Genomic DNA, 56,325 nt, shown 5'->3' on the forward strand with positions numbered 1-56,325 from the left:
ACCGCGACCGACTCACCGGCGCGGCGCCGCATCCACGCGAGCGCGCGCGAGATGCCGTTCGGGCTGGTCGGGAACGACCGCTCCTCCAGCAGCTTCCCGGTGGTGGCGTCGACGAGCGCGAACGCGTGGGAACGGGCGTGCGTGTCGACGCCGATGACATGCGTGAACGTTTCTGCGACGATGGGCATCGCGATTTCCTTCCTCAAGGCGGATCGTGTCGGTCCGGCCCGAGAAGTCCCTTCCGCGGCAACTCTCTAAGGAGCCACGACCCCTGTCCGGGTCGGGCGTGCTTCTATCAAGCCAACGAGGGGCACGGGCCGGCACCGGCGACCACCAGACGGGCATGTCGACTCCAAGACACCCGAAGGGCCAGAGACCAGAAGAGCCACGCCCGGCAATCACCGCCGCCAGCCTGCACCAGTCACAGACCGGCATCCACCATTAGAGAGACCACACCGGCCGGCGTGCCCCCGCTGGTCGAGCCGGCCGCGCAGCGGCCGAGTCGAGACCACATCGGCCGGCGCGCGAGGCGCAGCCACAGCCGCTGCCGGTAGCGTGCCGGTGTGCATGCGCGACTGCGGACCCGCCCCCGCCGCCAGGGCTCGCCCCGGCTCGGCGCGGCGATGGTCGCCGCCGCCGCGCTGACGCTCGCCGCGTGCGTGGCCCTGCCGCCCGAGACGCCGGACGATCCCGCGATCCCGACCACGGCATCCCCCGCCTTCACCGACCTCGCTCCCCCGCCGACGACCAACGGGCCCACCGAGCCGCCCGTGCCCACGACGGCACCGGGCGCCTTCGCCTACGGCGAGACGGTCGTCATCCACACCGAGCGCGGCTCCACGTGGGAGGTGACGGCGCTGCGGTCGATCGACCCGGCCGACTCGCTCGCGCTGCAGACGGGCTCGACCCCGCGCGCGAACGAGCGCTTCGTGGTGCTCGAGCTCGAGATCGAGAACGTCGGCGTCATCACGACGCACCCGATGCACGACATGACGATCGGCTACCAGCCGGACGGCGCACCGCTGTCGGATCAGAACTCCGCCTCGACAGCAGCCGCCCCGAACGACCTCGGCTACGTGTGGGACTTCGCGCCCGGCGACCGCGAGTCGGTGCAGGTGATCGTCGCCGTGCGCGACGACGCCGCGACGACGGGCAGCTGGGTGTTCACGACGAACGACCGCGGCACGCTCGAGCCGGGCACCGTCTACCGCTTCGGCTGAGCCCTCACAGCTGGCAGCCGGGGCACCAGTAGAGCTTGCGCCCCTGCATCGTCTCCAGCGCGATGCTCGTGCCGCAGCGGCGGCACGGCAGCCCCTCGCGCTTGTAGGCCCAGTGGCGGTCGGCGCGGTTCGCGAGCGCCGCGGCCCGCCGCGCGCCGCGCAGGCCGTCGATCGTGAGCATCTGGCCCGTCTCGACGCCGATGCGCAGCAGCTTCACCCAGTCGCGCCAGAGCGCGCGCAGCTCGTCGTCGGTGACGGCGCTGCCCGGCCGGTGCGGGTCGATGCGCGCGCGGAAGAGCAGCTCGGCCCGGTAGACGTTGCCGATCCCGGCGACGACCGACTGGTCCATGAGCAGCTGCCCGATGGGCTGGTTGGATCGCGACGCGCGCGCGACGAAGCGGTCCTCGGCCTTGCGGCGCGACTCGGTCGGCGCCTCGGGGTCGGGCCCGAGCCGCTCGGCGAGCGCTGCGACCTCGGCCGGCTCGAGCACCTCGCAGACGGTCGGCCCCCGCAGGTCGGCGACGGCGGTGTCGGTGAGGATGCGCACGCGCACCTGCCCGACGGGCTCCGGCGGGAAGTCCCCGGCCTCCGTCGCCGTCTCCTGCTCCCCCGCCCGCAGCCGCGCGAGGCGCGGCGCGCCGATCGACGCGATCGAGTCCTCGTGCTCGCCGTCGACGCCGGCGCGCACGGGGATGCCGCGCATGCCGGTCTGGCCCATCCGCCCGACCGCGGCGAGGATCGTCGGGTCGACGCTGATGGCGCCGGCGAAGTCCCACGCGCCGTAGATGCCGAGGTGCACGTGCAGCACGTGCGCGGGCTGGGCAGCGGTGCCGCCGAAGCCGAGCAGCAGGTGCTTGCCGATCGCCTCGGAGGAGGTGATCTCGAGCCCGTCGAGCTCGGCGGCGCCCACCTCGAACCGCCCTTGCGGGCTCGTCACCCGGGCGGTGCGCCCGACGAAGTTCGCGCCGAACTGCCGGGCGATGCGATGGACGGAGTGCCCCTCCGGCATCAGCGGATCTCGTGGCCCGCGATGCCGCCCGTGGTCTCGTACTCCCCGAGCTGCGCGATGCGGCGCGCGTGCCGCTCGGCGCCCGAGAAGGGCGTGGCGAGGAAGGCGTCGATGATCTCGAGCATCTCCTCCTCGGTGTGCTGGCGCGCGCCGACCGCCACGACGTTCGCGTCGTTGTGCTCGCGCGCGAGCCGCGCGGTCGCGAGGCTCCAGGCGAGCGCCGCGCGCACGCCCTCGACCTTGTTCGCCGCCATCTGCTCGCCGTTGCCCGAGCCGCCGAAGACGACGCCGAGCGCCTCGACGCCGTCGCGCTGGTCGCGCACGACCGCGCGCGCCGCGTCGATGCAGAACGACGGGTAGTCGTCCTCGGCGTCGTACTCGGCCGGCCCGTGGTCGACCGCCTCGTGGCCGGCGGCCTCGAGGTGGGCGACGAGCCGCTTCGAGATCTCGAAGCCGGCGTGGTCGGTGGCGACGTGGACGCGCATCACGCCTCCTCTGCGCCGAAGACCGGCCCGCGGGTGCGCGAGCGCTTGAGCTCGAAGAAGCCGTCGACGGATGCGGCGGCGACGATGCCGTCGAACATGCGGAGCGCCTCCTCGCCGGTGGGCGCGGGGCTGACGACGGGGCCGAAGAACGCGACGTCGTCGACGGCGATCACGGGCGTGCCGACGTCGTCGCCGACGAGCTCGATGGCGCGGCCGTGGCTGTCGCGCAGCGCCTCGTCGTGCGCATCCGTCTCGCTCGCGAGCGCGGCGTCGAGCCCCACCTCGGCGAGCGCCTCGGCGATGATCGCGTCGTCGTCCTTGCGGCCGTCGGGGTGGATGCGCGTGCCGAGCGCGTCGTACAGGGGCTTCACGACGGCGTCGCCGCCCGCGGCGCGCGCGGCGGTGACGAGGCGCGTGAGGCGCATCGAGCGCGGCATGCGCGCGGCGTACGACTCGGGCAGGTCGCGGCCCTCGTTGAGCACCGCGAGGCTCATCACCTGCCAGTCCACGTCGAGGCCGCGCACGTCGGCGACCTCGCCCAGCCAGCGGCTGGTCATCCACGCCCACGGGCAGGTCGGGTCGAACCACATGCGCACGCGCTGCGGCTGGTCTGCGGGGGCCTCGATCGTCATGGCTCGATGCTACCGAGGGCACGGCGGGCGCCCGTCGCCGCGCCACTACGCTGGAGCGCACCAGCACACACTGCCGAAGGAGTCCCGCGTGCCCGGAGAGAACCTCACCCGCACCGAAGCCCAGGAGCGCGCAGCGCTCGTCGAGGTCGACGGCTACGACGTCGCGCTCGACCTGACGACCGGGGACGAGGTGTTCCGCTCGACGACGACGGTGCGCTTCCGCGCCCAGGACGGCGCATCCACGTTCATCGACCACATCTCCAAGCAGGTGCACTCGGTCACGCTGAACGGCGCCGAGCTCGACGTCGCCGCTGTCGACGACGGCGTGCGCATCCAGCTCGAGGGCCTCCAGGCCGAGAACGAGCTGACCGTCGTCTCCGACGCGATGTACGTCAACACCGGCGAGGGCCTGCACCGCTTCGTCGACCCGGTCGACGGCGAGGCCTACCTCTACTCCCAGTTCGAGGTGCCCGACTCGCGCCGCGTCTTCGCGGTGTTCGAGCAGCCCGACCTCAAGGCCGAGTTCCGCTTCACCGTCACGGCGCCCGCCGCGTGGCAGGTCGTGTCGAACCAGCCCACGCCCGAGCCGGTCGTCGAGGGCGACACCGGCACCTGGGCGTTCGAGCCGACGCCGCGCATCTCGAGCTACATCACCGCGCTCGTCGCGGGCCCCTACACGGTCACCCGCTCCGAGCTCACCTCGAGCGACGGCCGCACCATCCCGCTCGGCATCTTCTGCCGCGCGTCGCTCGCCGAGCACATGGACGCCGACTACCTGTTCGACATCACCCGCAAGGGCTTCGCCTTCTTCGAGGACCAGTTCGGCGTCGCCTACCCGTTCGAGAAGTACGACCAGCTCTTCGTGCCCGAGTTCAACGCGGGCGCGATGGAGAACGCCGGATGCGTGACGTTCACGGAGTCGTACGTGTTCCGCGCGCAGGTGACCGACGCCATCCGCGAGCGCCGCGTCGTGACGGTGCTGCACGAGCTGGCCCACATGTGGTTCGGCGACCTCGTGACGATGCGCTGGTGGAACGACCTGTGGCTCAACGAGTCGTTCGCCGAGTGGGCGTCGACCCTCGCCACCGCCGAGGCGACCGAGTGGACGGGCGCGTGGACGACGTTCCAGGCGATGGAGAAGACCTGGGCGTACCGTCAGGACCAGCTGCCCTCGACGCACCCGATCGTCGCCGAGATCCGCGACCTCGAGGACGTGCAGGTCAACTTCGACGGCATCACGTACGCCAAGGGCGGCTCGGTGCTCAAGCAGCTCGTCGCCTGGGTGGGCCTCGAGTCGTTCATGCAGGGCGTCGGCGCCTACTTCCGCAAGCACGCGTGGGGCAACACCGAGCTCACCGACCTGCTCTCGGAGCTCGAGGCCGCCAGCGGCCGCGACCTCGGCGACTGGAGCCGCAAGTGGCTCGAGACGGCCGGCGTCAACACGCTGCGCCCCAAGATGGAGCTCACCGCCGACGGCATCATCTCGTCGTTCGCGATCGAGCAGACGGCGCCGGCCGAGTGGCCGACCCTGCGCCCGCACCGCGTCGCGGTCGGCTTCTACGAGCTCGAGGACGAGGTGCTGCGCCGCACCCACCGCGTCGAGCTCGACATCGACGGCGAGTCGACCGACGTGCCGCAGCTGGCCGGGCACCTGCGGCCCGCGCTCATCCTGCTGAACGACGACGACCTCGCCTACGCGAAGATCCGCCTCGACGACGAGTCGATGGCCACCGCGATCGAGCACCTGCGCGACATCGAGGAGCCCCTCGCCCGTGCGCTCGTGTGGGGCGCGGCCTGGGACGCGACCCGCGACGCCGAGACCCCGGCGAGCGACTACGTCGACCTCGTGCTCGCGAACATCGGCGCCGAGACCGAGTCGACGACCATCCGCCTCGCCCTCGCGCAGCTGGCGCAGGCCGCCCGCACCTACGTGCACCCCGAGCGCCGCGCGGCGACGATCGAGCGTGTCGGCGATGCGCTGTGGCAGCTCGCCGAGCAGGCTCAGCCCGGCTCGGACGCGCAGTTCCAGTTCGTCGGCGCCTTCGCCGGGCTCGCCTCGACCGACGCGCACGTCGCGGCGCTGCGGGGCCTCCTCGACGGCAGCCGCACGCTCGAGGGCCTCGCGATCGACGCCGACCTGCGGTGGCAGCTGCTCGACGGCCTCGTGCTGAACGGCGCCGCCGGCGAGGAGGAGATCGCCGCGGAGCTCGCGAGCGACGACACCGCGACCGGCCGGCAGTTCGCCGCCCGGGCGCGCGCGACCGTCCCCACGGCCGAGGGCAAGGAGGCCGCGTTCGCGTCGGTCGCGGACGAGGCGGGCGCGTCGAACATGATCGTGCGCTACACCGGCCTCGGCCTGCAGCACGTGAACGACGCATCCTCGCTCGAGCCGCTCGTCGCCCGCTACCACGACGCCATCCAGCAGATCTGGGACTCCCGCACCTACCAGGTGGCGGAGGGGCTGCTCGTCGGCCTCTACCCGGCGGTGCTCGCCGACGAGCGGCTCGCGGAGGCGACGCGCGCGTGGCTCGCCGACAACGAGTCGGCCGTGCCGGCCCTGCGCCGCATCGTGGTCGAGCACCTCGCCGGCGTCGAGCGGGCGCTCAAGGCGCAGCAGCGGGACGCGTGATCGGAGCAGCACGTGGGTGACGTCGACTGGGAGGCCTTCGACCTCTGGTGGGATCGCTGGGGCATGCCGCTGGGCGTCACCCTCGTGCTCGTCGGCGCGTTCATCGCCTACTGGGCGGTCAAGGCGGTCATCCGACGCGTCGTCGACGGCATCGTCACCGGCGTCAAGCGCAGGGCCGATGCGGCCGACACGGAGGCGCTGTCGCACTCGCCGCTCGCCCAGGTGCGCGTCGTGCAGCGCACCCGGGCGATCGGCAGCGTGCTCAACACGCTCGCCGCCTGGATGATCGGCGCCCTCGCGCTCATCCTGATGCTCAGCATCCTGGGCGTGAACGCGGCCTCGCTCGTCGCCATGGCGGGGTTCCTCGGGGCGGCGGCGGGCGTGGGCGCGCAGGGCATCATCAAGGACTTCCTCAACGGGCTGTTCATGGTGTTCGAGGATCAGCTCGGCATCGGCGACATCGTCGACCTCGGCGAGGCCTCCGGGGTCGTCGAGTCGGTCGGCATCCGGGTCACGCAGGTGCGCGACGTGCACGGCACCCTCTGGTACGTGCGCAACGGCGAGATCGTGCGCGTCGGCAACGAGTCCCAGGGCTGGGCGCGCGTGATCGTCGACCAGGCCGTGCCCTACGACGCCGACATCGACATCGTGCAGGAGCGGCTGCTCGACGTCGCGACCCAGATGAGCGAGGACCCCGACTGGCTGCACCGCATCATCGACAAGCCCGAGATCTGGGGCGTCGAGTCGGTCTCCGCGGAGGCCGTCGTCGTCCGGCTGGTGATGAAGACCCGCGCCAGCGCGAAGTACGACGCGGGCCGCGAGCTGCGACGCCGCGTGAAGGCCGGTCTCGACGACCTCGGCGTGCACCTGCCCTCGTTGCAGAGCATCGTGGTGCGCGGCATGGACGAGCTGCGATGACGCACCAGACCCTCCACGACGCCGTCGGCGGCAGCCCGTTCTTCGCGCGCCTCGTCCACGAGTTCTACGAGCGCGTCTGGCAGGACGACGTGCTCCGCCCGATGTACCCGCAGGACGACCGCGCCGGCGCCGAGGACCGCTTCCGCATGTTCCTCGAGCAGTACTGGGGCGGCTCGACCGCCTACAGCGAGCAGCGCGGGCACCCGCGGCTGCGCATGCGCCACGCGCCGTTCCCGGTCGACCCCGACGCGCGCGAGCGGTGGCTCGCGTGCATGCGCGGCGCGCTCGACGCGGTCGACCCCGCGCCGCTGCACCGGGCCGAGCTCGACGACTACTTCGAGCGCGCCGCGACGGCGATGCTCAACCGCAACCCGCTCATCCGCTGACGAGGAGACCGCCGTGGCCGCAGCAGAGGACGTCGTTGTCATCGGAGCGGGCCTGGCCGGCCTCGTCACCGCGTGCGAGGCGCTCGACCGCGGCCGCACGGTGCGCATCGTCGAGCAGGAGGGCCCGCGCTCGATCGGCGGGCAGGCGTTCTGGTCGTTCGGCGGCCTGCTGCTCGTCGACTCCCCCGAGCAGCGCCGCCTCGGCATCCACGACTCGCTCGAGCTCGCGCGCGCCGACTGGGCGCGCAGCGCCGGCTTCGACCGGGACGAGGATGCGTGGGGCCGGCGGTGGGCGGAGGCCTACCTGGAGTTCGCCCACCGCGACCTCTCCCCCTGGCTGCGCTCGCTCGGCGTGCGCCTCTTCCCGGTCGTCGGGCACGCCGAGCGCGGCGCGCGCACGCCCGGCGGCCACGGCAACACCGTGCCGCGGTTCCACATCGTCTGGGGCACCGGCCCCGGCCTCGTCGCGCCCTTCACGCGCCGGCTGCGCGACGCGGTCGCCGACGGGCGCGCGCGGCTCTCGTTCCGCCACCGCGCGAGGCGCCTGCTCGTCGAGGACGGCCGGGTCGTCGGCGTCGCCGGTGACCGGCTGGCCGACGACCTGACGGTGCGCGGAGAGCCGTCGAGCCGGGAGTCCATCGGTGCGTTCGAGGTGCGCGCCGAGTCGGTGGTGGTCGCGACGGGCGGCATCGGCGGCGAGCTCGAGCAGGTGCGGGCGCTCTGGCCCGCCCGCCTCGGCGCGGCGCCGCGCGAGGCCGTGCGCGGCGTGCCGCTGCACGTCGACGGCTCCGGGCTCCGGCTCGCCGTCGACGCGGGCGCGCGACTCGTGAACGAGGACCGCATGTGGCACTACACCGAGGGCATCGCCAACTGGGATCCGATCTGGCCCGACCACGGCATCCGCATCCTCCCCGGGCCCTCGAGCCTCTGGCTCGACCACCGGGGCCACCGGCTGCCCTCCCCCAACTACCCGGGCTTCGACACGCTCACGACGCTCGAGCACCTGCGCTCCGTCGGCGCCGAGCACTCGTGGTTCGTGCTCACGCAGTCGATCGTCGAGAAGGAGTTCACGCTCTCGGGCTCCGAGCAGAACCCCGACCTGACCGGCAGGAGCATCCCGCGGCTGCTGCAGCGGGTGCTGCCGGGCGCGCCCGCGCCCGTGCAGGCGTTCCTCGACCACGGCGAGGACTTCGTCGTCGCCGGCAGCCTCACCGAGCTGCTCGACGGCATGGAGCGGCTCGGCGGTGTCGGCGCGCTCGACCGGGCCGCCGTCGTCGCCGCGATCGAGGAGCGCGACGCGGCCGTCGCCGACCCCGCCTCCCACGACCCGCAGGCGGTCGAGATCCGCCGGGCCCGCGAGTACCTCGGCGACCGGCTCGTGCGCACCGCGGCGCCGCACCGCATCCTCGACGAGCGCCACTGGCCGCTCATCGCCGTGCGCCTGCGCACCCTCACCCGCAAGACCCTCGGCGGCGTCCAGACCGATCTCGACTCGCGCGCCCTCGGCGCCGACGGCGCACCGGTGCCCGGCCTCTTCGCCGTGGGCGAGGCGGCCGGCTTCGGCGGAGGCGGCGTGCACGGCTACCGGGCGCTCGAGGGCACCTTCCTCGGCGGCTGCCTGCACACCGGCCTCCGCGCCGGCCGCGCGGTCTGAGGCGCAGACGGCAGAGCGCCCCGTCCGCTCGGGACGGGGCGCTCCTGTCGGGTCGTCAGCGGCTGAAGTTGCCGCGGTAGTACTCGTACACCCAGCCGACCATGACGATGGCCAGCAGGCCCGCGCCGATGGGGATGAGGAACGTGGGGCCCGCGAGCGACAGGAACATCACCGCGAGGGCGCCGGCGAGCGCGATCGGCCACCAGCTCCACGGCGAGAAGTGCCCCTGGTCGGGGTCGTCCTCGTCGAGCTCGGCGTCGAGGCGGTCCATCGCGAGCTCGCCGTGCTGGCCGCGGCGCACGAGCACGAGGTAGAACGCGATGAGCGTGCACATCACGCCCACGAGCGCCATGCCCAGCGTGCCCGCCCACTCGATGCGGCCGTCGTACGACCCCATGTGCCACACCGTGTAGACGGCGGCGCAGAGGTAGAAGAAGACGGCGATGACCGTCAGGATGACGATGTTCGAGCGCATGTCAGCGGACCTCGTCCTTCTGCAGGTCGACCACGGGTCGGTTCGGGGCGTCCTTCAGCGGTCCGACGCCGTACTGCGGGCCCGCGTTCGGGTGGTGCAGGTCGAACGCCGGCGACTCCGAGCGGATGCGCGGGATCGCGTGGAAGTTGTGCCGCGGCGGCGGGCAGCTCGTCGCCCACTCGAGCGAGCGCCCGGTGCCCCAGGGGTCGTCGACGGTCACGCGCGGCGCCGTGCGGGCCGTGATCCACACGTTCCAGAGGAACGGCACCATCGACAGGCCGAGGATCATCGCGCCCACGGTCGACAGCTGGTTCATCCACGTGAAGCCGTCCTCCGCCAGGTACGTGTAGTACCGGCGCGGCATGCCGATGACGCCCAGCCAGTGCTGGATGAGGAACGTCATGTGGAAGCCGATGAAGAGCATCCAGAAGTGCACGTGGCCGAGGCGGTCGTTCAGCATCTTGCCGGTCCACTTGGGCCACCAGAAGTAGAACCCCGAGAACATCGCGAACACGACCGTGCCGAAGACGACGTAGTGGAAGTGCGCGACCACGAAGTACGTGTCAGAGATCGCGAAGTCGAGCGGCGGGGAGGCGAGGATGACGCCCGTCAGGCCGCCGAACGTGAACGTCACGAGGAAGCCGAACGCCCACAGCATGGGCGACTCCCACGTGATCGAGCCGCGCCACATCGTGCCGATCCAGTTGAAGATCTTCACGCCGGTCGGCACCGCGATGAGCATCGTCATGAGCGAGAACCACGGCAGCAGCACCGTGCCCGTGACGTACATGTGGTGCGCCCACACCGTCACCGACAGCGCCGCGATCGCGATCGTCGCGCCCACGAGGGTGTTGTAGCCGAAGATCGGCTTCCGCGAGAAGACCGGGATGACCTCGGAGATGATGCCGAAGAACGGCAGCGCGATGATGTAGACCTCGGGGTGCCCGAAGAACCAGAAGAGGTGCTGCCAGAGCACGGCGCCGCCGTTGGCGGGGTCGTAGATGTGGCCGCCGAAGATGCGGTCGATCGCCAGGCCGAACATGGCTGCCGCGAGCACCGGGAAGACGATGATCACGAGCAGCGACGTGATGAGGATGTTCCAGCTGAAGATCGACATCCGGAACATCGTCATGCCGGGCGCGCGCATCGTGATGATCGTGGTGATGAAGTTGACGCCGCCCATGATCGTGCCGAAGCCCGACAGCGCGAGGCCCAGCACCCACAGGTGGCCGCCGATGCCCGGGGAGAACGCGGTGGTGCTCAGCGGCGTGTAGGCGAACCAGCCGAACGAGGCCGCGCCCTGCGGCGTCAGGAAGCCGCCGATCGCGATGAGCGAGCCGAACGTGAACATCCAGTACGCGAGCGCGTTGAGGCGCGGGAAGGCGACGTCGGGGGCGCCGATCTGCAGCGGCATGAGCACGTTGGCGAAGCCGGCGAAGAGCGGCGTCGCGAACATCAGCAGCATGATCGTGCCGTGCATCGTGAAGAGCTGGTTGTACTGCTCCTCCGTGGGCACGATCTCGAGGCCCGGCGCGAACAGCTGCGCTCGGATGAGCAGCGCCATGACGCCGGCGATGAGGAAGAAGATGAACGAGGTGCCGAGGTACAGGTACCCGATCGTCTTGTGGTCGGTGGAGGTGATCCACTTGACCAGGGTGTTGCCCTTGCGCTCAGCGCTGCGGCTGATCGCGGGGCGCGTCGCCGTGGCGGTCATCAGTCGTCCTCGCCTTCGTTGGTCGTGTCGACGCTCTCGTCGTGGCCCGGGTCGATGCTGTCGTCACCGGTGAAGGGGTTGACCGACTCGTCGATCGCGCCGACGTTGCCCTCGGCCTCGAGGCTCTCGAGGTAGGCGTCGTACTCCTCGGGGCTCACGAGCTCGACGTTGAAGAGCATGAGCGAGTGGTACTCGCCGCAGAGCTCGGCGCACTTGCCGCGGTACACGCCCTCCTGGTCGCCCGTCTCGAAGTACATGTGGTTCGTGACGCCCGGGAGCATGTCCTTCTTGTAGAGGAACTCGATGACCCAGAAGGAGTGGGCGACGTCGCGCGACTCGAGCGTGATCTCGATCGACGAGTTCGTCGGGAGGTACAGCGTCGGGAGCGAGGCAGGGTCGATGAGGTTCGACTCGGGGTCGTTCTGCGCCTGGATGCCCTGGTAGTAGACCGGGTCCTGGCCGTCGCGCTCATAGACGAAGTCCCATGCCCAGCGCTTGCCGTAGACCGTGAGCGAGTAGTCGGGGTCATCGATCGGCTCCTCGATGATCGCCTGGTCGCGCGCCGTGAAGGCGAAGAAGCCGGCGACGAGGACGACGGGGACGATCGTGAAGAAGATCTCGATCGGCATGTGGTAGCGCAGCTGCACCGGCAGGCCCGTCTGGCCCTTGCGGCGGCGGTAGGCGATCGCGGCCCAGATCATGAGGCCCCACGTGATGATGCCGACACCCAGCAGCACGATCCAGGAGGTCGTCCACAGGCCCATGATCCGGTCGACGTGGTTCGTCAGACCCGGCACGCTCGGCATCCACCCCTGCAGCTGCGGCTGCGTGCAGCCGGCGAGCGCGAGGGCGGCGACCACCGCGACCGGGGCGGCGATCCAACGAGATCGACGATTGCGCAATGTCTTCCTCCGAGTCGGTGAGCAGTCACCTCCGATCCTAGTACCCACAGAGGGCTCTCAGGCTCCTCCGACGCTCCTGCGCGCGGCGTCGGGCACACCGCGGACGACCGTCGACGAGGCGATGTCGACGAGCGCTCGCGCGGCCGGCGGGAGCGCCGTGCCGCGCTGCCAGATCGCCGTCAGGGGACGGACGATCCTGCGCTCCGCAATCGCCACGCGGACCAGCCTGCCGGAGCGCAGGTCGTCCCGCGCGGCGAGCACGCTGAGCACGCCCGGGGCCCCTCCCGCCGCGACCGTGGCGCGCAGCGGCGCGCTCGAGGGCAGCTCGGCGGCGATCGTGACGCCGCCGAGCGGGCGCAGGGCCCGATCGATCGCCGCGCGCGTGCCGGAGCCCGGTTCGCGCACCACCAGCGGCGTCGTGGCGAGCTCTGCGAGCCCCACTCCGCTGCGCCTGCGTGCCCAGGGATGCTCCGGCGGCACCACCACGATCACCTCGTCGTGGGCGATGACCCTCGTCTCGACGCCGCGCGGTCGGCTCGGGCACTCGGTGAACCCGAGCGCAGCGTGGCCGGCGCGGACCGCCTCGATCACCGCGGTGCTGTTGGACGCCGTCATCCCGACCTGGAGCTGATCGTCCGCCTCCCGCAGGCGCAGCAGCCAGTACGGCATCAGCTCCTCCAGGATCGTCAGGCTCGACGCGACGTCGAGCTTCGCCGCCCGCTCGGTGGCGATCATCGCCACCGACTGGTCGAGGCGGTCGGCGGCCTCCACGAGCTCGGTCGCCCATCCCGCGACCAGGCGGCCGACGGACGTGAGGCGGGTGCCTCCCGCGCCGCGCGCGGCCACCGGGGCGCCCACCCAGCGCTCGATGCCCGCGAGCCGGGCGGATGCGGCCTGCTGGGTGATCCCCAGCGCCCTGGCCGCGTCGGTGATCGATGCGTGGGTCGCCAGCGCGTGCAGCAGCCTGGCGTCGTCAATGTTCGCTCTCATGCACGCTCACAATCTGTCGTTGTGACGCTACCAGGGCCGCGGCTTGGCTCCCGGACGCGCGGCGTCGCACGATGGCACCATGCAGCACTCCTCCCGCGATCACGCCCGCCGCCCACCTGCCGGCTCGAGCGGTCCCCGACGGCGCACGCTCTGGCTGCCGCTCGTCGCGGCGCTCGTCGTGATCGGCGCGATCGGGCTCCTGTGGGCGAGCGGCAGCCGTGGCGAGCCCGCGGCAGCTCCCGAGACGCAGGCACCGACGTCGGAGACCGAGAGCCCCCTGCGGGCGCTCGCGCATCGCACCGAGGGCGACCCGCTCGCGATCGGCGACCCCGACGCGCCCGTGGTGATGATCGAGTGGGCCGACTACCGCTGCCCGTTCTGCGGCGTGTTCGCGCGCGACGTCCAGCCGGCGCTCGTGCAGGAGTACGTCGAGCGGGGCGACCTCCGCATCGAGTGGCGCGACCTGCCGGTCTTCGGCGAGCAGTCGGAGGACGCGGCGATCGCGGGGCGCGCGGCGGCCGCCCAGGGCCGGTTCTGGGAGTTCCACGAGCAGGCGTTCGCCGTCGCGCCGGAGCGCGGGCACGCCGACCTCGACCGTGAGGCGCTGCTCGAGCTCGCCCGCGCAGCCGGCGTGCCGGATCTGGCCCGGTTCGAGGCCGACCTCGAGTCGCCGCAGCTGCGCGAGGCGGTGCTCGCCGACCTCGCCGAGGGGCAGTCGCTCGGCATCACGGGCACGCCCACCTTCGTCGTCGGCGAGACGCCCGTGATCGGCGCGCAGCCGCTCGAGGCGTTCCGCGAGGTCATCGAGGCGGAGATCGCGGCCGCCCGATGATCGACCTCGGCTATGCCGGCGCCGTGCTCGGCGGCATCCTGTCGCTGCTGAGCCCGTGCTCGGTGATGCTGCTGCCCGCGTTCTTCGCCTTCGCGTTCGACGACGCGCGCACGACGCTCGTGCGCGTCGGGCTCTTCGGCGTCGGGCTGCTCGCGACGCTCATGCCGCTCGGCGTGGCGGCCGGCTCCCTCGGGGCGGCGCTGCAGCAGCACCGGAGCCTGCTCGTGTGGGTCGCGGCCGTCGTCGTGATCCTCCTCGGCGTCGCGCAGATCGTCGGCATCCCGCTGCCGGGGATCGCCCGCACGGGCACCACGTCGAGCTCGCCGCTCGGCGTGCTGCTGCTCGGCACCGTCTACGGCGTCGCCGGCGTCTGCGCCGGACCGGTGCTCGGCACGGTGCTGACGGTCGCGGCGGCGCGCGGCGAGCCGCTCTACGGCGGGCTCCTGCTCGCCGCCTACGCCGGCGGCATGCTCGTGCCGCTGCTCGTGCTCGCCCTCGCGTGGCGGCGGTTCGGAGGACGCATCCGCGCCGCGCTCCGGCCGCGCGAGATCGCGATCGGCCGGTGGCGGAACTCGGTGACGGTGGTCGTCTCGGGCATCGTCTCGATCGTGATCGGCATCGTGCTGCTCGTCACCGACGGGACCTCGAGCCTCGGGGGCCTGCTCGGCGCCACCGACCAGGCCGCGCTCGAGCACGAGGCGCTGCGCGCCGCGAGCGGCATCGGCGACACGGTCGCGATCGTCGCGGCCGCGCTCGTCGCGCTCGCGCTGCTGGCGTGGCGATGGTTCCGCGGACGCGCGCGCGACGCCGCTGTCGCCCCGCCCGAGCACGGCGAGACGGGGCCGCGGTGAGCACGTCGGCCGCCGTGCAGCGGCTCGCCGCACTGCGCTCGTGGTCCGGCCGCCGGTGGGCGGCCGTCGGCGCGGCGGCCGTGGGCGTCTACCTGCTCGTCGCGATCCCCACCGACCTCGTCGACACGCCGCTCTTCACTCGCGAGGTGCCGCCGACGTGGTGGGCGCACCCCGTGCTCGTCGTCACCGCGCTGCTCTCGGGACTGCTGCTGGCCACGTACGTCGCCGAGCCCGGCAGCGGCGCGGTCAGGGGCGGCCGACGGGGCCTCGTCGGCGGCATCGTCTCGTTCTTCGCCGTCGGGTGCCCGGTGTGCAACAAGCTCGTGCTGCTCGCGCTCGGCGCGAGCGGCGCCATGCAGTACTTCGAGCCGGTGCAGCCGCTGCTGGCCGGCGCCTCGCTCGTGCTCGTCGGCTGGGCGCTGTGGACCCGCCTCGGCGGGACGATCGCGTGCGAGGTGCCCGCGGCCGGAGCGGCGACGCCCGGCTGAGACCGCGGCCGATGCAGCTGCCCTGCATGCGAGACGCCGCCGATCCCGAGGGATCGGCGGCGTGTCGCTGCGGGCTGCTCGCGCGGCCTAGTGGAAGGAGTCGCCGCACGCGCAGCTGCCCTGCGCGTTGGGGTTGTCCATCGTGAAGCCCTGCTTCTGGATCGAGTCCTCGAAGTCGATGGTCGAGCCGTCGAGGTAGGGCACGCTCATGCGGTCGACGATGACCTCGACGCCGTCGAAGTCGCGCACGACGTCGCCGTCGAGCTTCCGCTCGTCGAAGTAGAGCTGGTAGATCAGCCCCGAGCATCCGCCGGGCTGCACGGCCACGCGCAGGCGCAGGTCGTCCCTGCCCTCCTGGTCGAGCAGGCGGCGCACCTTGTCGGCGGCCGTCTCCGTGAGCATGACGCCATGGGTCGCGAGATCGGTCATCTGCGGCTCCTCTCCGGTCTCCGTCGGGGCAACGCCCGACGCCTCCAGTCTATTCCGCGCGGTCGCCGGCCCGCGCGAGCAGCAGCGCCTCCGCGCCGATGGCGCGCCGCAGCACGCCGAGGTGCTGCGACTCGTTGGGGCTGTGCGCCATCGTGCCCGGGTCCTCGACGCCCGTCACGAGGATCTGCGCGCCGGGGAACTGCGCGACGAGGTCGGCGATGAACGGGATGGAGCCGCCGATGCCGGTCTCGACCGCCTCCGCGCCCCACGCATCCGCCATCGCCCGCTTCGCCTCGGTCGCGCCCCAGCCGCTCGCGTCGACGAGGAACGGGTCGCCGAGGTCGATGCTGTCGAGCTCGATGTGCGCGCCGAACGGGGCGTGTGCGCGCAGGTGGCGCTCGATCGCGGCGAAGGCGTCGGCGGCCGACTGGCCAGGCGCGATGCGCGTCGAGAGCCGGAACCGCATCGTCGGGAGGATCGTGTTGGATGCGTCGGGCACGCTGGGCGCGTCGACCCCGGTGATCGTCGCCGACGGCTTGGCCCAGAGGCGCGCCAGCAGCGGGCCGGTGCCGACGAGCTGCACGCCGTCGAGCAGCGCCGCCTCGGCGCGCAGGTGCTCCTCCGACTGCTCCGGGACGTCGAGGTCGGCCTCGGTGAGGCCCTCGATGGCGACGGAGCCGTCGTCGTGCCACAGGGTCGCGGCGAGCTTCGAGAACGCCATCATCGCGTCGGGCACCGCGCCGCCGACCATGCCGGAGTGGCTCGCGTGGCCGAGCGTCGTGATGCGCACGTTGAGCGCGACGTTGCCGCGGAGCGCCACGGTGAGCGACGGCACCTCGGTCGACCAGTTGTCGCTGTCGGCCACGACGATCACGTCGGCCTCGAGCGCCTCGGCGTGCTGCTCGAGGAAGCGCTGGAAGGAGCGCGAGCCGTGCTCCTCCTCCCCCTCGATGAACAGCGCGAGGCCCACCTCGGGCTCGACGACCTCGGCGAGCGCGCGGATCGCGGCGATGTGCGCGATGACGCCCGCCTTGTCGTCGGAGGCGCCGCGGCCGTGGAGGCGCCCGTCGATCTCGGTCGGCTCGAACGGCGGCGTGCGCCACAGGGCCTCGTCGCCCCAAGGCTGCACGTCGTGGTGGGCGTAGAGCAGGATCGACGGGCGGCCGGCGCGGGCGGGTCGGGTCGCGAGCACCGCCGGCTGGCCGAGCTCGTCGGTGTCGCCGATCGGGGCGCGCTCGATCGAGACGCGCTCGAACACGCCCGTCCCCTCCGCGAGGGCGGCGACCGCCTCCGCGCTCGCCTGCACGTGCGCCGCGTCGTAGGCGTCCCACGAGACGCTCGGGATGCGCACGAGCGCCTTCAGGTCGTCGACCGCGCGGTCGAAGCCGGCGTCGACGGCGGCGAGGACGGCCCGGTCGCGCTCGGAGAGCTCGGCGCCCGGGCGCGCGGGGAGGGAGTCAGCGGGGGAAGCAGTCATGCGCACGATCCTAGGCGTCGGCGGGAGGGCGGCGGCGGTAGGATGGGTCGATCCAGCCCCCAGCGAGAAGGACCTCCACGTGCCGCTGTTCAGCCGCTCCGACGCCAGCAAGCAGCCCCAGCCGGGGACCGAGGTGCGTCGCACGCCGAAGCAGTCGGAGCAGGTCGCCCGCAACCGCCGCCCCCTCGTCCCCGAGGACCGCAAGGAGGCGCGGCGCCAGGTGCAGGAGAAGATGCGCAGCGAGCGCGAGAAGGCTCGCCGCGGCTTCGAGTCCGGCGACGAGAAGTACCTGCCGGCGCGCGACAAGGGCCCGGTGCGGCGCTACGTGCGCGACTGGGTCGACGCCCGCCTCTCGATCGGCACCGCCGCGATGCCGATGATGATCGTCGTGCTCGTCATGACGTTCGTCAACGACCCGCAGTGGCGCCTCATCGCCAACCTCGTGCTGTGGGGCTTCGTCGCCGTCGTCGTGCTCGACTCGGTCGTGATGGCGTGGCAGCTGCGTCGCGCGCTGCGCGCGAAGTTCGGCGAGAAGGATGCGAAGGGCCACGGCTGGTACGCCACCATGCGCGCCGTGCAGCTGCCGTTCATGCGCATGCCGAAGCCCAAGACCAAGCTCTTCCAGCAGCCGGAGTGAGCGCTGCGGCGCGAGCCGCCGCCTCACCCCTGCGCGCGAGCGGGAGCGCGAGCGCTACGTCGCGAGCAGCCCCGCGTTGATCTCGCGCGCCCAGCCCGGCCCGCGGTAGATGAAGCCGGTGTAGCCCTGCACGAGCGCGGCGCCGGCGTCGAGCCGCTCGCGCACCTGCGCGGCGGTCTCCACGCCGCCGACCGAGATCACGTCGACGCCAGCGGGCAGCGCCGCGCGCAGCAGGCGCAGCACCGCGAGCGACCGCGCGGCCACCGGCGGGCCCGACAGCCCGCCCGCGCCTGCGCGCGCCACCGCATCCGCATCGCTCACGAGACCGTCGCGCCGGATGGTGGTGTTCGTGGCGATGACGCCCGCGAGCGCCAGGCGCTCGGCGAGCGCGGCGATGCCCTCGACCTGCTCGTCGTCGAGGTCGGGCGCGATCTTCACGAGCACCGGCACGTCGCCGGCCTCGGCGCGGATCGCCGCGAGCAGCGGCTCGAGCACGCGCGTCTCCTGCAGGCCGCGCAGGCCGGGCGTGTTCGGGGAGGAGACGTTGACGGCCAAGTAGTCGGCGACCGGTGCGAGCAGGCGCGCCGAGTGCAGGTAGTCGCGCTCGACCGCGGCGGTGTCGTCGGCGTCGACCACGCGGCTCTTGCCGATGTTGACGCCGATCACGGGGCGCGAGCGCGCCTCGCGGGCGACGGCGATGCGCTCGGCGGCGACCGCCGCTCCCTGGTTGTTGAAGCCCATCCGGTTGATGAGCGCTCGGTCGTCGACGAGCCGGAACAGGCGCGGCCGGTCGTTGCCCGGCTGCGGGCGCGCCGTGATCGTGCCCACCTCGACGTGGCCGAAGCCGAGCGCGCCGAGGCCCGCGATCATCGTCGCGTCCTTGTCGAAGCCGGCCGCGATGCCGAACGGCGTCGGCAGCTCGCGGCCGAGGGCGCGGGTGCGGAGCGCCGGGTCGGTGCGCACACCGGGGTGCGCGAGCCCGATCGCCCGGATGGCGGCCGCGCCGAGGTGGTGCGCCCGCTCGGGGTCGACGTGGCGGAAGCCGTGCCGGAAGAGCTGGTCGTACGCGGTCATCGCTCCTCCTCCGCGTCGACGGCGTGCGCCTGATCCTCGCGCAGGGCCCGGATGGCGGCCTCGAAGTCGTCGAGCGAGTCGAAGGCGTTGTAGACGCTCGCGAACCGCAGGTAGGCCACCTCGTCGAGCTCGCGCAGCGGCGGCAGCACCGCGAGGCCGATCTCGTTCGCGTCGATCTGGCTCGCGCCGGTCGCGCGGATCGTCTCCTCGACCGCCTGCGCGACGCCGGCGAGGTCGGCGTCGGTGACGGGCCGGCCGCGCACGGCCTTCCGGACGCCCTCGATGACCTTCTCGCGGCGGAACGGCTCGAGCACGCCGGAGCGCTTCACGACCGACAGGCTCGCCGTCTCGGTGGTGGTGAAGCGGCGGCCGCACTCGGTGCACTGGCGCCGGCGGCGGATGGAGGTGCCGTCGTCGCTCGTGCGGGAGTCGACGACGCGGGAGTCGGGGTTGCGGCAGAAGGGGCAGTGCATCAGGCCTCCCCCGCCTCGAAGCGCGCCTCGATGGCCTCGCCGTGCGCGGGCAGGCCCTCGGCGGCGGCGAGCGCGACCACGTCGGCCCGCACCGCGGCGAGCGCCGCGCGGTCGTAGCGCACGACCTGCTGGGGGCGGAGGAACGTCGCGGCCCCGAGGCCGGCGACGCGCCGCGCCTGGCCGCCGGTCGGCAGCACGTGGTTGGAGCCGGCGGCGTAGTCGCCGAGGCTGACCGGCGTGTGCGCGCCGAGGAAGATCGCTCCGGCGTGGCGGATGCGTGCGAGCACGGCGTCGTCGTCGGCCGTCACGATCTCGAGGTGCTCGGGCGCGTACGCGTCGCTCACCCGCGCGGCGGCGTCCAGGTCGGCGACGAGCACGATCGCCGACTGCTCGCCCGCGAGCGAGGCGCCGACGCGGGCGCTCGCCGCCGTGGCGGCGGCGCGGCGCGCGACGGCCTCGTCGACGCGGTCGGCGAGCGCGGCGTCGTCGGTGACGAGCACGGCGCTCGCGAGCTCGTCGTGCTCGGCCTGGCTGACGAGGTCGGCGGCGATGAGCTCGGCGTCGGCGGTGCCGTCGGCGATCACGAGGATCTCGGTCGGGCCGGCTTCGGAGTCGACGCGGACGCTGCCGGCGACGGCGCGCTTCGCCGCGGCGACGAAGACGTTGCCGGGGCCCGTGACGACGTCGACGGGTGCGAGCCCGATGCCGGGCACGCCGTGGGCGAAGGCGCCGACCGCGCCGGCGCCGCCCATCGCGTAGACCTCGTCGACGCCGAGCAGCGCGCACGCGGCGAGGATGGTCGGGTGCGGCAGCCCGTCGTGCTCGGCCTGCGCGGGGCTCGCGACGGCGATCGAGCGGACGCCGGCGGCCTGCGCGGCGACCACGTTCATGACGACGCTCGACGGGTAGACGGCCTTGCCGCCGGGCACGTACAGGCCGACGCGGTCGACGGGCTGCCAGCGCAGCTCGACCGCGGCGCCCGGCGCGGGCTCGACGGCGGTCGGCGGCGGCACCTGCGCGGCGGAGCCGATCCGCACGCGCTCGATCGCGGTCTCGAGCGCCGCGCGCACCGCCGGGTCGAGCGCGGCGAGCGCCTCCTGGAGCGCGGCCGCGGGCACCCGCAGCTCGGCGGGGCGCACGCCGTCGAAGCGCTCGGCCTGCGCGGCCAGGGCCTCGGCGCCGCGCTCGCGCACGTCGGCGATGAGCTCCTGGGCGGCCGGCAGCGCGCGATCGACGTCGACGGCGGGTCGCGGCAGCAGCGCGCGCAGCTCGTGCTCGTCGGGCAGCGTCGTCAGGTCGAGTCGTCGGAGCATGGCCTCCATCGTACGGCGACCCCGCCGCGCCCGCCGCGCCGCGCTCCCCCTCCCCGCGCGCCGCCCGCGGCGATCGAGTGGCGCCTCCCAGCATCGAGTGGCGCGGCGCCGCATCGAGTGGCGCGGCGCAACATCGAGTGGCGCGGCACAGCATCGGATGGCGCCGCACGACACCGAGTGGCGCCGCCTGCGGTCGCCGCCACTCGATCGCGCGAGCCGCCACTCGATCACGCGAGGCGCCACTCGATCGCGCGAGGCGCCACTCGTTCTCCGGAGGCGCCACTCGTTCTCCGGAGGCGCCACTCGACCGCGGGAGGCGCCACTCGTACTCCGGAGGCGCCACTCGACCGCGGGAGGCGCCACTCGAGCGCGGGAGGGAGGGCGGCCGGGTCAGGCGATCGAGGCGGGGCCCAGCAGCGACTTGATCTCGCCGAAGAGGTCGCTCGAGACGCGCACCCGCTGCGGCAGCGAGAACACCCGCTCGACCTCGGGCCGCTCGAGCGCCAGGCACACGTCGGTCGGCCCGGAGTGCCGCTCGAGCAGGCCGCGCAGCTCGCGCATCACCGTCATCGACGCGCGCCGCTCCGGGATGCGCAGCTCGAGCGGCCGCGTCTCGTCGACCGGCTGGACATCCGGCGTGTCGATGCTGTTCGCGTGCACCGTGAAGCCGTCGTCGCGCGTGCGCACCCGGCCCCGCACCACGACGACCTGGTCGGGCTGCAGGCTCGTGCGGAACTCCGTGTACGACTTGCCGAGCACCATCACCTCGAGCTCGCCGCCGAAGTCCTGCAGCGCGAAGATGCCGTACTGGTTGCCGGAGTTGCGCGCCACGCGGTGCTGCACGCTCGTGATGAGGCCCGCGAGCGTGACGGTGTCGCCGTCCTCGGCGGTCTCGGCGAGGTCCTGGATCTGATGCGTCGCGTGCTTCGCGAGCTCGAGCTCGAGGCCCGCGAGCGGGTGGTCGGAGACGTAGAGGCCGAGCATCTCGCGCTCGAACGCGAGCTTGTCGCGCTTGCCCCACTCCGGCCGGTCGGGCACCCGGTCGGCGACCGTGTCGAGGTCGTCGAAGATGTCGCCGAAGAGGTCGACCTGGCCGTTCGCCTCGTTGCGCTTGATCGAGACGGCCGCGTCGACCGCATCCTCGTGGATCTCGAGCATCGCGCGCCGCGTCGCCCCCTGGCTGTCGAAGGCGCCCGACTTGATGAGCGACTCGACGGTGCGCTTGTTGGCGACGCCGAGCGGCACCTTCTTCAGGAAGTCGTGGAACGACGTGTAGGCGCCCTCGCGCGTGCGCGCGGCGATGATGCCGTCGACCACGCCCTCGCCGACGTTGCGCACGGCGCCGAGACCGAAGCGGATGTCGTCGCCGACGGCCGTGAAGTAGAGCGACGACTCGTTGACGTCGGGCGGCAGCACCGTGATGCCCATCCGCCGGCACTCCGACAGGTAGATCGCCATCTTGTCCTTGGAGTCGCCGACGCTCGTCAGGAGCGCCGCCATGTACTCGGCCGGGTAGTGCGCCTTCAGGTAGGCGGTCCAGTAGGAGATGACGCCGTAGGCGGCGGAGTGCGCCTTGTTGAAGGCGTAGTCGGAGAAGGGCAGCAGGATGTCCCACAGCGCCTTGACGGCGCCAGCCGAGTAGCCGCGCTCCCGCATGCCGCCGGAGAACGCCTCGAACTGCTTGTCGAGCTCGGCCTTCTTCTTCTTGCCCATCGCGCGCCGCAGGATGTCGGCCTGGCCGAGCGTGTAGCCGGCGACCTTCTGCGCGACCGCCATCACCTGCTCCTGGTAGATGATGAGGCCGTAGCTCTCGTCGAGGATGTCGGCGAGCGGCTCCTCGAGCTCGGGATGGATGGGCGTGATCGGCTGCAGGCCGTTCTTGCGCAGCGCGTAGTTGGTGTGCGAGTCGGCGCCCATGGGGCCGGGCCGGTAGAGGGCGATGACGGCCGAGATGTCACCGAACGAGTCGGGCTTCATGAGGCGCAGCAGCGAGCGCAGCGGCCCGCCGTCGAGCTGGAAGACGCCGAGCGTGTCGCCGCGGCCGAGCAGCTCGTACGCGCCGCGGTCGTCGAGCGGCAGGGTCTCGAGGTCGAGCTCCTCCCCGCGGTTGGCGCGGATGTTGTCGAGCGCGTCGGAGACGATCGTGAGGTTGCGGAGCCCCAGGAAGTCCATCTTGATGAGGCCGAGCGCCTCGCACGCGGGGTAGTCGAACTGCGTGATGATCGCGCCGTCCTGCTCGCGCTTCATGATCGGGATGATGTCGATGAGCGGCTCGGACGACATGATCACGCCCGCCGCGTGCACGCCCCACTGCCGCTTGAGGTTCTCGAGCCCGCGCGCGGTCTCGAAGACCGTCTTCGCCTCGGCGTCGGTCTCGATGAGGGCGCGGAGGTCGCCGGCCTCCTTGTATCGCTCGTGCGACGAGTCGAAGATGCCCGAGAGGGGGATGTCCTTGCCCATGACCGCGGGCGGCATCGCCTTCGTGAGCCGCTCGCCCATGCCGAAGGGGAAGCCGAGCACGCGGGATGCGTCCTTCAGCGCCTGCTTGGACTTGATCGTGCCGTAGGTGACGATCTGGGCGACGCGCTCCGAGCCGTACTTCTCGGTGACGTAGCGGATGACCTCGGGGCGGCGCCGGTCGTCGAAGTCGATGTCGAAGTCGGGCATCGAGACGCGGTCGGGGTTGAGGAAGCGCTCGAAGATGAGGCCGTGCTCGAGCGGGTCGAGGTCGGTGATGCGCATCGCGTAGGCGGCCATGGAGCCGGCGCCGGAGCCGCGGCCGGGCCCGACGCGGATGCCGTTGTCCTTCGCCCAGTTGATGAAGTCGGCGACGACGAGGAAGTAGCCGGGGAACCCCATGTTCGAGATGACGTCCATCTCGTAGTTCGCCTGCTGCTGCACGCGCTCGGGGATGCCGCCCGGGTAGCGCCGCTCGAGGCCGACCGCGACCTCGTGGCGGAACCAGGTGTCCTCGGTGTGGCCCTCCGGCACCGGGTACCGGGGCATGTAGTTGGCCGACTCGTCGAACTCGACCGAGCAGCGCTCGGCGACGAGCAGCGTGTTGTCGCACGCGCCGTCGAGGTCGCGGAAGAGGTGGCGCATCTCGGCGGCCGACTTCACGTAGTAGCCGCCGCCCTCGAGCCGGAAGCGGTTCGGGTCGTCCATCGTCGAGCCCGACTGCACGCACAGCAGCGCCTCGTGGCTCTTCGCGTCGGCGGCGTGCGTGTAGTGCAGGTCGTTGGTGGCCAGCAGCGGCAGCCCGAGCCGCTTGCCGATCTCGAGCAGCCCGTCGCGCACGCGCCGCTCGATCTCGAGCCCGTGGTCCATGATCTCGAGGAAGTAGCTCTCGGCACCGAAGAGGTCGCGGTAGCTCGCGGCGGCCTCCATGGCGAGGTCGAACTGGCCGAGCCGCAAGCGGGTCTGCACCTCGCCGGAGGGGCAGCCGGTGGTGGCGATGAGGCCCTTCGCGTGCCGCTCGAGCAGCTCGCGGTCCATGCGCGGCTTGAAGTAGAAGCCCTCCATCGACGCGTAGGAGGAGAGGCGGAAGAGGTTGGCGAGCCCCTCGTTGCTCTCGGCCAGGAGCGTCATGTGCGTGTAGGCGCCGCCGCCGGAGACGTCGTCGCCGGGCGCGGCGTCGCTGCCGCCCCACTTGACGCGCGTCTTGTCGGAGCGGTGGGTGCCGGGCGTGATGTACGCCTCGGTGCCGATGATGGGCTTGACGCCTTGCGCCTTCGCCGCGCGCCAGAACTCGTAGGCGCCGAACACGTTGCCGTGGTCGGTCATCGCGACCGCCGGCATGCCCTCCTGCTGCACGGCCTGCATGAGCTCGGTGATGCGAGCTGCGCCGTCGAGCATGGAGTACTCGGTGTGGACGTGGAGGTGCGCGAAGGAGTCTGCCATGGCCCCTCGATCCTACGGGCGGGGGCCCACGCGCCGAGCCGGGCGCGGCGGCAGGATCACTCCTCGCGGAGGATCTCGAGCGCCCGCGCGAGGTCGGCCGGGTAGGGCGACTCGAAGACCACCTGCTCGCCGGAGCCCGGGTGCCGGAAGCCGAGCCGCTTCGCGTGGAGCCACTGCCGCTCGAGGCCGAGCCGGGCGGCGACCGTCGGGTCGGCGCCGTACATGGTGTCGCCGATGCAGGGGTGGCGCCGGGCGGCCATGTGGACGCGGATCTGGTGCGTGCGCCCCGTCTCGAGGTGCACCTCGAGCAGGCTGCCGCCGCGGAACGCCTCGAGCGTCTCGTAGTGGGTGATCGCGTGCTTGCCGCTCGAGACCACCGCGAACTTCCACTCGCTACCCGGGTGGCGGCCGATCGGCGCGTCGATCGTGCCCGACAGCGGGTCGGGGTGCCCCTGCACCGCCGCGTGGTAGACCTTCTCGACCTCGCGGTCGTGGAAGGCGGCCTTCAGTTCGCTGTAGGCGCGCTCGCTCTTCGCGACCACCATCAGGCCGCTCGTGCCGGCGTCGAGCCGGTGCACGACGCCCTGCCGCTCGGCGGCGCCGGAGGTGGCGATCTGGAAGCCCGCCGCCGCGAGCGCGCCGACGACCGTCGGGCCCTGCCAGCCCGCGCTCGGGTGCGCGGCGACGCCGGCGGGCTTGTCGACGACGACGATGTCGGCGTCGTCGTGCACGATGCCGAGGTCGGGCACGGGCGTCGCGACGATCCGGGGCGCCTCGCGAGGCTGCCAGCGCAGGTCGAGCCACGCGTCGGCGCGCAGGCGGTCGGACTTCCCGAGCGTCGCGCCGTCCTGCTGCGCCCCGCCGTCGTCGAGCATGGTGACGACCGCGGTGCGCGAGAGCCCCAGCAGCTTGGCGAGGCCCGCGTCGGCGCGCGTGCCGTCGAGGCCGGGCGGCACCTGCAGGAAGCGCTCCTCCATCAGCGGTCGTCGGGGTCGAGCGGCTGCGTGGCGTCGGGGTCGCCCTCGCGCGCGTCCGCCTTCGGCTCGTCGGTGCGGCGCACGCCGTCGAGGCCGATGTTGGCGAGCACGAGCAGCACCACGCCGATCATCGACGACACGATGAAGATGTCGGCGATGTTGAAGATCGCCGGGAAGCCCCAGACCTGGATGAAGTCGATGACGTGGCCGACGAAGAAGCCGGGCTCGCGCGTCAACCGATCGGTGAGGTTGCCGACCGTGCCGCCGAGCAGGCCGCCGAACGCGGCCGCCCAGAGGGGCGAGCGGATGCGACGCAGCTGGGTGGCGATGAACACCACCACGACACCGGCGAGGATCGTGAAGATCCAGGTGGAGCCGGCCGCGAGCGAGAACGCCGCGCCGGGGTTGCGCACGAAGTGCCACTGGAGCAGCTCGCCGAGCACGGCGCGGCGCTCCCCCTCTGCCATCTCGGCGATGACCCACTCCTTCGAGAGGAAGTCGGCCACCCAGACGACGACTGCGGTCCCGAGCACGAGGCCCAGCATCCGCCAGGCCGTCGTGCTCCGGACCGCAGTCGAGTCGTCTGCCACAGAGTGCGCGATCAGCTGCCGCTCTGGCCGCCGAAGGCGAGCGAGGACGAGCGGTCGAGGTCGCGCAGCTGGCTCTCGATGTAGCCGCGCAGCTTCAGGCGGTAGTCGCGCTCGAAGCTCTTGAGCTCGTCGATCTTCTGCTCGAGGGCAGCCTTCTGCTCGTCGAGCTTCTTCTTCTCGTCGTCGAACTCCTGGTTGAGCACCGTCTTGCGCTGCTCGGCGTCGTCCTCGATCTGCTGCGCGGTGGCCTCGGCGGCGGCGATCAGCTCGTCGCGGCGGGCCTCGCCCGCGGCGACGTGCTCGTCGTGGACGCGCTGCGCGAGCGCCAGCAGGCCATCGGCGTTCGAGACGGCGGGCGCGGCGCCCTCGGGCTGCGGCTCCGCGGCCTGCGGCTCGGTGACCACGTCGTCCTGCGGCACCTCGGCGACGGGGGCCGGCTCGGCCTCGCGCTCGGCGAGCTGCTCCTTGAGGCGCTCGTTCTCGACGCGGAGCTGCTCGAGCTCGGCGGCGTCGGGGTGCTCGACGGGCTCGGCGGCCTCGGCGGGCGCAGTAGCGGGCGCGGCGACGGCGCCGCCCTGCTTCAGCTGCTCGTTCTCGGCGCGGAGGGCGTCGTTCTCCTCGGTGAGTCGACGAAGCTCGGTGACCACCTCGTCGAGGAAGTCGTCGACCTCATCCTGGTCGTAGCCGTCGCGGAAGCGCGTCGTCTCGAAGCGCTTGTGGACGACGTCGTCAGGAGTCAGTGCCATGTCGTGCCTTTCTTCGTCGGCTGCCGCGCCCGATCGGGCGCGCAGCGCAGATTCACTGTACCCGTCGCGGACGGCGTGCTGACGATCCTAGCCCGCCGCGCCCGCGCGGCACCTCAGGCGCTGAACGCCCGGAAGGGGCCGACCACGGTCATGAGCAGGATGAGCCCGAGGAGCAGTACGAGCATCGCGAGGTCGAGCATCGCGCCGCCGACGCGGACCGGCTTCACGAACCGGCGCACCCAGCGCAGCGGCGGGTCGGTCACCCGCAGGATCCACACCGACAGCACGAGCCAGAAGCCGGAGGGCTTCCAGTCGCGCCGGAGCTGCCGCACGAAGTCGAGGATGATCCGCGCCCAGAAGACGTAGAACGCGAGCAGCGCTGCGGTGTGGACGATCCAGGCGAGGATCGAGACGATCGGCACTGAGCTGACGGGGCTCAGTGCGCGAAGACGGCGGAGTCCGCGTCCTCGTCGACCGAGCGGCCGCCGGAGACGGCGATGTGCTCGGGCGTCAGCAGGTAGACCTTGGTCGTCACGCGCTCGATGCGGCCCTCGAGGCCCTGCGTGAGGCCGGCCGAGAAGTCGATCAGCCGACGCGCGTCGCCGTCGGTCATCTGCGACAGGTTGATGATCACCGGCGTGCCGTCGCGGAACGCCTCGGCGATGGCCTTGGCGTCCTTGTACTGGCGCGGGTGCACCGTGAGGATCTCGCTCATGTCGCTCACCTTCTGCGCTGCGCGGAGCTTCGTGACGGGAGCGCGGCGCGGCTCCTCGACGCGCTCGCGCGGCTGGTGCGTGTGTGCACGGTCGTGCTCCTCGGTCCGCTCGATCGGGCGGACCTCCTGGGTCAGCTCGTCCTCCTCGGCGAAGCCGAAGTAGATCGCCGCCTTCTTCAGTGCGTTGCTCATGGGATCCTCCTCGTGGCCTGGTTCACGCTATCCGCCGAGCGGGCGGTTTCCCGTGATTGCGGTGCCGATCCGCAGGTGTGTCGCGCCGTGCTCGAGCGCCTCGCGCCAGTCGCCGCTCATGCCCGCCGAGATCCAGTCGGCTGCGGGGTCGACGGCGCGCACGCGCTCGGCGAGGCGGGCGAGCCGCTCGAACGCGGCAGCGGGCTCCTCGCCGAGCGGCGCGACCGCCATCACGCCCCGCAGCCGCAGCGCCGGCGACGCGGCGACGCGCTCGGCGAGCGCGTCGAGGCCGTCCGGGGCGACGCCGCCGCGGGCGGGGTCGTCGGAGAGGTTGACCTGCACGAGCGCGTCGCGCACGGGTCGCTCGTCGCCGGGCTCGCCGCCCTCGAGCGCCTCCACGAGCTCCGGCGCGTCGATCGAGTGCAGCACGTCGGCGTAGCGGGCGACCTGCCGCGCCTTGTTGCGCTGCAGCTGGCCCACGAAGTGCCAGGTGAGGTCGAGGTCGGCGAGCGCCGCCGCCTTGTCGCGCGACTCGGGGTGCCGGCTCTCGCCGAAGTCGCGCTGCCCCGCCGCCGCGAGCTCGCGCACGAGCGAGGCCGGATGCCGCTTCGTGACGACGATCAGCGTGACGCCGCGCGCCCGGCGCGCCCCCTCGAGCTGCTCGAGGAAGGCGGCCAGGCGCGCGGCGGGGGCGTCTGCCATGCGTGTCAGCGCAGGAAGTCGGGGAGGAACTCGTCCTCCTCCTCGTCCACCTGGGTCAGCGGCTGCACGGGACCGGTGAGGTGGTCGGCGACCGGGGGCGCCGGGACGGGGCGGCGCTCGGGCGCCTCGTGGGCGTCGGACGCCGGGGCGCTCGGCGTCGACTGCCGCAGGCCCATCTCGGTGCGCGACGCCGTGCGGATGACGGAGTCGTCGACCTTCGCGATCGGGCCGGTGCCGTCGAAGCCCGCGGCGATGACCGTCACGCGCACCTCGTCGCCGAGCGTGTCGTCGATGACCGTGCCGAAGATGATGTTCGCCTCGGGGTGCACCGCCTCCTGCACGAGCTTGGCGGCGTCGTAGGTCTCGTGGATGCCGAGGTTGCTGCCGGCCTGGATCGACAGCAGCACGCCGTGCGCGCCGTCGATCTTCGCCTCGAGCAGCGGGCTCGCGACGGCGAGCTCCGCGGCCTTGATCGCGCGGTCCGCGCCGCGCGACGAGCCGATGCCCATGAGCGCGGAGCCCGCGCCCTGCATGACCGACTTCACGTCGGCGAAGTCGACGTTGATGAGGCCCGGGGTGGTGATGAGGTCGGTGATGCCCTGGACGCCCGCGAGCAGCACCTGGTCGGCGGTCTCGAACGCCTCGACCATCGAGATGCCCATGTCGGAGATCTCGAGCAGCCGGTCGTTCGGCACCACGATGAGCGTGTCGACCTCGTTCTTGAGCGCCTCGACGCCCGTCTCGGCCTGCGCCTGGCGGCGGCGGCCCTCGAACGAGAACGGCTTGGTCACGACGCCGACGGTGAGCGCGCCGAGGCTCTTGGCGATGCGCGCCACCACGGGCGCGCCGCCCGTGCCGGTGCCGCCGCCCTCGCCCGCGGTGACGAAGACCATGTCGGCGCCCGCGAGCGCCTCCTCGATCTCCTCCGCGTGGTCCTCGGCGGCGCGGCGGCCGACCTCGGGGTCGGCGCCTGCGCCGAGGCCCTTGGTGAGCTCGCGGCCGACGTCGAGCTTGACGTCGGCGTCGCTGAGCAGCAGCGCCTGCGCGTCGGTGTTGATGGCGATGAACTCGACGCCTCGCAGGCCGAGGTCGATCATGCGGTTCACGGCGTTCACGCCGCCGCCGCCCACGCCGACCACCTTGATGACGGCGAGGTAGTTGTTGTTGGAAGTCACGGTTCCGGCCCCTCGATCGAACTCTCAACCTCTAGTTGAAGTTTAGAGAATTCCTCACTTCATGCTGACGAGTTCGACGGTACGTCCGCGGGGGTGCGCGGGTCGGGAGCGACTCGGTGTGTCGCCGCCGGATCCGTCAAGAAAAGGATTCGTCAGGTTCGCCGGGCTCAGGAGCCGCGCACGACGGAGTGCTCGGGGGCGCGCACGTCGAGCACGACCGCGACCGCCGGATCCTGCGTCGCGAGCAGCGCCGCGACCACGTCGGCCTTCAGCCGGCTCTCGTCGGCGCCGCCCCACAGCACGGTCTGGCCGCTCGTGAGCGAGAGGCGGATGTCCGACTCGGTCGGGGCGCTGATGGTCGCCGTCGCCTCGAGCACCGACGTCGGCACGGCGACGAGCATGGCCGCGATCGCCTCGAACTCGGCGCTGCCCAGCTCGACGCCGTCGAGCCGCGGCAGCATCGCGGTCGACTCGTCGACCGGCCCGAGCGCGACGCCCGCGGCGTCGATGACGGCCTCCCCCGATGCGGTGGGCACGATGGCCACCGGGCGCCGCTCGACGACGTGCACGATCACGGTCGACGGCGGCACGACATCCACCCGGAACGACTCGATCTGCGGGATCGTCGAGAGCCGCTGCGCGACGCCCTCCTCGGTGACGGTGGCGATGGGCTCCCCCATCGCGTCGCCGAGGGCCTCCTGCACGACCGCGGCGTCGAGCCGCTCGACGCCCTGCACGCGCACCTCGCGCACGGCCATGAGCGGCGACCAGACGAGCCCGACGAGCAGCAGCAGCGCGAGCGCGAGCCCGCCGCCGGTGAGGAGCGCCGCGCGCACCTGCCGTCGCCGGGCGGCGGTGAAGCGCTTGACCTCCGCGCGCTCCCGGCGCACGCGGGCGCGCTTGGCCTCCTTGGCCTCGCGGCGCGTCTCGCGCGCCTCCTCGCGGTCGAGGCGGCGCTGCTCGCGCTGCGCCTCGCGCCAGGCGCGGTCGACGCGCTGGGCGAGCGAGCCGCGCTCCTCGTCGGGGAGGGGCGCGGGCTCACGCGGCCCGTCCGTCGCCGGCGCCGCGTCGGCGCCCTCGTCGAGGTCGGCGTAGGCGCTCAGCGCCCAGCGCCTCGGCTCGCGCTCCGGCTCGCGCTCCCGCTCTGCCGAGCGCCGCGGCGTCGCCGCCGCCTCGTGCGCCGCGATGGCGCGGAGCGCGGCGTCGCGGCGACGGCGCAGCACCTCGAGGCTCGAGCCTCCGGCCGCGTCGTCCGCGTCGGCGGGCGCCTCGACCGGCTCGTCCATGCGGCGGTCGAAGCCGTCGGGCCGCCTCACGACCCGTCGCCCTCCTCCAGCGCCGCGAGCACCTGCGGGATGATCCGGTAGACGTCGCCGCACGAGAGCGTGACGATGATGTCGCCCTCGCGCGCGAGCTCCGCCGCCCGTGCCGCCGCCTGCTGCCAGTCGGGCAGGTAGTCGACGTCGGCGTCGTCCTGGAAGCGCTCGGCGACGAGCGCGCCGGTGACGCCGGGGATCGGGTCCTCGCGGGCGCCGTAGACGTCGAGCACGACGGTGTGGTCGGCGACCCGCTCGTAGACGGCGGCGAAGTCGCCCGCCATGTCGCGCGTGCGGGTGTACAGGTGCGGCTGGTGGATGGCGATGATGCGGCCGTCGCCGATCACGGTGCGCGCCGCCGACAGCGCGGCGTCGACCTCGGCGGGGTGGTGCGCGTAGTCGTCGAACACGCGCACGCCCCGTCGCTCGCCGTGCAGCTCGAACCGGCGCCCCGTGCCGCGGAAGCCGGCCAGCGCGTGCGCGCCGTCGACGGGCGCGACGCCCATCGCGACGAGGGTCGCGAGCGCCCCCACCGCGTTCACGGCGTTGTGCCTGCCGGGCACGCCCACCTCGACGTCGAAGCGCTCGCCGGCGATCTCGACGGTCGCGGCGGCGCTCGCCCCGACCCGGATGTCGACGATGCGCACGTCGGCGTCGGCGGCCTCGCCGAACGTGACGACGCGGTCGTGGTGGATGCGCGCGCGCACGCGCTGCGCGCCGGGGTCGTCGGCCGAGATCACGACGGCCTCGCTCGCGCGGCTCGCGAACTCGGCGAAGGCCGCGTCGAAGGCCTCGGGGGTGCCGTAGTGGTCGAGGTGGTCGGTGTCGACGTTCGTGATGAGGGCGACGGCCACGTCGTAGAGCAGGAACGAGCCGTCCGATTCATCCGCCTCGAGCACGAACGCGTCGGAGCTGCCGTGGCCGCTCGAGGCGCCGAGGCCGGCGATGACGCCGCCGTTGACGAAGGATGCGTCGATGCCGAGGCCGTGCAGCCCGACGACGAGCATGCCCGTCGTCGTCGTCTTGCCGTGGGCGCCCGCGACGGCGACGACCCGCTTGCCGCGCGCGAGCACGTGGAGGGCCTGGGAGCGGTGCAGCACGGGCACGCCGCGCTCGCGGGCCGCGACGAGCTCGGGGTTGTCGGGCCAGAGCGCGCTCGTGACGACCACCGCGTCGACCTCGTCGGGCAGGTTGGCGGCGTCGTGGCCGATCGCGACGCGGGCGCCGCGCTCGACGAGCCGGTCGACGGCGGCGGAGCCGCTGCGGTCGGAGCCGGAGACCGCGAGCCCGGCGTCGAGCATCATGTGCGCGATGCCCGACATGCCCGAGCCGCCGATGCCGATGAAGTGCACCCGCTCGATCTGCTCGGGGATGGGCTGGGTGAGATCGGGTTCGATCACGGCTTCCTCCTCGTGGCTGCGGCCCGCTCGATGAGGTCGCTCATGCGGTCGCTGCCGTCGGTCGCGCCGGCGCCCGCGCTGGCGGAGGCCATCTCGGCGAGCCGATCGGCGTCCTCCAGCAGCGGCACGAGCCGCGCGCGCACCCATTCTGCCGTGAACTCGCGGTCGTCGACCAGCAGCGCTCCCCCGGCCGCGACCTGGTCGGCGGCGTTCATGCCCTGCTCGCCGTTGCCGTAGGGCAGCGGCACGTACACGGCGGGCAGGCCCACGGCCATGAGCTCCGACACCGTCAGGCTGCCCGCGCGGCACACGACGAGGTCGGCGGCGGCGAGCGCGAGGTGCATGCGGTCGAGGTACTCGATCGCGACGTAGTGGGGCACGTCGGCGGGCTCGAAGTCGGTCTGCCTGCCGCCCGAGAGGTGCAGGATCTGCCAGCCGGCGGCGACGATGTCGGCGGCCGTGGCGACGATCGTGCGGTTGATGGAGCGCGCGCCCTGCGAGCCGCCGGTGACGAGGAGCGTCGGGCGCTCGGGGTCGAGGCCCAGCTCGCGCACCGCCTCGTCGCGCAGCGCGACCCGGTCGAGCCCGGTGATCTCGGGGCGCAGCGGCATGCCGACGACCTCGCCGGCGAGCGTGGTCGGCCGGTACGAGAGGCCGACGAAGGGCGTCCAGCGGGCGCCGAGCACGTTGGCCATGCCGGGCTTCGCGTTCGCCTCGTGGATGGCGATCGGGATGCCCTCGAGCCGGGCCGCGCGGTAGGCGGGCGCCGCGGCGTACCCGCCGAAGCCGACGACGACGTCGATGCGGCGCTCGCGCAGCAGCGCCCGCACATCGCGCACCGCGCGGCGCCAGCGGGCGGGGAAGCGCAGCGCCGCGGCGTCGGGGCGGCGCGGGAACGGCAGCTTCTCGATCGTGACGAGCTCGAGCCCCGCGCGCGGCACGAGCTCGCGCTCGAGGCCCTCGCGGGTGCCGAGCACGGTCAGCTCGACGCCGGGGTCGCGCTCGCGCAGCCGCTGCGCGGTCGCGAGCAGCGGGTTGACGTGGCCGGCGGTGCCGCCGCCGGCGAGCAGGACGCGCACGGTCAGCCCTCCGCCGGAGCCGGCGCGGGCGCGGGGCGCTCGCCCCGCACGATCGGGTTGTCGACGCGCTCGAGCGACAGCACGACGCCGACGATGAGGAGCGCGGCGATGAGCTGCGAGCCGCCCGAGGAGATGAAGGGCAGCGGCACGCCGAGCACGGGCAGGAGCCCGAGCACGACGCCGATGTTGACGATCGCCTGGCCCGTGAGCCACACCATCGCGGCGCCGGTGACGACGCGAGTCATCTGCAGGCGGGCGTGCCGCACGATGCGCAGCATCGTCCAGGCCAGCAGCGCGAAGAGCGCGAGCACGACGACGGCGCCGAGCAGGCCCAGCTCCTCGCCGATGATCGCGAAGATGTAGTCGTTGTCGGCCTCGGGCAGCCACGACCACTTGGCGCGCGAGTTGCCGAGCCCGACGCCGAAGAGGCCGCCCGCCGACAGCGCCCACGTGCCGTGGAGCTGCTGCCAGCAGCCCGAGTAGTAGTCGGCGTCGGTGCAGCCCTGCACGAACGCGGTGATGCGGCGCACGCGCGAGGGGCTCGAGAGCACGACCGGCACCGCGAGCAGCGCGAGCGCGGCAGCCGGAAGCAGCAGGTGCCACCAGCGCACGCCGGCGAACCACAGCGCGCCGAAGGAGAGCATCGTCATGATCACCACGGTGCCGAGGTCGCTGCCGAGCAGCACGAGGCCGATCGAGAGGCCGGCGACGGGCCCGGCCGGGATCCACGCGTGCCAGAAGCTCGTCACGTGGCGCTGCTTGCGCGTCATGATCATCGCGAGCCACACGCACAGCGCGACCTTCACGAACTCGGACGGCTGCAGCGAGAAGCCGCCGACGCCGATCCAGTTGCGGTTGCCGTTCGCGCCGAAGCCGAGCGGGGTGAAGACGAGCACCTGCAGCGCGATGCCGAGCATGATGCCGAGCCACGCGACGCGCTGCCACACGTGCGCGGGCATGCGCGCGGCGAGCAGCATCAGCACGATGCCGACCGCGGCGAAGGCGCCCTGCTTGGCGAAGTCGGTGAAGAACGAGCCGCCCGCCACGTAGCTCTCGACCGATGAGGACGAGAGCACCATGATCAGGCCGAACGCGACCAGGAAGAGCGTGGTGCCGAGCAGCAGCGCCGCGTTGAGGGTCGGCGCGCCGAACATCGAGCGCACGCGCACGAGCGCGCGTCGGCCCATCCTGGAGGCGGCGCCGTCAGTCGTGCGCGCGGGGGCCGCGGTCGTCGTCGCCATGGGCTCCCCTCCCCCGCACCGCCTCGGCGAAGCGGTCGCCGCGGTCTGCGTAGTCGTCGAACTGGTCCATGGATGCGGCCGCCGGCGCCAGCAGGACCGTGACGCCGGGCGCGGCGTGCGCTGCGGCCGCCTCGACGGCCAGCCGCATCACGGCTCCAGTGTCCGCCGTCGAGACCTCCACGAGCGGGATGCCCGGCGCGTGTCGCGCGAACGCCTCCCGCACCGGTGCGCGCTCGACGCCGATCGCGACGGCGGCGACGATGCGACCCGCGTGCCGCTCGACGAGCGGCGCGACGTCGGCGCCCTTGAACAGGCCGCCCACGATCCACACGACGCGGTCGAAGGCGCTGAGCGAGCCCTCCGCCGCGTGCGGGTTGGTGGCCTTCGAGTCGTCGACCCAGCGCACCCCGTCGACCTCGGCGACGAGCTCGGTGCGGTGCCGGTCGAGGCGGAAGGAGCGGATGGCGTCCCGCACGTGGGCGGGCTCGGCGCCGAAGGCGCGCGCGAGCGCCGCCGCCGCGAGCACGTTGCGCGCCATGTGCGGCGAGCGCAGGCCGCCGGGCACGAGGTCGTCGAGCGTGCCGAGCTCGAGCGCCTGCCGGTGCCGGTCGTCGAGGAACGCGCGGTCGACGAGCACGCCGTCGACGATGCCGAGGTCGCTGCGCCCGGGCACGCCGAGGCCGAAGCCGATCGCGCGGCAGCCCTCGACGACGTCGGCCTCCTCGACCATCGCCATCGTCGCCGGGTCCTCGACGTTGTAGACGGCCGCGACCCGCGCGTTCCGGTACACCTTCGCCTTGGCCGCGCGGTACGCCTCGGCCGACCCGTGCCAGTCGAGGTGGTCGTCGTCGATGTTGAGGCACGCCGCCGAGTGCGGCCACAGGGCACCGGGCCCCTCCTCGGCGAGCCCGTGCAGCTGGAAGCTCGAGAGCTCGACGACGAGCGCGTCGAAGCCCTCGGGGTCGCGCACGGCGTCGAGCACGGGCGTGCCGATGTTGCCCACCGGCGCGACCCGGAAGCCCGCCTCGCGCAGCATGTGCGCGGTGAGCTGCGTCGTCGTGGTCTTGCCGTTCGTGCCCGTGACGAGGATCCACTCGGCCGCGCGCACCTTGTCGCGCACGCGCCAGGCGAGCTCGATGTCGCCCCACACCGGGATGCCCCGCTCGGCCGCGGCGACGAGCCACGGGTGGTCGGGGCGGAGGCCCGGCGAGGCGATCACGAGCTCGGCGTCGGCGAGCGCCTCGGGCACCTCGGCGGCCGCCGCGTCGACGATCGGCACGCCCAGGACGCCGAGGATCGTGCGGCGCTCGTCGTCGACGCGCTCGGCCACGGCGGTGACGGATGCGCCGAGCTCGGCGAGCGTGTCGACGGCGGCGAAGCCGGTGACGCCGAGGCCGAGCACCGCGACGCGCAGGCCCGACCAGTCGCTGCGCCAGGAGGTGAGGGAGTCGAGGTCGCGCATCAGCCGTGGATCGTCCACTCGAAGTAGAACAGGCCCACCGCGGCTGCGACGAACAGTCCCGCGATGATCCAGAAGCGCACGACGATCGTGACCTCGGCCCATCCCTTGAGCTCGAAGTGGTGGTGCAGCGGCGTCATGAGGAACACGCGCTTGCCCCCGGTGGCCTTGAAGTAGGCGCGCTGCACGATGACGGAGCCCGTGACGATGATCGGCAGGCCCGCGATGAGCAGCAGCAGCAGGTGGGTGTCGGTCATGACCGCGAGGCCGGCGAGCGCGCCGCCGAGGGCGAGCGAGCCGACGTCGCCCATGAAGATCTGCGCGGGGCTCGTGTTCCACCAGAGGAACCCGATGAGCGCGCCGCAGAGCGTCGCCGCGAGCGTCGCGAGGTCGAGGGGCGCCGCGATCTCGTAGCAGCGGTAGAGGTTCTCCTCGGCGGAGCCGCCGGGTCGGCACGACTGGTTGGACTGCCAGAACGCGATGAAGGCGTAGCCGACCATCGCGACGATCGTCGAGCCCGTGGCGAGGCCGTCGAGGCCGTCGGTCACGTTGACGGCGTTGGCGGCCGAGACGTTGATGATCGTGATCCAGAGCACGAAGAGGATGCCGCCGACCGCGCCCCACGGCGCGAGGTCGAGCCACGGGATGTCGCGCACGCCCGAGATCGTGACGTCGACGACGGGCCGGCCGTCGGGGCCAGCGGGCACGGTGATCGCGAGCACCGAGAAGAGCACCGACACGACGAGCTGGCCGGCGACCTTCGCCCAGCCGCCGAGGCCGAGCGAGCGCTGGTTCGAGATCTTCAGGAAGTCGTCGACGAAGCCGACGGCGCCCATGCCGACGATGAGCAGCAGCACGAGCAGCACCGGCCAGGTCGGCGGGTCCTGCCCGATGAGCTTCCCGCCGAAGTAGCCGACGAGCGTCGCCACGATGAAGATGAGGCCGCCCATCGTGGGCGTGCCGCGCTTGACGTGGTGCGTCTGCGGGCCGTCGTCACGGATGAACTGGCCCCAGCCGATGCGCGTGAAGCCGCGCACGAACAGCGGCGTCGCGAGCAGCGACACCAGCAGCGCGATCGCGGCCGAGGCCAGCAGCACGAGCATCAGACGCCCCCGATCCGGTCGCCGAGGTCCTTGAGGCCCGCCGACAGCGACGACTTGACGAGCACGACGTCGCCGGGCTCGAGGCTCGAGCGCAGCAGCGCCTCCGCCTGCTCCGCATCCTCCACCCAGACGGTGTCCTGGCCGAACGACGACTCGAGCTCGGCGGCGTCGTGGATGGCCTTCGCGCCGGTGCCGACGACGACGAGCCGGTCGATGCGCACCCGCACGGCGAGCCTGCCGACGCGGTCGTGCTCCTCGGCCGACAGCGGCCCGAGCTCGCCCATCTCGCCGAGCACCGCGACCGAGCGGCGAGCTGCCTGCCTCGTCATGTGCGCGAGCGATCGGAGGGCCGCGGCCATCGAGTCGGGGCTCGCGTTGTAGGCGTCGTTGATGACGGTGATGCCGCCGCCGGGCTCGAGCAGCTCCATGCGCCAGCGCTCGGCGCGGGGCATCGTGCCGAGCGCGGCGATCGCGCGCTCGAGGTCGAGGCCGAGCGCGTCGGCCACTGTGAGCGCGGCGAGCGCGTTCATGACGTGGTGCTCGCCGAGGATGCGCAGGCGCAGCGGCCAGGACTCTCCGCCGCGGTGGATCGTCGCGAGCGTGCCCTCGAGCGTCGACTCGACGTCGCTCGCCCAGAGCGTCGTCGGCTCGTCGGCCGGGCCGGGCTCGGTGCCGAACCAGGCGATGCGGGCGCGGGTCGCCGCGGCCATGCCGCGCACCCGCTCGTCGTCGCGGTTCAGCACGGCGACGTGGTGCTCGCCGAGGTCCTGCACCATCTCGGTCTTCGCCCGGGTCGTGGCCTCGACGCCGCCGAACTCCCCCGCGTGGGCGAGGCCGACCTTGAGGACGACGCCGAGGTCGGGATGCGCCATGGCCGTGAGGCGCGCGATGTCGCCCACGACGCTCGCGCCCATCTCGAGCACGAGGAAGCGGGTCGCCTCGTCGATGCGGAGCATCGTCATCGGCGCGCCGACCTCGTTGTTGAACGACTTGACGGGGCTGACGGTCGGGCCGTGCTCCTCGAGGATCGCCTGCAGCATGTTCTTCGTCGTCGTCTTGCCGTTGGAGCCCGTGACGCCGATGACGGTCAGCTCGCCCGCCGCCCGCACGCGGCGGATGACCTCCGCGGCGAGCGCGCCGAGCGCGACGACCCCGTCGGCGACGACGACGTGCGGCACGTCCTGCTCGAGCGGCCGCTCGGCGACGACGAGCGCCGCGCCAGCGGCGAGCGCGGCGTCGATGAAGCGGTGCCCGTCGGTGACCTCTCCGGGCATCGCGAAGAACGCGCCGCCGGGCGTGACGAGGCGGGAGTCGGTCTCGACGGAGCCGGTGACGACCGCGTCGTCGCCGTGGAGCACGCCGCCCACGGCCTGTGCGATCTCGCTCGCGCGCATCCGGAGCATCAGTGCTGCTCCCGCCGCGCGAGGTCGTCGCGCACCGGCCAGCCGGCCTCCTGGAGCGCGCGGCGCGCCTCGTCGCGCGCGACGAACGACTCGCGGACGCCCGCGACGTCGCGGTAGTCGGCGTCGCCCGGACCGGCCCACAGCACGGTGTCGCCGGGGCCGGCGAGCTCGAGCGCGGCGCGGATCGCGGCCTCCTCGGGCGCCGACTCGATGACGGGCTTGCCGCCGGCCGCCGCGCGGGCGCCGGCGAGCACCTGCGCGCGGATCGCCGCCGGGTCCTCGGTGCGGGGGTTGAAGTCGGTCACGACGACGGCGTCGGCGAGCTCGGCGGCGATGCGGCCCATGTCGGCGCGCTTCGTGGCGTCGCGGTCGCCGTCGGCGCCGAAGAGCATGATGAGCCGGCCCTCGGTGACGCGGCGGAGCGCCTCGAGCGTCTGCGCGAACGCGTCGGGGCTGTGGCCGTAGTCGACGAACACTGCGGGGCCCTCGTCGCCGGAGACCCGCTCGATGCGGCCGGGCAGCGTGCTGCGCATGCCGCGGTCGATGACCTCGGCGATCGCCTCGAGCTCGAAGCCCGCCTCGACGAGCATGAGGATCGCGATCGCCGCGTCGACCGCCATGTGGCGCCCGATGAACGGCACCTGCACCTCGATCGCGCCGCCGTCGATGCCCGTGAGGGTGAACGACGTCGACGTCGGCGTCTCCTCCCAGATGTCGACGTGCCAGTCGGCCTGGCGCTGCGGGTCGCTCGAGAGCGTGGTGACGGGGATGCGGCTGCGCTCGGCGACGCGCACACCCCAGTCGCCGTCGACGCACACGACGCCGCGCTCGGCGCGGTCGGGCGTGAAGAGCTCGAGCTTCACGTCGAAGTACGCCTCCATGGAGCCGTAGTCGTCGAGATGGTCGTGGCTGAGGTTCGTGAACGCGACGACGTCGAAGCGCACGCCGTCGATGCGGTGCCGCTCGAGCGCCTGCGCGCTCACCTCGAGCACGGCGGCGCGCACGCCCGCCTCGCGCATCCGGGCGAGGAGCGCGTGCAGCTCGCTCGCCTCGGGCGTCGTGAGCTTCGAGGTGACGACGAGGTCGCCCACGTGCCGCTCGGCCGTGGTCGACAGGCCCGTGACGAAGCCGAGGTCGGCGAGCAGCCCCTCGAGCATGAAGGAGGTGGAGGTCTTGCCGTTGGTGCCCGTGATGCCGAAGAGCTTCGGCGGCTGCTCCTCGGTGCGGTACACCCACGCGGCGATCTCGCCGAGCGCCGCGCGCGGGTCGTCGACGACGATCACCGGCACGTCGGCCTCGACGACGCCTGCGCCGGCGGGGTCGGTGACCACGGCGACCGCGCCGCGCTCGACGGCGCCGGCGGCGAACTCGGCGCCGTGCCGGTGGGCGCCCGGCAGCGCGGCGAAGATGTCGCCGGGCTGCACGTCGGAGGAGTCGATCGTGATGCCCGTCACCTCGACGCCGTCGAGGTCGTCGCGCTCCTCGAGCTCGAACGCCTCCACGAGGCCGGTGAGGGGCCTCGGTGCGGGATGCTCCGGTCGCAGGATCCTCGGGGTCACGCCCGCCACGGACATCCTCTCCTCAGTGCTCAGGTGTCGCTTGCTCAGTCCGCGGTCCACTCGAGCGGGACCTCCGGCGGCTGGGTGGTGCTCGGAGGGATGTCGTAGTGGCGGATCAGGAGGTTCACCATATCGTGGAAGGCGGGGATGGCCCCCGCGCTGGTGCGCAGCGTCTGCGGGCTGTCGTACATGGTCACGACCACGTACTGGGGGTCGTCGACCGGGAAGACGCCGGCGACCGAGATCATCATGCGGTCGGGGTCGTAGCCCCCGCCGTTCTCGTACGCCATCTGCGCGGTGCCGGTCTTCGCGGCGATGCGGTAGCCGTCGATCGGGAACGTGTCGTAGCCGTAGTCGGTGACGACGTTCTCGAGCACCTCGAGCGTCTGCCGGGCGGTGGCGTCGGTGACGACGCGCTCCCCCTGCCCCTGCTCGGGACGGGTCACCTCTCCCGCCGCATCGGTGCAGCCCTCGATGAGCCGCGCCGGCAGGTGCACGCCGCCGTTCGCGAGCGCCTGGTAGGCCGAGGCGATCTGGATGGGCGTCGTCGCGATGCCCTGCCCGAAGAGCACGTTGAGGCTCGTCTGGGGGTCGAGCGCGGAGGCGTCGCGGAGCGGCACCGACTGCTCGCCGGCGAACCCGACGGCGGTCTGCTCGCCGAAGCCGAAGCGGTCGAGGTACTCGAAGTAGTCGCCGCGATCCATCTGCTCGGCGAGCCGCACCATGCCGGAGTTCGACGAGTTCACCAGGATGCCGGCGGCCGTCCACTGCTCGACGGGGTGCGAGGAGGCGTCGCGCACGCGCACGCCCGGTGCCGTGTACGTCCACGGCACGCTCAGCTCGTCCCTCGGCGTGATGAGCCCGAGGTCGAGCATCGCCGCGAAGGAGAAGGTCTTGAAGATCGAGCCGGGCTCGTAGGCGGCCGTGAAGGCGCGGGAGCCGCGGTCCTGCTGCTCAGAGGACGACGGGTCGTTCGGGTCGACCGTCGGCGACTCGGCGACCGCCACGATGCTGCCGTCGGTTCGCATCACGATGCTCGTGCCGCTGCGCGCACGCAGCTGCGTCGTGTACTGCGCGGTGAGCTGCTGCACCTGGTACTGCACGTCGCTGTCGATCGTGAGCTCGACGGTGCCGCCGTCGACGGCCGGCTCGGTCAGCATCGAGCCCGGGATGGGCGTGCCGTCGGCCGAGCGGTCGAAGACGCGGCTGCCGGGCTCCGAGGCGAGGCACTCGTCCTGGCTGCGCTCGATGCCCGCGAGCGGCTCGCTCTGGCCCATGAAGCCGACGAGGTTGCCGGCGACGGAGCCCGCCGGGTACAGGCGCTGCGGGTTGAGGCGCAGGTACACGTACGGCAGGTCGAGCGCCTGCACCGCCTCGAACTGCTCGACGTCGAGCCCGCTCGAGAGCATGAGGTAGTCGGAATCGGGGTTGCGCTCGAGCTCGGCGTAGATGCGCGCCTGCAGGTCGAGCGGGTCGTCGCCGGTGATGCGGCCGATCTCGGTGAGCGCGTCGCCGACGGTCACGACCGCCTCGACGCCGTCGAGGTCGGGCTGGAGGTCCCGCGTGTACCGCGGCGACACCGTGAGGTCCCAGCGGTCGACGCTCTCGGCGAGCACGGTGCCCGTCGAGTCGACGATCGGCCCGCGCGTGCCGAAGATGGTCTGCGAGACGCCGCGGCGCCCATCCGCCTCGGCGTTGAGCGCCTCGGCGCGCACGAGCTGGATGTCGGCGAGGCGCACGACGAACCCCGCGAGCATCGCGAAGGTGAGCACGGCGATGATCGTCGTCCGCACGCGGTCGCGACTCCGGTTCCGCTTGGCGACCACGGGCACCTCCGCTCCATTCCGCTCGCATCGCGAGCCTCGATCAGGTCGTCAGCACGGTATCGGCGCCCCGGCTGCTCGCCCGGCCGCCACGCCCTCAGCCGCCGGCGTTGGCCTCGGCGGGCAGCAGCGTGCCCGGGGCGGGCTGCTGCGGCTGCTGCGGCTGCCCGGCCTGCTCGGCCTGGGCGACGGTCGGGTCGCCGGAGAAGGGCGACTCGCCCGCCGGCAGGAGCATGCCCGGGTAGGGCCTCGCCGCCTCGACCTGCGCCTGCTGCACCGCGGCGGCCGCCTGCGGCTGCTCGGTGAGGAGCGCGTTCGGCACGTACATCCCGAAGCGGTCGAGCGCGGGCGCCTGCATGTGCAGGGCGTCGGGCCCGCCCGCGGTCGCGCTGCCGGCGAGGGTGAGGAACTGCGACGGCTGGCCGGCGAGCATGCCGAGCTCGTCGGCGGCGACGGCGACGTGCTGCGGGGACGCGAGCACCGCGACGTCCTCGGCGAGCATCTGCTCGGCGCGCGCGAGGGTCGTCGACTGCACCTGCAGGTCGCTCAGCCGGTAGGCGCCCTCGCTGATGACGACCGACAGGCCGAGCTGCGCGCACACGATGCCGGCGAGGCCGGCGAGCGCGACGACCCCGTGCACGAGGCGCGGCGCCCGGCGCGGCGCGATCGCCGGCAGGGGCAGCGCCCGCAGGTGCCGCTCGGGCTCGCCCTGGGGCTCCGGGTGGCGCTGGGGCTGGGCGTGCAGGTCGACGATGGCTGCGGTGGTCATGCCAGCTCCTCCGGGATCGAGGCGGGTCGGATGCGCTGCGCCGCACGGAGGCGGACGGGTGCCGATCGGGGGTTGGCCGCGCGCTCGTCCTCATCGGCGAGCTCGGCGCCGCGCACGAGCAGCCGCAGCTGCGGCGCGTGCTCGGGCAGCTCGGCGGGCAGGTCGAGCGGCGCCGTCGAGGAGGCGGCTGCCTGCAGGGCGCGCTTGACGATGCGGTCCTCGAGCGACTGGTACGCGAGCACGACGATGCGCCCGCCGACCGCGAGCGCGGCGATCGCCGCCGGCATCGTGCGCTCGAGGATCGCGAGCTCCTGGTTGACCTCGATGCGCAGCGCCTGGAACACGCGCTTCGCGGGGTGGCCCTGGTTGGAGAGGGCGCGCGGCGTCGCCGCCTGCAGGATGTCGACCAGCTGCGCGGAGGTCTCGATCGGGGCCGTCGCCCGTGCCGCGACGATGGCGCGCGCGTAGCGGTCGGCGAGCTTCTCGTCGCCGTACTCGCGGAAGAGGCGCGACAGCTCGCGGTCGCTGCGCTCGGCGAGGATCGAGGCGGCGGTCACGTCGCCGGACTGCCCCATGCGCATGTCGAGCGGCGCGTCCTTCGCGTAGGCGAAGCCGCGGTCGGCGGCGTCGAGCTGCAGGCTCGAGACGCCGAGGTCGAGCAGGATGCCGTCGACGAGCCGCACGCCGGCGGCCTCGGCCGCGAGGTCGATGCGGTCGTAGGTGGCCTGCACCGGCACGAAGCGGTCGCCGAAGCGCGCGAGCCGCGCGCCGGCGAGCCGGATGGCGTCGGGGTCGCGGTCGATGCCGGCGACCACGAGCGTCGGGTGCGCGGCGAGCAGCGCCTCGGTGTGGCCGCCCATGCCGAGCGTGCCGTCGACGACGACGGGCGTGCGGCCCGCCTCGACGGCGGCGGCGATCGCCGGGGCGAGCAGCTCGAGCGTGCGCTCGAGCATCACGGGGGTGTGGAGGTCGGATGCGTCCATGTCGTTCCCTGCTCCGTCCCGGTCCCTGATCCCCATCCGTTCGACGCGCCGCCGGGGAAGTGCGGCGCGGCGGACAGCTGGGGGTCACGAGCCGGGTCAGAAGATGCCGGGGATCACCTCCTCCGTGGTGCTCGCGAAGTCGGCCTCCTTGGCCGCGTAGTACTCGTTCCAGGCCTCGGTGTCCCAGATCTCGGCCCGCGTGCCCGCCCCGATGACGGTGAGCTCGCGACCGAGGCCCGCGTACTCGCGCAGGTTGGCCGGGATCGTGACGCGGTGCTGGCTGTCGGGCTGCTCGCTCGACGCGCCGGAGAGGAACAGGCGCAGGAAGTCGCGCGCCGCCGACGAGGTCAGCGGCGCCTGGCGGATCTGCTCGTGCACCCGCTCGAACTCGCGCACCGAGAAGACGTAGATGCAGCGCTCCTGCCCGCGGGTGAGGACGAGGCCGCCCTCGAGCTCCTGCCGGAACCGGGCGGGGAGGATGACGCGGCCCTTGTCGTCGAGCTTGGGCGTGTGGGTGCCGAGGAACACATCGCCCCCTCTCGTCCGGCCTGCGAGCAGTTGCGTCGGACCCTTCCGACTTCCTCCACTCTACTCCACTCACCGCCACAAATCTCGAGAATCTGTCCACGACTCGCCCGAGGCGCCAGGAATGGCAAGGGATGCGGCGGTGGAGGACTTTCGCCGCCACTTCAGCACGCTGCGGCCCCGGGCGCGGCGAGCGCGCCCGGGAGGCCTGCCGGAGGCGAAGAGAAAGGGCCGACTCTCTCGAGTCGACCCTGGGGTGGAGCGCGGTGGAGGCCGCCGCGGCGGAGGCTCAGCCCCGCTGGTTGCGGTCGTCCCACTCCTGCGCGAGGCGGTCCATGAGGTTGGGGCCCTGCTTCGCCGACGCCGGGCCCTCGCTGGGCCGCGCGCCGGGCGCGACGTCGTCGCCGGTCGCGGGCTTCGACGCGGACAGCGCCCACAGCGCACCGGCGACGGCGACGCCGAAGCCGAGGACGCCGAGGACGGCGAGCTTCATCGACACGCCCACCACGATGAGCACGAGCCCGATCGCGATGCCGAGGACGCCGACGGCGACCTTCGTGTAGTCGACCGTGCGCGGACCGCTCGAGGCGGTGACGATGTCGGCCTCGTGCTTGTAGAGATTGCGCTCCATCTCGTCGAGCAGTCGCTGCTCGTGCTCGGAGAGGCCCATCTCGCACCCCCTTCGCTCGACCGGTGCGGATGGCCAGTGTACGCGCTGTCGCTGTCAATAGCATGTGGGTTGTGTCGGCACAGCAGCGCTTCGCCCGAGCCGTCGACGGCTCGATCCAGCAGTACCTCGACGAGCGCGAGCGCGCCCTCACGGAGATCTCCGGCGACGCCGCGCCCGTGCTGCGGCTCGTGCGCGAGATGGTCTCCGGGGGCAAGCGCGTGCGCAGCGCGTTCGTGCTCTGGGGCTGGCACGCGGTCACCGCCTCCCGCGACGGGGCCGACCGCACGACCGGCACCGAGCAGGATCCGCAGTGGGCGCAGGTGGTCGGCGTCGCGACCGCGATCGAGCTCTTCCACGCCGCCGCCCTCGTGCACGACGACATCATCGACGCATCCGACACCCGGCGCGGCAGGCCCGCGATGCACCGCGCGCTCGAGCGGATGCACCGCGAGGGCGAGTGGGTCGGCGACGCCGCGTCGTGGGGCACGAGCGCCGCGATCCTGGCCGGCGACCTGCTGCTGAACTGGGCCGACGACCGCATGCTGCTCGCGTGCCGCGGCACGGCGCACGGCGACGCCGTGCACGACGCCTACCGTCGCATGCGCGAGGAGGTCACCTTCGGCCAGTACCTCGACGTGCTCGAGGAGGCGGCCTGGATCCGGCAGGAGCCGGCGGCGCTGCTCGACCGCGCGCACACCGTCGCCGTCTACAAGTCGGCGAAGTACTCGGTCGAGGCGCCGCTCACGCTCGGCGCGCTGCTCGCGGGCGCCGACGAGGGGCAGCTCGACGCACTCGCCGGCTACGGGCTGCCCGTCGGCGTGGCCTTCCAGATGCGCGACGACCTGCTGGGCGTGTTCGGCGACCCCGAGGTCACCGGCAAGCCGGCGGGCGACGACCTGCGCGAGGGCAAGCGCACCGTGCTGATCGAGATCGCGCGGCAGCGCCTCGGCTCGGGAGTGCGCACGATGCTCGACGAGCTGCTCGGCGACCGCGAGCTCGACGAGCGCCAGGTCGCGATCCTGCAGGACGCCATCCAGCGCTCGGAGGCGCCCGCGCGGCTCGAGGCGCTCATCGACCGCGCCGTCGGCGAGGCGCTCGAGGCGCTGCACGAGGGCACGCTGTCGCGCTCCGCGGTGCTCGAGCTCGAGCGGCTGGCCGACACGGTCGCGAAGCGCGACCGCTGACGCCGGCTCAGCCGAGCAGCTGCGCCGCGCGCCGCACGGCCGACTTCGCGCCCGCGCGCATCGCCTCGATCGGCGCGGTGCCGAGCGAGTCGTCCTCGGCGAGCAGCCAGTCGATCGCCTCGTCGTCGGTCATGCCCTGATCGAGCAGCACGAGGAGCGTGCCGCGCAGCTCCGGCAGCGGCTCGCCGTCGCGGATCGCGGCGGCGGGCACCTCGAGCCGCCCGTTGCGGCGGGTCGCCGGCAGGCGATGCTCCTCGATGAGGCGGTGGATGCGCCCGACCGGCTGGCCGAGCAGGGTCACGAGGTCGGGCACGGAGAGCCAGGTGGTGTCTTGCGTCACGGCTCCCATGATGGCGGACGGCGTGGATCACGGGGAACCGGCCGCATCCCGCCTATCCTCGGCACGTGCCCGTCGACTCCCGCGATCCCGTCATCGGACGGCTGATCGACCGCCGGTACGAGGTGAGCGAGCGCATCGCGCGGGGCGGCATGGCGAGCGTCTACGAGGGCGTCGACCGACGGCTCGACCGGAAGGTCGCCGTCAAGGTCATGCACCCGCACCTCGGCGACGACCCCGACTTCCGCGAGCGCTTCATCCAGGAGGCGAAGGCCGCGGCGCGGCTCGCGCACCCGAACGTCGTGAACACGTACGACCAGGGTGAGGACGGCGACCTCGCGTGGCTCGTCATGGAGCTCGTGCCGTCGATCACGCTGCGCGACCTGCTCGCCGAGCGCGGCCGCATCACCGCCGAGCAGTCGCTCGACGTGCTCGAGGCGATCCTCGCCGGCCTCGCCGCCGCGCATCGCGCAGGCATCGTGCACCGCGACCTGAAGCCCGAGAACATCCTGCTCGCGCACGACGGCCGCATCAAGATCGGCGACTTCGGGCTCGCGCGCGCCGCGACCGCCAACACCGCCACCGGCAAGGCGCTGCTCGGCACGATCGCCTACCTCTCCCCCGAGCTCGTCACCCGCGGCGTCGCCGACACCCGCAGCGACATCTACGCGGTCGGCATCATGCTCTTCGAGATGCTCACCGGCACCCAGCCGTTCACGGGCGACGAGCCGATGCAGATCGCCTTCCAGCACGCGAACGAGCAGGTGCCGCTGCCCTCGAGCGTCGCGGGCGACGTGCCCGAGGGGCTCGACTCGCTCGTCCACTGGGCGACGCAGCGCGACCCGAACCTGCGCCCCGCGAACGCCGCCGAGATGCTCGAGGAGGTGCACGCGGTGCGTGCGCGCGGCCTCGACCGGCCGACGTCGGTGCTGCCGGCGGTCACCGAGGACGACCGCTCGACGACCGTCATCGAGCGGCCGCGGAAGCCCCGTCGGGGCGCGCCCGTCGAGCCGCAGGTCGTCGAGGACGGCGGCGACGGCGCCGCGACCACCGCGCTCGCCCGCCGGGTCACGGTGCGGCGCAGGCGCGGGATGCTGTGGCTCGCGGCCGTGCTGCTGGGCGCGCTGCTCGCCGCCGGCGTCGGCTGGTGGTTCAACCTCGGCCCCGGCGGCAACGCGACCGTGCCGCAGGTGGCGGGCGAGCCGCGGGCGGCGGCCGAGCAGCTGCTCGCCGAGCGCGGCATCGAGATCTCCGGCAGCGTCACCGAGCCGCACTACGACATCCCCGCCGGCCACGCGTTGCGCACCGATCCGCCCGCGGGCACCGAGATCCGCAGCGCCGACGCGGTGCAGCTCGTGCTCTCGTCGGGGCGGCGCAGCCTCCCCGTGCCGGAGGTCGCCGGCCTGCCGGTCGACCAGGCGCGCGCCGACATCGAGGCTGCCGAGTTCGCCGTCGCCGAGCCGCTCGACGAGATCTTCGATGCGAGCCCCGCTGGCACCGTCATCGCCGGCTACGCGCCCGACGGCACCATGCTGACCGAGCTCGAGGAGCTCGAGGAGCGCTCCCCCATCGCGCTGCGCGTCTCCCTCGGACCGATCCCCGCGGCGGCCGGCCAGTCGGCCGACGACGCGCGCGCGGCGCTCGAGGCCGTCGGGCTCGAGGCCGACTTCTCGGCGGAGGAGCACTCCGCCGACGTGCCCGAGGGCGTGCTCCTCAGCGTCACCGTGCCGAGCGACCGCCACATGCGCGCGGGCGACACCGTCACCGGCGTCGTCTCCCTCGGGCCCCGCATGGTCGAGGTGCCGGACGTGGTGGGCATGCCCATCCCCGACGCGCTGCGCGCGATCGAGGAGGCGGGGCTCCAGCCCGAGCTGACGACGAACATCCCGGAGCCCCTCTGGGGCGCGCCGGGCGCCGACATCGTCTCGCAGGGCACCGAGGCCGGCGAGTCGGTCGTCGAGGGCTCGACCGTCGCCCTCGACGCCACCTACTGACGCCGGCGCCGCTGCCCGGCGGCTACGGGCGCTGCGCCGCCCGCAGCTCCTCGGCCACGAGGAACGCCAGCTCGAGCGACTGCATGTGGTTGAGCCGCGGGTCGCAGAGCGACTCGTAGCGCGACTCGAGACCCAGCTCGTCGATGTCCTCGGCGCCGCCCAGGCACTCGGTCACGTCGTCGCCGGTGAGCTCGACGTGGATGCCGCCGGGGAACGTGCCCACCTGGCGGTGCGCCTCGAAGAAGCCGCGCACCTCGTCGACCACGTCGTCGAAGCGGCGCGACTTGTAGCCGTTCCTCGTCGTGATGCCGTTGCCGTGCATCGGGTCGGTGACCCACAGCGGCGTCGACTCGAGCGACTTCGACGCCTCGAGCAGCGGCGGCAGCGCGTCGCGGATGCGACCCGCGCCCATGCGGGTGATGAACGTGAGGCGGCCCGGCTCGCGGTCGGGGTCGAGCCGGTCGACGAGCGCCTCCATGTCGGCGGCCGTCGTCGACGGGCCGAGCTTCACGCCGATGGGGTTGCGGACGCGGGAGAAGAAGTCGACGTGGGCGCCGTCGATGTCGCGCGTGCGCTCGCCGATCCACTGGAAGTGGCTCGACGTGTTGTAGGCGAGGCCCGTGCGCGAGTCGATGCGGGTCAGCGGGCGCTCGTAGTCCATCAGCAGGCCCTCGTGGCCGGTGAAGAACTCGACGCCGCGCAGCTCGTCGAAGTTGGCGCCGGCGGCCTCCATGAAGCGCACCGCGCGGTCGATCTCGCCGGCGAGCGCCTCGTACCTCGCGAACGACGGGTTCTGCGCGAAGCCCTTGTTCCACGAGTGCACCTGCCGCAGGTCGGCGAACCCGCCCTGCGTGAACGCGCGCACGAGGTTGAGCGTCGACGCGGCCATGTGGTAGCCGCGCAGGATGCGCTGCGGGTCGGCCGCGCGCGACTCCGGCGTGAAGTCGTAGCCGTTGACGATGTCGCCGCGGTAGGCCGGCAGCGTCAGGTCGCCGCGGGTCTCGTCGTCGCTCGAGCGCGGCTTGGCGAACTGCCCCGCCATGCGGCCCATCTTGATGACCGGCATCGCCGCGCCGTACGTGAGCACGACCGCCATCTGCAGGATGGTCTTCACGCGGTTGCGGATGTTGTCGGCCGTCGCGCCCGCGAAGGTCTCGGCGCAGTCGCCGCCCTGCAGCAGGAAGGCGCGGCCCTGGGCGGCGGCGGCGAGCCGCTCGCGCAGCATGTCGACCTCGCCCGCGAACACGAGCGGCGGGGCGCTGCGCAGCTCGCGGCGCACGTGCTCGACGGCGGCCTCGTCGCCCCAGGCGGGCTGCTGCTTGATGGGGAGCGCGCGATACGCATCCAGGCCCTGCTCGATGGAGCGGTGTCCGGTGGACTCGGGGATCGCGATCGTGTCGGTCATGCTCGCCTCTGCGTCGTGCGGCGCCGGGGTGCGCCGCCGTCCAGTCTACCGATGGGCGCGGTCAGCGGCCGGTGCGCTGCGCGGCGAGCGCGCGGCGCTCTGCCTCGACGCGCGACTTCACGCTCGACGCGTAGACGTCGACGTACTCCTGGTCGGAGATGCGGTTGAGGCCGACCATGATCTCGTCGGTGATCGAGCGCAGCACGAAGCGGTCGCCCTCGAGGTTGTAGTAGCGCGAGAAGTCGATCGGCTCGCCGAAGATGATGCCGATGCGGCCCACCTTGGGCAGGCGCTGCCCGATCGGCATGACCTTCTCCGTGTCGACCATCACGCACGGGATCACCGGCACCCGCGCATCCAGCACCATGCGCGCGACGCCGGTGCGGCCGCGGTAGAGCTTGCCGTCGGGGCTGCGCGTGCCCTCGGGGTAGATGCCGATCAGCCCGCCGTCCTGCAGCTTCTGGAGCGCCGCGTCGAGGCTCTGCGAGCTCTTCTCGCCGCCGGAGCGATCCATCGGCAGCTGCCCCACCGCGAGGAAGAACCACCGCACGAGCCGGCCCTTGAGCCCCTTGCCGTTGAAGTAGTCGGACTTCGCGAGGAAGTACACGCGCCGGTCGATCACGAGCGGCATGAGGAAGGAGTCGATCACCGAGAGGTGGTTGCCCGCGATGATCGCGCCGCCGTGCTCGGGGATGTTGTCGAGCCCCGCCACCCACGGCCGGAACACGCGGTTCATGTACGGGCCGACCACCCAGTGCCGCAGCAGCCAGTAGAACATCGCACCTCCGTCGTGCCCACGAGCCTAGGGCAGTGGGAGGGGTCCGACAGACATGCGCGCGCGGCTCGGGTCCGCCGGCCGGGCCGACCATAGAATGCTCGCAACGCACGAACGCCGAAGGAGTCCCAGTGCCCGAGCTCACCGTCCCCGAGGGTGTCATCCCCCCTGTCGTCGCGCCCGACCCCGACGCGAACGTCACCGACCTGCTCGAGGACACCGTCCGGGCCTACCCCGACACGCCGCTGTTCGCGCTGCCCGAGGGCGACGGCTGGCGCGACGTCTCCGCCGCCGAGTTCCGCCGCCAGGTGATCGCACTCGCCAAGGGCCTCGTCGCGGCCGGCGTCGAGCCCGGCGACGCCGTCGGCTTCATGTGCAAGGTGCGCTACGAGTTCTCGCTCGTCGACTTCGCGCTCTGGTACGCCGGCGCCCGCATGGTGCCCGTCTACGAGACCTCCGCGCCCTCCCAGATCCAGTGGATCCTCTCCGACGGCGGCGCCTCCCGCGTCATCCTCGAGGACGCCGACCTCGTGTCGCGCTTCGACGAGGCGCACGGCGACCTGCCGGCGATCACCGACGTGTGGCGCATCGACCGCGGCGACCTCGACGCGCTCGTCGAGCGCGGCAAGGACGTGCCCGACGAGGAGATCGAGCGCCGCCGCTCCATCGCGGTGGGCAGCGACGTCGCCACGCTCATCTACACGTCCGGCTCGACCGGCCGCCCCAAGGGCGTGATGCTGACGCACTCGAACTTCGTCGAGCTGTGCCGCAACGCCAAGGTCGCGATGGCCGACGTCGTCGGCCCCGGCTCGTCGACGCTGCTGTTCGTCACGCAGGCGCACGTGTTCGCGCGCTTCATCTCGGTGCTCTGCATCGCCTCCGCCGTGCGGGTCGGCCACCAGTCCGACACGAAGAAGCTGCTGCCGTCGCTGGGCTCGTTCAAGCCCACCTTCTTCCTCGCCGTGCCGCGCGTGTTCGAGAAGGTCTACAACGCGAGCGAGCAGAAGGCCGAGGCCGGCGGCAAGGGCAAGATCTTCCGCGCCGCCGCGCTCACCGCCGTCGAGCACTCGAAGGCGCTCGACGCCGGCCACGTGCCGCTCGGGCTCAAGCTGCGCTTCGCGCTCTTCGACCGGCTCGTGCTCAGCAAGCTGAAGGTTGCGCTCGGCGGCAACGTCAAGTACGCCGTCTCGGGCTCGGCGCCGCTGTCGCACTTCCTCGCGCACTTCTACCGCTCGCTCGGCATCCGCATCCTCGAGGGCTACGGCCTCACCGAGACCACCGCGCCCGTCACGGTCAACGTGCCCGACAAGTTCAAGATCGGCACCGTCGGACCCGCCCTGCCCGGCAACGGCGTCAAGATCGCCGAGGACGGCGAGGTGCTCGTCAAGGGTGTCTGCGTCTTCGCCGGCTACTGGCACAACGAGCAGGGCTCGCGCGAGGCGTTCACCGAGGACGGCTGGTTCCACACCGGCGACATCGGCGCGCTCGACAGCGAGGGCTACCTGACGATCACGGGCCGCAAGAAGGAGCTCATCGTCACCGCCGGCGGCAAGAACGTCGCCCCCAACACGCTCGAGGACCCGATCCGCTCGAACACGATCATCGGCCAGCCGGTCGTCGTGGGCGACCAGCGGCCCTTCGTCGCCGCGCTCATCACGCTCGACGCCGAGATGCTGCCCACCTGGCTCGAGAACCACGGCCACGACAAGGCGATGACGCTCGAGCAGGCCGCGCAGCACCCCGCCGTCATCGAGGAGGTGCGCGGCCAGATCCGCCGCGCGAACACGCTCGTCTCGCGCGCCGAGTCGGTGCGCAAGTTCGCGATCCTCCCGATCGAGTTCGTCGAGGCGAACGGGCACCTGACGCCGAAGATGTCGATCAAGCGCGACAACGTCATGCGCGACTTCGCCCCGCAGATCGAGGACATCTACGCCTCGAACTCGACGGCGCACGACGTCGGCGAGTGACGGAGCCCGCGCCGAGCGAGCCCCTGCCCGTGTGAGCCGATGATCCTGCCCGGAGCCCCGCAGTCCGCCGCGGCGGTCGCCGACCACTACGACGAGCTCGACGCCACGTACCGGCGGCTGTGGGGCGAGCACGTGCACCACGGGCTGTGGTCGACGGGCGACGAGACCCCCGAAGCGGCGGTCGAGGCGCTCGTCGACTCGGTGGGCGACCGCCTCGGCCTCGCCCCGGGCGACGCGTGCGTCGACATCGGCTGCGGCTACGGCGCCACCGCTCGGCGCCTCGCGGCGACGCGCGGCGTGCGCGTCGTCGGCTTCACCCTCTCGGGCGAGCAGGCGCGGCACGCCGCGGCGCACGCGACCGCCGGTGTCGAGATCCGGCAGGGCGACTGGCTCGACAACGGCCTGGCGGACGCCTCGGCCGACGCCGCGTGGGCGATCGAGTCGAGCGAGCACTTCGCCGACAAGCAGCGGCTGTTCGCCGAGGCCCACCGCGTGCTCGTGCCCGGCGGCCGCCTCGTCGTGTGCGCGTGGCTCGCGGCCCCCGACCCGCGCCGGTGGGAGGTGCGCCACCTGCTCGAGCCGATCTGCCGCGAGGGGCGCCTGCCCTCGATGGGGACGCGCGCGGAGTACGAGGCGATGGCGCGTGCCGCGGGCCTCGAGGTCGTCGGGTACCAGGACGTCAGCCGCCGAGTGGCGCGCACGTGGACGATCTGCACCGGCCGGCTGCTGCGGTCGGTGCTCGTCGACCCCGAGACGCGCCGGCTCGCGGTCGAGGCGCGCAACCGCGAGTTCGCGCTGTCGCTCCCCCGCCTGATGCTCGCCTACCGCACCGGCGCGATGCGCTACGGCATCCTCACCCTCGCGAAGCCCGGCGCCGAGGCGGCTCCGCCCCGCGGCGCCTGACCGCTCAGTACCAGGCGGCCTTCCGCACCTCGGCCATCGCGACCGAGCGCATCTCCTTGTCGAGCGCCTGCAGGTAGAGCTTCCCGTCGAGGTGGCCCATCTCGTGCTGCAGCATCTGCGCCATGAGCCCCTCGCCCTCGAGCACGACCTCGTCGCCCGCGAGGTCGACGCCGACGACCCGGCAGTACGGGTGCCGAGGCGTGGGGAAGCCGAGCTCGGGCACCGACAGGCACCCCTCGTCGACGGGCACGGGCTCGCCGCGCACCTCGTCGATGCGCGGGTTCAGCACGTAGCCCACCTCGCCGTCGACGTTGTACGAGAAGGCGGCCCGCGCCACGCCGATCTGGCAGCCGGCGACGCCCGCGCGGCCCGGCACGCGCACCGTGTCGAGCAGGTCCTGCACGAGCGCGGCGGTGGCGGGCGCCGACGGGTCAACGGGCTCGGCGCGCTCGCGCAGCACCGGATCGCCGAAGACGCGGATCTCGCGGACGCTCACGACGGGCGGACCACGACGAGCAGGTCGCCCGCCTCGACGGGCGTCGTGCCGGTGAGCGCGAGGCGCTCGACGGTGCCGGCGATCGGCGTCGTGATCGCGGCCTCCATCTTCATCGCCTCGATGGTGGCGACGGGGTCGCCGGCGGCGACCGCGTCGCCCTCGGCGACCTTGACCGTGACCGCCCCGGCGAAGGGTGCCGCGACCTGGCCCGGCACCGACGCATCCGCCTTCTCGGCCTGCGGCTTGTCGACGGTGACGGAGCGGTCGCGGACGTAGACCGGGCGCAGCTGGCCGTTGAGCACGGTCATGACCGTCACGATGCCGTCGTCGTCGGGCTGGCCGACCGCCTCGAGCTCGACGTTGAGGGTGACGCCGCGGCCGATGCCGACCTGGTGCTCCTCGCCGGCCTGCATGCCGTAGAGGTAGTCGATCGTGTCGACGACCGAGAGGTCGCCGTACTGCGCGCGGGTCTCCTTGAAGGCCCGCGTCGGCCCGGGGAACAGCAGCTCGTTGAGCGCGTCGCGGCGGTCGGCGCCGGGCTCGGCGAGGCGCGCGGCCTGCTCGGGCTCGAGCGGCGTGACCGAGATGTCGACCGTGCGGCCCTCGAGCACCTTCGAGCGGAAGGGCTCCGGCCAGCCGCCCGGGAGGTCGCCGAGCTCGCCCGCCATGAAGCCGATCACGGAGTCGGGGATGTCGAACCTCCGCGGGTCGCGCTCGAACTCCTCGGGGTCGACGCCCTGCGCGACGAGCTGCAGCGCGAGGTCGCCGACCACCTTCGACGACGGCGTCACCTTCGTGGGGCGGCCGAGGATGCGCGAGGCGGCCGCGTACCAGTCCTCGATCCTCTCGAAGTCGTCGGCGAGGCCGAGCGCGATCGCCTGCTGGCGCAGGTTCGACAGCTGGCCGCCCGGGATCTCGTGGTGGTAGACGCGGCCGGTGGGGCCCGGCAGGCCGGACTCGAACGGCTTGTAGAGGCGGCGCACCGCCTCCCAGTACGGCTCGAGGTCGCTCACCGCGGTGAGCGAGAGGCCGGTGTCGCGCTCGGTGTTCGCGACCGCGGCCACGAGCGCCGAGAGCGACGGCTGGCTCGTCGTGCCCGCCATCGGCGCGCTCGCGACGTCGACGGCGTCGACGCCGACGGCCGAGGCCGCGAGCAGCGTCGCGAGCTGGCCGCCCGCGGTGTCGTGCGTGTGCAGGTGCAGCGGCACGTCGAAGCGCTCGCGCAGGGCCGACACGAGCTTCGTCGCGGCGCCCGCGCGCAGCAGGCCCGCCATGTCCTTGATCGCGAGCACGTGCGCGCCGGCGTCGACGATGCGCTCGGCGAGGCGCAGGTAGTAGTCGAGCGTGTAGAGGTCCTCGTCGGGGCTCAGCAGGTCGCCCGAGTAGCACAGCGCCACCTCGGCGACCGTGGTGCCGGTCTCGAGCACCGCGTCGATCGCGGGCCGCATCTGGTCGACGTCGTTGAGCGCGTCGAAGATGCGGAACACGTCGACGCCCGTCGCCGCGGCCTCCTCGACGAACGCGGTCGTCACCTCGGTCGGGTACGGCGTGTAGCCGACGGTGTTGCGGCCGCGCAGCAGCATCTGCAGCGGGATGTTCGGCATCGCCTCGCGCAGGCTCGCGAGCCGCTCCCACGGGTCCTCGCCGAGGAAGCGCAGCGCGACGTCGTAGGTGGCGCCGCCCCACGCCTCCATCGAGAGCAGCTGCGGCGTCATGCGGGCGACGTGCGGGGCGACCGCCACGAGGTCGGCGGTGCGCACGCGGGTCGCGAGCAGCGACTGGTGCGCGTCGCGGAAGGTGGTCTCGGTCACCGCGAGCGAGGTGCGCTCGCGCAGCGCGTTCGCCCAGCCGGCCGGGCCGAGCTCCTGCAGCCGCTGGCGCTCGCCGTCGGGCGCGGGGGCCTCGAGGTCGGCCGCGGGCAGCTTGATGGCCGGGTTGATGACGCGGTCGGCCTTGCCGTTCGGCGCGTTGACGGTGACGTCGGCGAGCCAGGCGAGCACCTTCGACGCGCGGTCCTTGGGCGGGTTGATGCGCGTGAGCTCGGGGTGCTCGTCGATGAAGTGCGTCGAGACGTCGCCCGAGCGGAACTCGTCGTGCTCGAGCAGGTTGAGCAGGAAGGGGATGTTCGTGGCGACGCCGCGGATGCGGAACTCGCTCACCGCGCGGTGCGCGCGGCGGATGGCGGTGTCGAGGTCGCGGCCGCGGCACGTGACCTTCGCGAGCATCGAGTCGAAGTGCGGGCTCACCTCGGTGCCGGGGTTGATGGTGCCGCCGTCGAGGCGCACGCCCGCGCCGCCGGGCGACCGGTAGGCCGTGATGCGCCCGGTGTCCGGCCGGAAGCCGTCGGCG

The 56,325-nt window shown here is 73.0% G+C and carries 51 protein-coding genes and 1 pseudogene (1 of these 52 only partly in view); 13 read left to right on the plus strand and 39 right to left on the minus strand.

Annotated elements, in window-relative coordinates:
* Window positions 1-188 (minus strand): annotated as a pseudogene (locus tag AC1RNL_RS10740) (IS110 family transposase); the annotation flags it as partial.
* 375 nt (window positions 189-563) lie between these two features.
* Here AC1RNL_RS10740 and AC1RNL_RS10745 point away from each other — a divergent pair.
* Window positions 564-1,220 carry a hypothetical protein gene (locus AC1RNL_RS10745; protein ID WP_492935212.1) on the plus strand — a complete coding sequence of 219 codons (657 nt, stop codon included), beginning with the start codon at window positions 564-566 and terminating at the stop codon, window positions 1,218-1,220.
* 4 nt (window positions 1,221-1,224) lie between these two features.
* Here the strand turns inward: AC1RNL_RS10745 and AC1RNL_RS10750 are convergent, their stop codons facing one another.
* The 3 genes from AC1RNL_RS10750 to AC1RNL_RS10760 are packed head-to-tail and all read right to left on the minus strand — an operon-like array spanning window position 1,225 to window position 3,346.
* A complete protein-coding gene (locus tag AC1RNL_RS10750; RefSeq protein WP_492935213.1) occupies window positions 1,225-2,229 on the minus strand; it encodes an Fpg/Nei family DNA glycosylase in 1,005 nt (334 codons plus the stop codon).
* Window positions 2,229-2,714: a ribose-5-phosphate isomerase gene (locus AC1RNL_RS10755; protein WP_492935214.1), complete on the minus strand. Its 486-nt coding sequence runs from the start codon at window positions 2,712-2,714 to the stop codon at window positions 2,229-2,231. Before AC1RNL_RS10755 ends, AC1RNL_RS10750 begins: the two co-directional genes overlap by 1 nt.
* On the minus strand, window positions 2,714-3,346 hold the full coding sequence (locus AC1RNL_RS10760; protein WP_364196789.1) for a mycothiol-dependent nitroreductase Rv2466c family protein: 633 nt from the start codon (window positions 3,344-3,346) through the stop codon (window positions 2,714-2,716). Before AC1RNL_RS10760 ends, AC1RNL_RS10755 begins: the two co-directional genes overlap by 1 nt.
* A gap of 88 nt (window positions 3,347-3,434) precedes the next feature.
* On the opposite strand from AC1RNL_RS10760, the gene pepN reads away from it, so the two are divergent.
* Genes pepN through AC1RNL_RS10780 form a run of 4 tightly spaced genes read left to right on the plus strand, consistent with a single transcriptional unit; the run spans window position 3,435 to window position 8,933 of the window.
* Window positions 3,435-5,975 (plus strand): aminopeptidase N, encoded by a 2,541-nt coding sequence (gene pepN, locus AC1RNL_RS10765; protein ID WP_310125753.1) that lies wholly within the window; start codon window positions 3,435-3,437, stop codon window positions 5,973-5,975.
* Window positions 5,976-5,987: 12 nt separating this feature from the next.
* Complete coding sequence (locus AC1RNL_RS10770; protein WP_492935215.1) at window positions 5,988-6,893, plus strand: mechanosensitive ion channel family protein; 906 nt, start codon at window positions 5,988-5,990, stop codon at window positions 6,891-6,893.
* Entirely contained in the window at window positions 6,890-7,279 is a 390-nt protein-coding gene (locus AC1RNL_RS10775; protein ID WP_492935216.1) for a globin, read from the plus strand. Before AC1RNL_RS10770 ends, AC1RNL_RS10775 begins: the two co-directional genes overlap by 4 nt.
* A 13-nt stretch (window positions 7,280-7,292) precedes the next feature.
* The gene (locus tag AC1RNL_RS10780; protein ID WP_492935217.1) at window positions 7,293-8,933 is read left to right on the plus strand and encodes an FAD-binding dehydrogenase; all 1,641 of its coding nucleotides are present in this window, start codon (window positions 7,293-7,295) and stop codon (window positions 8,931-8,933) included.
* A 55-nt stretch (window positions 8,934-8,988) separates the two neighbouring features.
* On the opposite strand, the gene ctaF is transcribed toward AC1RNL_RS10780, so the two are convergent.
* Genes ctaF through AC1RNL_RS10800 form a run of 4 tightly spaced genes read right to left on the minus strand, consistent with a single transcriptional unit; the run spans window position 8,989 to window position 13,014 of the window.
* Window positions 8,989-9,408: an aa3-type cytochrome oxidase subunit IV gene (gene ctaF / locus AC1RNL_RS10785; protein ID WP_310125761.1), complete on the minus strand. Its 420-nt coding sequence runs from the start codon at window positions 9,406-9,408 to the stop codon at window positions 8,989-8,991.
* Between the two features lies 1 nt (window position 9,409).
* Window positions 9,410-11,122, minus strand: coding sequence for an aa3-type cytochrome oxidase subunit I (gene ctaD, locus AC1RNL_RS10790; RefSeq protein WP_492935218.1), 1,713 nt, complete (start codon window positions 11,120-11,122; stop codon window positions 9,410-9,412).
* A complete protein-coding gene (gene ctaC, locus AC1RNL_RS10795) occupies window positions 11,122-12,024 on the minus strand; it encodes an aa3-type cytochrome oxidase subunit II (RefSeq protein WP_492935219.1) in 903 nt (300 codons plus the stop codon). Before ctaC ends, ctaD begins: the two co-directional genes overlap by 1 nt.
* Window positions 12,025-12,081: 57 nt before the next feature.
* Entirely contained in the window at window positions 12,082-13,014 is a 933-nt protein-coding gene (locus tag AC1RNL_RS10800) for a LysR family transcriptional regulator (protein ID WP_492935220.1), read from the minus strand.
* A gap of 79 nt (window positions 13,015-13,093) precedes the next feature.
* On the opposite strand from AC1RNL_RS10800, the gene AC1RNL_RS10805 reads away from it, so the two are divergent.
* From AC1RNL_RS10805 to AC1RNL_RS10815, 3 genes are read left to right on the plus strand one after another with little or no spacing between them, the layout of a single operon-like run.
* On the plus strand, window positions 13,094-13,846 hold the full coding sequence (locus AC1RNL_RS10805) for a DsbA family protein (RefSeq protein ID WP_492935221.1): 753 nt from the start codon (window positions 13,094-13,096) through the stop codon (window positions 13,844-13,846).
* Entirely contained in the window at window positions 13,843-14,697 is an 855-nt protein-coding gene (locus tag AC1RNL_RS10810; RefSeq protein ID WP_492935222.1) for a cytochrome c biogenesis CcdA family protein, read from the plus strand. Before AC1RNL_RS10805 ends, AC1RNL_RS10810 begins: the two co-directional genes overlap by 4 nt.
* Window positions 14,694-15,185 (plus strand): hypothetical protein, encoded by a 492-nt coding sequence (locus AC1RNL_RS10815; protein WP_492935223.1) that lies wholly within the window; start codon window positions 14,694-14,696, stop codon window positions 15,183-15,185. The genes AC1RNL_RS10810 and AC1RNL_RS10815 overlap by 4 nt, the downstream gene beginning before the upstream one ends.
* 87 nt (window positions 15,186-15,272) lie before the next feature.
* Here the strand turns inward: AC1RNL_RS10815 and AC1RNL_RS10820 are convergent, their stop codons facing one another.
* The gene (locus AC1RNL_RS10820; protein ID WP_128188502.1) at window positions 15,273-15,614 is read right to left on the minus strand and encodes a HesB/IscA family protein; all 342 of its coding nucleotides are present in this window, start codon (window positions 15,612-15,614) and stop codon (window positions 15,273-15,275) included.
* Window positions 15,615-15,663: 49 nt separating this feature from the next.
* Window positions 15,664-17,091 carry a M20/M25/M40 family metallo-hydrolase gene (locus AC1RNL_RS10825; protein WP_128188503.1) on the minus strand — a complete coding sequence of 476 codons (1,428 nt, stop codon included), beginning with the start codon at window positions 17,089-17,091 and terminating at the stop codon, window positions 15,664-15,666.
* Here AC1RNL_RS10825 and AC1RNL_RS10830 point away from each other — a divergent pair.
* Window positions 17,090-17,728 (plus strand): DUF3043 domain-containing protein, encoded by a 639-nt coding sequence (locus AC1RNL_RS10830; RefSeq protein ID WP_146357548.1) that lies wholly within the window; start codon window positions 17,090-17,092, stop codon window positions 17,726-17,728. The genes AC1RNL_RS10825 and AC1RNL_RS10830 overlap by 2 nt on opposite strands.
* A gap of 54 nt (window positions 17,729-17,782) precedes the next feature.
* Here the strand turns inward: AC1RNL_RS10830 and AC1RNL_RS10835 are convergent, their stop codons facing one another.
* The 24 genes from AC1RNL_RS10835 to AC1RNL_RS10950 all read right to left on the minus strand — a co-directional run bounded on the left by AC1RNL_RS10835 (window position 17,783) and on the right by AC1RNL_RS10950 (window position 44,915).
* Complete coding sequence (locus AC1RNL_RS10835) at window positions 17,783-18,802, minus strand: quinone-dependent dihydroorotate dehydrogenase (RefSeq protein WP_146357550.1); 1,020 nt, start codon at window positions 18,800-18,802, stop codon at window positions 17,783-17,785.
* Window positions 18,799-19,275, minus strand: a complete 477-nt coding sequence (nrdR, locus tag AC1RNL_RS10840; protein ID WP_146357552.1) for a transcriptional regulator NrdR — start codon at window positions 19,273-19,275, stop codon at window positions 18,799-18,801. The genes AC1RNL_RS10835 and nrdR overlap by 4 nt, the downstream gene beginning before the upstream one ends.
* Window positions 19,275-20,588 carry a histidinol dehydrogenase gene (gene hisD, locus AC1RNL_RS10845; protein ID WP_400532056.1) on the minus strand — a complete coding sequence of 438 codons (1,314 nt, stop codon included), beginning with the start codon at window positions 20,586-20,588 and terminating at the stop codon, window positions 19,275-19,277. Before hisD ends, nrdR begins: the two co-directional genes overlap by 1 nt.
* A 390-nt stretch (window positions 20,589-20,978) precedes the next feature.
* Window positions 20,979-24,488: a DNA polymerase III subunit alpha gene (gene dnaE, locus AC1RNL_RS10850; protein ID WP_492935224.1), complete on the minus strand. Its 3,510-nt coding sequence runs from the start codon at window positions 24,486-24,488 to the stop codon at window positions 20,979-20,981.
* A gap of 56 nt (window positions 24,489-24,544) precedes the next feature.
* Window positions 24,545-25,465 carry an RluA family pseudouridine synthase gene (locus tag AC1RNL_RS10855; RefSeq protein ID WP_246990795.1) on the minus strand — a complete coding sequence of 307 codons (921 nt, stop codon included), beginning with the start codon at window positions 25,463-25,465 and terminating at the stop codon, window positions 24,545-24,547.
* Window positions 25,465-25,998: a signal peptidase II gene (gene lspA / locus AC1RNL_RS10860; protein WP_310125785.1), complete on the minus strand. Its 534-nt coding sequence runs from the start codon at window positions 25,996-25,998 to the stop codon at window positions 25,465-25,467. The genes AC1RNL_RS10855 and lspA overlap by 1 nt, the downstream gene beginning before the upstream one ends.
* Before the next feature lie 68 nt (window positions 25,999-26,066).
* Complete coding sequence (locus AC1RNL_RS10865) at window positions 26,067-26,801, minus strand: DivIVA domain-containing protein (RefSeq protein ID WP_492935225.1); 735 nt, start codon at window positions 26,799-26,801, stop codon at window positions 26,067-26,069.
* 113 nt (window positions 26,802-26,914) lie between these two features.
* Window positions 26,915-27,223, minus strand: coding sequence for a YggT family protein (locus AC1RNL_RS10870; protein ID WP_246990792.1), 309 nt, complete (start codon window positions 27,221-27,223; stop codon window positions 26,915-26,917).
* Between the two features lie 14 nt (window positions 27,224-27,237).
* Window positions 27,238-27,708 carry a cell division protein SepF gene (locus tag AC1RNL_RS10875; protein ID WP_128188512.1) on the minus strand — a complete coding sequence of 157 codons (471 nt, stop codon included), beginning with the start codon at window positions 27,706-27,708 and terminating at the stop codon, window positions 27,238-27,240.
* 27 nt (window positions 27,709-27,735) lie between these two features.
* Window positions 27,736-28,410 carry a YggS family pyridoxal phosphate-dependent enzyme gene (locus tag AC1RNL_RS10880; protein ID WP_128188513.1) on the minus strand — a complete coding sequence of 225 codons (675 nt, stop codon included), beginning with the start codon at window positions 28,408-28,410 and terminating at the stop codon, window positions 27,736-27,738.
* 5 nt (window positions 28,411-28,415) lie between these two features.
* Window positions 28,416-29,585, minus strand: a complete 1,170-nt coding sequence (ftsZ, locus tag AC1RNL_RS10885) for a cell division protein FtsZ (RefSeq protein WP_225792828.1) — start codon at window positions 29,583-29,585, stop codon at window positions 28,416-28,418.
* A gap of 167 nt (window positions 29,586-29,752) precedes the next feature.
* Window positions 29,753-30,901 (minus strand): cell division protein FtsQ/DivIB, encoded by a 1,149-nt coding sequence (locus tag AC1RNL_RS10890; protein ID WP_492935226.1) that lies wholly within the window; start codon window positions 30,899-30,901, stop codon window positions 29,753-29,755.
* On the minus strand, window positions 30,898-32,301 hold the full coding sequence (gene murC, locus AC1RNL_RS10895; RefSeq protein WP_492935227.1) for a UDP-N-acetylmuramate--L-alanine ligase: 1,404 nt from the start codon (window positions 32,299-32,301) through the stop codon (window positions 30,898-30,900). The genes AC1RNL_RS10890 and murC overlap by 4 nt, the downstream gene beginning before the upstream one ends.
* Window positions 32,298-33,386 carry a UDP-N-acetylglucosamine--N-acetylmuramyl-(pentapeptide) pyrophosphoryl-undecaprenol N-acetylglucosamine transferase gene (locus tag AC1RNL_RS10900; protein ID WP_310126046.1) on the minus strand — a complete coding sequence of 363 codons (1,089 nt, stop codon included), beginning with the start codon at window positions 33,384-33,386 and terminating at the stop codon, window positions 32,298-32,300. Before AC1RNL_RS10900 ends, murC begins: the two co-directional genes overlap by 4 nt.
* Window positions 33,383-34,621 (minus strand): putative lipid II flippase FtsW, encoded by a 1,239-nt coding sequence (ftsW, locus tag AC1RNL_RS10905; RefSeq protein ID WP_492935228.1) that lies wholly within the window; start codon window positions 34,619-34,621, stop codon window positions 33,383-33,385. The genes AC1RNL_RS10900 and ftsW overlap by 4 nt, the downstream gene beginning before the upstream one ends.
* Window positions 34,584-36,083 (minus strand): UDP-N-acetylmuramoyl-L-alanine--D-glutamate ligase, encoded by a 1,500-nt coding sequence (gene murD / locus AC1RNL_RS10910; RefSeq protein WP_128188517.1) that lies wholly within the window; start codon window positions 36,081-36,083, stop codon window positions 34,584-34,586. Before murD ends, ftsW begins: the two co-directional genes overlap by 38 nt.
* Window positions 36,083-37,183 carry a phospho-N-acetylmuramoyl-pentapeptide-transferase gene (gene mraY / locus AC1RNL_RS10915; RefSeq protein ID WP_146357566.1) on the minus strand — a complete coding sequence of 367 codons (1,101 nt, stop codon included), beginning with the start codon at window positions 37,181-37,183 and terminating at the stop codon, window positions 36,083-36,085. Before mraY ends, murD begins: the two co-directional genes overlap by 1 nt.
* Window positions 37,183-38,586, minus strand: coding sequence for a UDP-N-acetylmuramoyl-tripeptide--D-alanyl-D-alanine ligase (locus tag AC1RNL_RS10920; RefSeq protein ID WP_492935229.1), 1,404 nt, complete (start codon window positions 38,584-38,586; stop codon window positions 37,183-37,185). The genes mraY and AC1RNL_RS10920 overlap by 1 nt, the downstream gene beginning before the upstream one ends.
* Entirely contained in the window at window positions 38,586-40,160 is a 1,575-nt protein-coding gene (locus AC1RNL_RS10925; RefSeq protein ID WP_492935230.1) for a Mur ligase family protein, read from the minus strand. The genes AC1RNL_RS10920 and AC1RNL_RS10925 overlap by 1 nt, the downstream gene beginning before the upstream one ends.
* Before the next feature lie 29 nt (window positions 40,161-40,189).
* Window positions 40,190-41,971, minus strand: a complete 1,782-nt coding sequence (locus tag AC1RNL_RS10930) for a peptidoglycan D,D-transpeptidase FtsI family protein (RefSeq protein WP_128188521.1) — start codon at window positions 41,969-41,971, stop codon at window positions 40,190-40,192.
* Window positions 41,972-42,065: 94 nt separating this feature from the next.
* The gene (gene ftsL, locus AC1RNL_RS10935) at window positions 42,066-42,737 is read right to left on the minus strand and encodes a cell division protein FtsL (RefSeq protein WP_128188522.1); all 672 of its coding nucleotides are present in this window, start codon (window positions 42,735-42,737) and stop codon (window positions 42,066-42,068) included.
* On the minus strand, window positions 42,734-43,720 hold the full coding sequence (gene rsmH / locus AC1RNL_RS10940) for a 16S rRNA (cytosine(1402)-N(4))-methyltransferase RsmH (RefSeq protein WP_400532068.1): 987 nt from the start codon (window positions 43,718-43,720) through the stop codon (window positions 42,734-42,736). Before rsmH ends, ftsL begins: the two co-directional genes overlap by 4 nt.
* Before the next feature lie 96 nt (window positions 43,721-43,816).
* Window positions 43,817-44,248, minus strand: a complete 432-nt coding sequence (gene mraZ, locus AC1RNL_RS10945) for a division/cell wall cluster transcriptional repressor MraZ (RefSeq protein WP_128188524.1) — start codon at window positions 44,246-44,248, stop codon at window positions 43,817-43,819.
* A 286-nt stretch (window positions 44,249-44,534) separates the two neighbouring features.
* A complete protein-coding gene (locus tag AC1RNL_RS10950; protein ID WP_128188525.1) occupies window positions 44,535-44,915 on the minus strand; it encodes a DUF3040 domain-containing protein in 381 nt (126 codons plus the stop codon).
* 62 nt (window positions 44,916-44,977) lie between these two features.
* Here AC1RNL_RS10950 and AC1RNL_RS10955 point away from each other — a divergent pair, with 62 nt between their 5' ends.
* Complete coding sequence (locus tag AC1RNL_RS10955; protein WP_492935231.1) at window positions 44,978-46,099, plus strand: polyprenyl synthetase family protein; 1,122 nt, start codon at window positions 44,978-44,980, stop codon at window positions 46,097-46,099.
* 7 nt (window positions 46,100-46,106) lie between these two features.
* Here AC1RNL_RS10955 and AC1RNL_RS10960 read toward each other — a convergent pair whose 3' ends face one another.
* Window positions 46,107-46,439 (minus strand): Rv2175c family DNA-binding protein, encoded by a 333-nt coding sequence (locus AC1RNL_RS10960; RefSeq protein ID WP_225792830.1) that lies wholly within the window; start codon window positions 46,437-46,439, stop codon window positions 46,107-46,109.
* A 65-nt stretch (window positions 46,440-46,504) separates the two neighbouring features.
* On the opposite strand from AC1RNL_RS10960, the gene pknB reads away from it, so the two are divergent.
* Window positions 46,505-48,430 carry a Stk1 family PASTA domain-containing Ser/Thr kinase gene (gene pknB, locus AC1RNL_RS10965; RefSeq protein ID WP_492935232.1) on the plus strand — a complete coding sequence of 642 codons (1,926 nt, stop codon included), beginning with the start codon at window positions 46,505-46,507 and terminating at the stop codon, window positions 48,428-48,430.
* Between the two features lie 22 nt (window positions 48,431-48,452).
* Here pknB and AC1RNL_RS10970 read toward each other — a convergent pair whose 3' ends face one another.
* A complete protein-coding gene (locus AC1RNL_RS10970) occupies window positions 48,453-49,835 on the minus strand; it encodes a class II 3-deoxy-7-phosphoheptulonate synthase (RefSeq protein ID WP_128188529.1) in 1,383 nt (460 codons plus the stop codon).
* Between the two features lie 61 nt (window positions 49,836-49,896).
* Window positions 49,897-50,613, minus strand: coding sequence for a lysophospholipid acyltransferase family protein (locus AC1RNL_RS10975; protein ID WP_146357580.1), 717 nt, complete (start codon window positions 50,611-50,613; stop codon window positions 49,897-49,899).
* 128 nt (window positions 50,614-50,741) lie between these two features.
* Here AC1RNL_RS10975 and AC1RNL_RS10980 point away from each other — a divergent pair, with 128 nt between their 5' ends.
* Window positions 50,742-52,577 (plus strand): AMP-dependent synthetase/ligase, encoded by a 1,836-nt coding sequence (locus AC1RNL_RS10980; protein WP_492935233.1) that lies wholly within the window; start codon window positions 50,742-50,744, stop codon window positions 52,575-52,577.
* Between the two features lie 39 nt (window positions 52,578-52,616).
* Window positions 52,617-53,480 (plus strand): class I SAM-dependent methyltransferase, encoded by an 864-nt coding sequence (locus AC1RNL_RS10985; RefSeq protein ID WP_310125841.1) that lies wholly within the window; start codon window positions 52,617-52,619, stop codon window positions 53,478-53,480.
* 4 nt (window positions 53,481-53,484) lie between these two features.
* On the opposite strand, the gene AC1RNL_RS10990 is transcribed toward AC1RNL_RS10985, so the two are convergent.
* Window positions 53,485-53,976, minus strand: coding sequence for a peptide deformylase (locus AC1RNL_RS10990; RefSeq protein ID WP_128188533.1), 492 nt, complete (start codon window positions 53,974-53,976; stop codon window positions 53,485-53,487).
* Window positions 53,973-56,325, minus strand: the 3' portion of a protein-coding gene (locus AC1RNL_RS10995; RefSeq protein WP_492935234.1) for a pyruvate carboxylase. 1,052 nt of this gene lie beyond the right edge of the window; 2,353 of the gene's 3,405 nt are visible here — the last part of the coding sequence; the start codon falls outside the window, past its right edge — the gene reads right to left on this strand; the stop codon is at window positions 53,973-53,975. Before AC1RNL_RS10995 ends, AC1RNL_RS10990 begins: the two co-directional genes overlap by 4 nt.

The sequence above is a fragment of the Agrococcus sp. GW821-FHT14H11 genome, from assembly GCF_058803545.1.

Bases quoted from the DNA above. Each gene is read 5' to 3' on its own strand.
- AC1RNL_RS10750 (WP_492935213.1), bottom strand. From the start codon at position 2,229: ATGCCGGAGGGGCACTCCGTCCATCGCATCGCCCGGCAGTTCGGCGCG.
- AC1RNL_RS10755 (WP_492935214.1), bottom strand. From the start codon at position 2,714: ATGCGCGTCCACGTCGCCACCGACCACGCCGGCTTCGAGATCTCGAAG.
- AC1RNL_RS10760 (WP_364196789.1), bottom strand. From the start codon at position 3,346: ATGACGATCGAGGCCCCCGCAGACCAGCCGCAGCGCGTGCGCATGTGG.
- AC1RNL_RS10775 (WP_492935216.1), top strand. From the start codon at position 6,890: ATGACGCACCAGACCCTCCACGACGCCGTCGGCGGCAGCCCGTTCTTC.
- ctaF (WP_310125761.1), bottom strand. From the start codon at position 9,408: ATGCGCTCGAACATCGTCATCCTGACGGTCATCGCCGTCTTCTTCTAC.
- ctaD (WP_492935218.1), bottom strand. From the start codon at position 11,122: ATGACCGCCACGGCGACGCGCCCCGCGATCAGCCGCAGCGCTGAGCGC.
- AC1RNL_RS10800 (WP_492935220.1), bottom strand. From the start codon at position 13,014: ATGAGAGCGAACATTGACGACGCCAGGCTGCTGCACGCGCTGGCGACC.
- AC1RNL_RS10805 (WP_492935221.1), top strand. From the start codon at position 13,094: ATGCAGCACTCCTCCCGCGATCACGCCCGCCGCCCACCTGCCGGCTCG.
- AC1RNL_RS10810 (WP_492935222.1), top strand. From the start codon at position 13,843: ATGATCGACCTCGGCTATGCCGGCGCCGTGCTCGGCGGCATCCTGTCG.
- AC1RNL_RS10820 (WP_128188502.1), bottom strand. From the start codon at position 15,614: ATGACCGATCTCGCGACCCATGGCGTCATGCTCACGGAGACGGCCGCC.
- AC1RNL_RS10830 (WP_146357548.1), top strand. From the start codon at position 17,090: ATGCGCACGATCCTAGGCGTCGGCGGGAGGGCGGCGGCGGTAGGATGG.
- AC1RNL_RS10825 (WP_128188503.1), bottom strand. From the start codon at position 17,091: ATGACTGCTTCCCCCGCTGACTCCCTCCCCGCGCGCCCGGGCGCCGAG.
- AC1RNL_RS10835 (WP_146357550.1), bottom strand. From the start codon at position 18,802: ATGACCGCGTACGACCAGCTCTTCCGGCACGGCTTCCGCCACGTCGAC.
- nrdR (WP_146357552.1), bottom strand. From the start codon at position 19,275: ATGCACTGCCCCTTCTGCCGCAACCCCGACTCCCGCGTCGTCGACTCC.
- hisD (WP_400532056.1), bottom strand. From the start codon at position 20,588: ATGCTCCGACGACTCGACCTGACGACGCTGCCCGACGAGCACGAGCTG.
- dnaE (WP_492935224.1), bottom strand. From the start codon at position 24,488: ATGGCAGACTCCTTCGCGCACCTCCACGTCCACACCGAGTACTCCATG.
- AC1RNL_RS10855 (WP_246990795.1), bottom strand. From the start codon at position 25,465: ATGGAGGAGCGCTTCCTGCAGGTGCCGCCCGGCCTCGACGGCACGCGC.
- AC1RNL_RS10865 (WP_492935225.1), bottom strand. From the start codon at position 26,801: ATGGCACTGACTCCTGACGACGTCGTCCACAAGCGCTTCGAGACGACG.
- AC1RNL_RS10875 (WP_128188512.1), bottom strand. From the start codon at position 27,708: ATGAGCAACGCACTGAAGAAGGCGGCGATCTACTTCGGCTTCGCCGAG.
- AC1RNL_RS10880 (WP_128188513.1), bottom strand. From the start codon at position 28,410: ATGGCAGACGCCCCCGCCGCGCGCCTGGCCGCCTTCCTCGAGCAGCTC.
- ftsW (WP_492935228.1), bottom strand. From the start codon at position 34,621: ATGGCGACGACGACCGCGGCCCCCGCGCGCACGACTGACGGCGCCGCC.
- murD (WP_128188517.1), bottom strand. From the start codon at position 36,083: ATGCGCGACCTCGACTCCCTCACCTCCTGGCGCAGCGACTGGTCGGGC.
- mraY (WP_146357566.1), bottom strand. From the start codon at position 37,183: ATGCTCGTGCTGCTGGCCTCGGCCGCGATCGCGCTGCTGGTGTCGCTG.
- AC1RNL_RS10920 (WP_492935229.1), bottom strand. From the start codon at position 38,586: ATGCTCCGGATGCGCGCGAGCGAGATCGCACAGGCCGTGGGCGGCGTG.
- AC1RNL_RS10925 (WP_492935230.1), bottom strand. From the start codon at position 40,160: ATGTCCGTGGCGGGCGTGACCCCGAGGATCCTGCGACCGGAGCATCCC.
- ftsL (WP_128188522.1), bottom strand. From the start codon at position 42,737: ATGACCACCGCAGCCATCGTCGACCTGCACGCCCAGCCCCAGCGCCAC.
- rsmH (WP_400532068.1), bottom strand. From the start codon at position 43,720: ATGGACGCATCCGACCTCCACACCCCCGTGATGCTCGAGCGCACGCTC.
- AC1RNL_RS10950 (WP_128188525.1), bottom strand. From the start codon at position 44,915: ATGGGCCTCTCCGAGCACGAGCAGCGACTGCTCGACGAGATGGAGCGC.
- AC1RNL_RS10955 (WP_492935231.1), top strand. From the start codon at position 44,978: ATGTGGGTTGTGTCGGCACAGCAGCGCTTCGCCCGAGCCGTCGACGGC.
- AC1RNL_RS10970 (WP_128188529.1), bottom strand. From the start codon at position 49,835: ATGACCGACACGATCGCGATCCCCGAGTCCACCGGACACCGCTCCATC.
- AC1RNL_RS10975 (WP_146357580.1), bottom strand. From the start codon at position 50,613: ATGTTCTACTGGCTGCTGCGGCACTGGGTGGTCGGCCCGTACATGAAC.
- AC1RNL_RS10985 (WP_310125841.1), top strand. From the start codon at position 52,617: ATGATCCTGCCCGGAGCCCCGCAGTCCGCCGCGGCGGTCGCCGACCAC.